Source organism: Streptomyces sp. NPDC002623 (assembly GCF_053592635.1).
In genome coordinates, this window is sequence record NZ_JBSFWB010000009.1 from 186,737 (window position 1) to 244,407 (window position 57,671).

Consider the following 57,671-nt stretch of genomic DNA (forward strand, 5'->3'; position numbering starts at 1 on the left):
GGAATCACCAAGCGGTTCCCCGGCACGCTCGCCAACGACGCCGTCGACCTCACCGTCAGCCGCGGCGAGATCCACGCCCTGATGGGCGAGAACGGCGCGGGCAAGTCCACGCTGATGTCGGTCCTGTACGGCATGGAGCGCGCCGACGCCGGGTCGATCCGGATCGACGGATCGGACGTGCACTTCACGAGCCCGTCGGACGCCATGGCCGCCGGGCTCGGCATGGTCCACCAGAGCTTCAAGCTGTTCGACTCGCTGACGGTCGCCGAGAACATCGTCTACGCGGCCGAGCCGCGCCGCTTCGGCCTGGTGGACCGGACCGCGGCCCGCCGCCGGGTGCGCGAACTCGCCGAGGAGCACGGTCTCGACGTCGACCCGGACGCCCGGGTCGGCGAGCTGCCGGTGGGCCTGCGCCAGCGGGTGGAGATCCTCAAGCTGCTGCACCGGGGCGCCCGCACGCTGATCCTCGACGAGCCGACGGCCGTGCTCACGCCGGCCGAGGCGGACGCCCTGTTCGCCGTGCTCAAGTCGCTGACCACGCAGGGCCGTACGGTGATCCTCGTCACCCACAAGCTGCGCGAGGTGCTGGAGGGCAGCGACCGGGTGACCGTCCTGCGGGACGGCCGGGTCGTGGCCCGGCTGGTCACCGCCGACACGACGGCCGCCGCGATCGCCGCCGCGATGACCGGCCGCGCGGTGGAGCTGGACCGCGTCCACCCGTCGGGCACCCCCGGCGCGGCGGTGCTGCAGGTGACCGGCGTCAGCACGGACTCCGTCCACGACGTGGACCTCACCGTCCACGCCGGCGAGATCGTCGGCGTCGCGGGCGTGGCCGGGAACGGCCAGAGCGAGCTGATCGAGGCGCTGGCCGGGCTGCGGCCGGTCACCGCGGGCCAGGTCACGCTCCAGGGCGACGACATCACCCACGCCTCCGCGACCGAGCGACGCGCGAAGGGCCTCGCCTACGTCCCCGAGGACCGGCACGCGGTCGGCACGGCCCCCGCCGCCTCGGTCGCGGACAACCTGGCGATGGGCCACCACCGCACGTCCCTCTCCGCCCGCGGTCTGCTGCCGCCGACCGCCGTCCGCGCACACGCCCGGCGGCTGGTCGAGCGCTTCGGGATCAAGGCGGCGACCGTCGAGGTCCCCGCCTCCGCGCTGTCCGGCGGCAATCTGCAGAAGCTGCTGATCGGCCGTGAACTCGCCCACGAAGCACCGCTGTTGCTCGTGGAGCAGCCGACCCGTGGCGTCGACATCGGCGCCGTCCAGAACATCCACGACGAGCTGATCGCCTACCGCGACGCCGGCCACGCCGTGCTCCTCGTCTCGGCCGAGCTGAGCGAGATCCGGGGGCTCGCGGACCGCGTCCTGGTGATGTACGAGGGCCGGATCGCGGCGTCGTACCCGAAGGGCGAGGCGGACGAGCGGACGCTGGGCCTCGCGATGGCGGGCGCCCCTGTGGAGGTCACCCACTGACATGACACGGATATCCGGAGCCCTGCGCTCCCCCCTCACCTTCTCCGTGCTCGCGGGACTCGTCATCGGCGCGCTGTTCCTGCTCGGCACCGGCGCGGACCCGATCGGCGCGTACGAGGCCGTGCTGACCGGCGCGCTCGGCGGCGACGGCATCGGCTCGACGCTGACCACCGGCACCAGCGTGCTCGGGCTGGCGCTCGCGCTGGCGATCCCGCTGCGGGCCGGGCTGATCAACCTCGGCGGCGACGGGCAGCTGGTGCTCGGCGGGATCACCGCCGCCGTCACCGGGCTCTACTCGCCGCTGCCCGCGCCCCTCACCGTCGCCGCGGCCCTGCTGGCCGGGATGGCCGCGGGCGCCGGATACGCCGTGCTGGCCGCCCTGTGCGAGAACCACCTCGGGGTTCCGCTGCTGGTCAGCAGCCTGCTGCTCAGCTACCCGGCGATATCGTTCGCCTCCTACCTGGCGCGGTATCCGCTCAAGGAGCCGGGCTCCAGCCTGCCGCAGACCCGGGCGCTGCCGGACGGGGTGGCGCTGCCCGCGTTCGGCGACTCCACGGTCACCCTCGGGCTCGTCCTGGTGGCGATCGCGGCGGCCGCCTACTGGTTCACCGACCGGCGCACCGCCGTCGGCTACGAGATCCGCATGACGGGTCTCAACTCCCGCTTCTCCGCCTACGCGGGTGTGGAACGCCGGGGCCTGACAGTGAAGTTGATGTCGGTCTCCGGGGGTCTCGCCGGACTCGTGGGCGCCATCGGGGTGTTGAGCTTCCCGTACCGCTTCGTGGACGGCTCGCTCACCGCGCCCGGCTACACCTGGACCGGTCTGACGGCGGCGCTGCTGGCCGCCGCGGCTCCGCTGGGCACGGTGATCGCCGCGTTCTTCTTCGCCGTCCTCCAGGTCGGCGGACTGGCGATGGAGCGGACGACCGAGGTGCCGCGCGAGCTGACGCAGGTGCTGCAGGCGATCGTGATCGTGTTCCTGGCGGCCCGGCTGAGCTTCCCGAGCCGGTGGTTCACCCGTCGTTCCCGGGAAAGGGAGGCGGTCTGATGTTCCTCGACTCCGATCTGCTCATGTCGGCGCTGCGCGCCCTCACCCCGATCCTGCTGGCCGCCCTCGGCGGCGCGATCTGCGAACGCGCCGGGGTCTTCAACATCGGCCTCGAAGGCATGATGCTGATGGGCTGCTTCACCTCCGTGGCGACTAGCTGGTTCACCGGCAGCCCCTGGCTCGGCGTCCTGGCGGCGGCCCTCGCGGCGGCCGGGTACGCGCTGATCCTGGCCGTGGGAGCCGTCACCCTGCGCGGGGACGCGGTGGTGCTCGGCATCGCCATGAACCTGCTGGCCGTCGGCCTGACCAGTTTCCTGCTGCGGACGGTCTTCGGCGTGCAGGGCACCTTCGACGATCCGTCGCTCGCCGGGCTGCCGCTGATCGGCGGCTTCACCCCGCTCGCGTATCTCTCCTGGGCGGCGGTCGCGGTCGCCGCGCTGCTGCTGTCCCGGCATGTGTGGGGGCTCAGGCTGCGCGGGGTCGGCGAGGCGCCCGACGCGGCGGCCACGCTCGGCGTGAGCCCGGCGAAGTACCAGTACGGCGCGATCCTGCTGTCAGGCGTGCTGTGCGGGCTCGCGGGCGCCCAACTGGCCCTGGGCAACGTCACGTTGTTCACGGAGAACATGACGGCGGGCCGTGGTTGGATCGCTGTCGTGGCCGTCATGCTGGGCCGAGCCGCGCCGCTGGGCGTGCTGCTCGCCGCGCTGCTGTTCGGGCTCGCCGAGGCGGCCGGGTTCCGTCTCCAGGGGCTCGGCATGCCGCAGCAGGCGACCGACGCCGCGCCGTACGTCGTGACGCTCGGCGCCCTCTTCCTCACGACGGCCCGCCGCCGTCGCCGCCCCCGTCCCACTGGAGCCGTCCGATGACACAGGACCTGCTGCCCGTCACCCGCATACCGCGCACCGGACTCCCGGCGCACGCCGTGGTCGTGGGCGACCCGGCCCGGGCCGCGGCGGTGGCCGCGCTCCTCGACGGCGCCGAGGAGGTGTCGTACCACCGCGAGTACCGGGTGTTCAGCGGAAGCTGGAAGGGCGTGCCGGTCGTGGTCGCCTCGCACGGGGTGGGCGGGCCGGGCGCGATCCTGCTGTTCCAGGAGCTGGCGGACGCGGGCGTGCGCACCGTCCTGCGGTTCGGCACGGCGGGCGCGATGAAGCCGGGCATCGCCGACGGCGACCTGGTCGTCGCGGAGGCGGCCGTCCGCGACGACGGCGTGACCCATCAGCTGCTGCCCCCGGAGTACCCGGCGGTGTCGGCGCCCGAGGCGGTCTTCGCGCTCCTGCGCGCGGCCCGCGAGGCCGACGCCCCGCACCACCGGGGCATCGTGTGGACCCGGGCGGCCTTCCAGCCGGGCCTGCTCCCGCTGTTCTCCTACGACGGCGCCGGGCTCGCCGCGATCGAGATGGAGCTGTCCGCGCTGCTGGTCACGGCCTCGCTGCGCGGTCTGGTCGCGGGCGGCGTGCTGGTGATCGACGGGGCGAACGCCGACGAACTGGTCGACGAGCAGGCCACCGGCGGCTACGACCCGCACCGGGAGGTCGTCGCGGCCGGCGTCGAGCGGGGCGCGGTCGTGGCCCTGGAGGCGCTGCGGCTGCTGGCGGAAGGCGGGCAGGCGTGAGCATCGACCTGCTGGTGCACGGCGGTGACGTGCTGACGGTGGACGCGGCGGGAACGGTCGTGCCGGACGGGGCGGTCGCGGTCCACGAGGGCGAGATCCTCGCCGTGGGGCCGGCCGCCGAGCTGCGCGAGCGCCACACCGCCGCCGAGGAGATCGACGCCGACGGCTGTCTCGTCCTGCCCGGCCTGATCAACACGCACACCCACCTCGCGATGACCCTGCTGCGCGGCCGCGCCGACGACGTCACCCTGCAGGGTTTCCTGGAGCGGGTGCTGAGGTGGGAGGCGGAGCTGCTGGCGCCGAAGAACGTGGCGGCGGCGGTCCGGCTGGCGGTCGCGGAGAGCGTGCGGGCCGGGGTGACCTCGGCGCTGGACATGTACTGGTTCCACGAGGCGGCCGAGCGGGCGGCCCGTGAGGCGGGCTGGCGGCTGCACACCGGGCCCACCTTCATGGACGTGCCCGAACCGCCGGACGGCATCGCGTACGGGGACCGGCTCGCCTGGGCGCGACGGGATCTGGAGGAGCGCGGGACCGCGCGGGACGGGCGCCGCCCGGTCGTCTTCGCGCACTCCGCGTACACCCTCTCCCCCGAGCAGCTCATCGAGGTCTTCGCGCTGGCCCGGGAGTTCGGGGCGCTGGTGCACATCCACGCCGCCGAGAACGCCACCGAGGTCGCCACCGTCGAGGTGCAGCACGGGAAGCGGCCGGTGGAGCTGCTGGACTCGCTCGGGCTGCTCGGCCCCGATGTGCTGCTCGCGCACGCCGTCGACCTCACCGGCCCGGAGATCGCGGCGCTGGCCCGCACGGGCACGGCCGTCGCCCACTGTCCGGTGTCGAACCTGAAGCTGGGCTGCGGGATCGCGCCCGTCCCACGGCTGCTGAGCGCGGGTGTGACGGTGGGGCTGGGCACGGACGGGGCCGTCAGCTCCAACTCGCTGGACGTGCTGGGGGCGGTACGGCAGGCGGCGCTGGTGCACAAGGCAGGCGGCGACCCCACGGCGGTCGGCGCCGAGCAGGCCGTGCGGATGGCGACGATCGAGGGCGCGCGGGCGCTGGGGCTCGCGGAGCGGCTCGGTTCGCTGGAGGCGGGCAAGCGGGCCGACCTGATCGTGCTGGACCTGGACGCACCGCATCTGCGTCCGCGCCACGACCCGTGGTCGACGCTCGCATACGCGGCGCACTCGGCGGACGTGCGGGACACGGTCGTCGACGGACGGGTGCTGATGCGCGACCGTACGCTGACGACGCTCGACGAGCGTGCGGTGATCGCGGATCTGGAAGCAGCCCGCTGATCAGGCCTCATCCGGCCTCAGCCGGCCCCATAATGGCGCTGAGACATCCGATGTATGGGCGTTGAACCGCGAGGCACCACAAGGAACCACGAGGAACCACAGGGAGGCCGGCCATGGCTGTCACCGACGAGGCGATCGAGAAGATCAAGGGCATGATCGTCTCGGGTGCGCTGCGCCCCGGCGACCGGCTCCCCAAGGAGAGCGAGCTGGCCGCCGAGCTGGGCCTGTCCCGCAACTCCCTGCGGGAGGCGGTGCGCGCCCTGTCGCTGATCCGGATCCTGGACGTACGGCAGGGCGACGGCACGTACGTCACCAGCCTCGATCCGCAACTGCTCCTGGAGGCGCTGAGTTTCGTCGTCGACTTCCACCGCGACGACACCGTCCTGGAGTTCCTCGCGGTGCGCCGGATCCTGGAGCCGGCCGCGACGGCGATGGCGGCCCTGCGGATCAGCGAGCAGCAACTGGACGCGTTGGACGCCCAGTTGGACAAGCTCGGTGACGAGCCGTCGGTGGAGGAACTGGTCGCCTGCGACCTGGAGTTCCACCGGGGCATCGTGCAGAGCGCCGGCAACTCGGTGCTGTGCTCGCTGCTGGACGGGCTCTCGGGGCCGACCACCCGGGCCCGGATCTGGCGCGGACTGACGCAGGAGGACGCGGTCTCCGGCACCCTGCGCGAGCACCGGGCGATCCTGGCGGCCCTGCGCGACCGGGACGCGGAGGCGGCGCGGTCGTGGGCGACGGTGCACATCGCGAGCGTCGAGCAGTGGCTCCGGTCCACGCTCTGAGGCCGACGCCCCGGGTCCGATGCTGTGAGTTCGCTGTGGGCCGAGGTCGCGAGACGAGGCCGGTGGGGGGTGTTCGGGGGTGGCGAACGGGGCAGTGATCCGGTCACTCCCCCGTACAAGGGGGCTGCGGGCGCCCCCGCAGAACGCCGTAAGGTTGGGTGGTCAAGCGAGGGCACGTCGGAAGGAGGCGCTGGGTGATCGAGCTCGAGGGGGTTCCCGAGCTGATCGACCCGGTCATGGTGGCCGCGTTCGAGGGCTGGAACGATGCCGGCGACGCCGCCTCCACCGCGGTCGCGCACCTGGAGCGGGAGTGGAAGGGCGAGGTGTTCGCGGCGCTGGACGCCGAGGACTACTACGACTTCCAGGTGAACCGCCCCACGGTGTGGATGGACGCCGGCGTGCGCAAGATCACGTGGCCGACGACAAGGTTGTCGGTCGTCCGGGTCGGCGGCGACAAGCCACGCGACCTGGTGCTCGTACGCGGTATCGAACCGTCGATGCGCTGGCGCTCGTTCTGCAACGAGCTGCTGGGCTTCGCGCACGAGTTGGGCGTGGAGCTGGTGGTCATCCTGGGCGCGCTGCTCGGTGACACCCCGCACACGCGTCCGGTTCCGATCAGCGGCACCACGTCCGACGCGGACCTGGCGCAGCGGATGGACCTGGAGGAGACCAAGTACGAGGGCCCGACGGGCATCGTCGGGGTCCTGCAGGAGGCGTGCACGCACGCGGGCGTGCCGGCGGTCAGCCTCTGGGCGGCCGTCCCGCACTATGTCTCGCAGCCGCCGAACCCGAAGGCGACGCTGGCCCTCCTCAACCGCCTGGAGGACCTGATCGACGTGCGCATCCCGCTGGGCGAGCTGCCCGAGGACGCGCGTGCCTGGCAGGTGGGCGTGGACCAGCTGGCCGCCGAGGACACCGAGGTCGCCGAGTACGTGCAGACGCTGGAGGAGGCCCGGGACACGGCGGAGCTGCCGGAGGCGTCGGGCGAGGCGATCGCCCGCGAGTTCGAGCGCTATCTGCGGCGCCGGGACGGCGGCGGACCGCCCGGGCCCGGGGAGCGCACACGCCCCCCGAAACCGCCGAAAGCGAGCGGCGACACCCCCGACGACAACGATTCGTCGGAGGACTGAAAGGGCCCGAAAACGGCCTGAAAGCACTGAAGAGGGGCGGTGCGCGCCATAGGGCGCGCACCGCCCCTCAAGTCGTACGCGGGCAGGGGATCGGGACCGGACGGCTACAGGGCGACGCCCAGCAGTGCGTCCACCGCCCGCGACACGACGCCCGGGGCGCCGATGTCCGTGCCGCCCCGCTCCTGCTGGAGCGCGGCCCAGCGGTCGACGGCGGCGAGGGCGGCGGGCGCGTCGAGGTCGTTCGCGAGGGCCTCGCGGATCTCGTCGACCAGGGCCTCGGCGGGCGGTCCGTCGGGCCGGGAGACGGCGGCCCGCCAGCGCCCGAGCCGGGCCTCGGCGTCCGTCAGGACCTGGTCGGTCCACTCCCAGTCGGCCCGGTAGTGGTGGGCGAGGAGGGTGAGCCGGATGGCGGCGGGGTCGACGCCGTCCTGGCGCAGCCTCGAGACGAAGACGAGGTTGCCCTTGGACTTGGACATCTTCTCGCCGTCGAGGGCGACCATGCCGGCGTGGACGTACGCCTTGGCCATGGGGAACTCGCCGGTCAGCGCCTGGGCGTGGGAGGCGCCCATCTCGTGGTGCGGGAAGGCGAGGTCGGAGCCGCCGCCCTGGACGTCGAAGCCCATCCCGAGGTGGTCGAGGGCGATGGCGACGCACTCGATGTGCCAGCCGGGCCGGCCGCGGCCGAGCGAGCCGCCGTCCCAGCTGGGCTCGCCCTCGCGGGCGCCCTGCCACAGGATCGGGTCGAGCGGGTTCTTCTTGCCCGGGCGGTCCGGGTCGCCGCCGCGCTCGGCGGACAGCAGCCGCATCGCGGCGGCGTCGAGGTTCGAGACCTTGCCGAAGTTCGGGTCGGACTCGACGGAGAAGTAGGTGTCGCCTTCGAGTTCGTACGCGGCGCCCGCGTCCCGCAGTCGTTCGACGAGCGGGACGATGCCGGGTATCGCCTCGACGGCGCCTATGTAGTGCTGCGGCGGGAGCATCCGCAGGGCCGTCATGTCCTCGCGGAAGAGGGCCGTCTCCTTCTCGGCGAGGGCGACCCAGTCGACGCCGTCGCGTTCGGCCCGCTCCAGCAGCGGGTCGTCGACGTCGGTGACGTTCTGGACGTAGTGGACCTGCCGCTTGGTGTCGAGCCACACGCGCTGAACGAGGTCGAACGCGTTGTAGGTCGCCGCGTGACCCATGTGGGTCGCGTCGTACGGCGTGATGCCGCAGACGTAGATACGGGCGACGGGACCGGGGTCGAGGGAGACGAGGCCGCCGGTCGCGGTGTCGTGGATCCTCAGGTCGCGGCCCTGACCAGGCAGGGCGGGGACCTCGGAAGCGGGCCAGGCATGCATGTCATGAGCCTAACCGGACGGAAGTTACGTATACGAACCGGAGCGGGCCGGATGGCCGGGAAGGCGGTCTTGTGTGATTCCGGCCGGTGTGCGTCCCGGCCGAAGAGGGGCCGGTCAGACCTGGTCGAACCGGGTCGGAACATGCCGGACCGGGTCAGACGGACGTCACACTGCTGTCGGACCGATGCCGGACCGGCCTCAGGCCGATGCCGGACCGGCGTCAGACCGGCGGCCAGGGGATCGCGGGCCACTCTCCGCTCGGCTCCGGGTGCTTCCCGGAGGCCAGCAGTGCGTCGGCACGCGCGCGCGTGGCGTCGAGTTCCACGGGCGTGACCAGCCCGGCCAGGGTGACCGCCAGCCGCTCGCCGGGTTCCAGGGCGCTTCTGAGGGCCTTGAGCGCCTCGACGGCCTCGCCGGTCAGGGGCTCGCCCGCCCAGCCCCACAGGAGCGTGCGCAGCTTGTTCTCGGCGTTGAAGGTGACGCCGTGGTCGATGCCGTAGAGCCGGCCGTCGGCGGTGGGCAGCAGATGGCCGCCCTTGCGGTCGGCGTTGTTGATCACCGCGTCGAGGACGGCGAGCCGGCGCAGCCGTTCGTCGTCAGCGTGCACGAGCAGTGCGGTGCGGCCCTCGCCGACCTCGGCGAACCCGATCGCCTTCCAGCCCGGCGCGGGCTCCTCCGCGTCCACGAGGGCGAGCAGCTCGGCCTCCGGGGCCGTCTCGATCCACAGCTGGCACATGCCCTCGCCGTGCGGCCCCTCCCGCAGCACGGTGGGCGGGACGAGGCCCCAGCCGGTCGCCTCGGAGACCTCGTAGGCGGCGACCTCGCGCTGGGCGAGGGTGCCGTCGGGGAAGTCCCACAGGGGCCTCTCCCCGGCCACCGGCTTGTAGACGCAGGCGGCCTCCCGGCCCTCGTGCGCGACCGTGCAGTACAGGGCGGCGTTCGAGGCGTCGCGGATGCGGCCGCGGACGGTGAGCTCGCCGTGCGCGAGGAGTTCGTACGCTTCGGCGGAGGCCGGGTCGGTGGTCTTCACGCCCCCCGGCGGTATCCGTTCTGGCGCGGACATACATGTCCTTCCGGGTCGAGCGGCAGGCTGCACAGCGGGCACGGCGGCCGGCCCGCGTTGACGACGTCGAGGGCACGCTTGGCGAAGGCTCGCGCCTGCGCGCCGGTGAGCCGGACCCGCAGCATCGGGGGCCCGTTCTCCTCGTCCTGAAGAAGCCTTTCCTCGGCCTCGGCGAGGTCCTCCTCGGAGTCCGCGTCGAGATCCACCAGGGCCTGCGCCTCGACGATCATGCGCTGCTCCTCGCCGTCCCAGGCGAGGGCCATCGTGCCGACGCGGAACTCCTCCTCGATCGGGGTGTCGAGGGGCGCCGTGTCGGTGTTCTCGGCGGGCGACATGGCGGGCACGGAGGCGCTGCCGCCGCTCCGCCGGACGACCTCGTCCAGCAGCTCGTCCATGCGTTCGGCGAGCGCGGCGACCTGGGTCTTCTCCAGGGCCACGCTGGTCACTCGGGAGCCGGCGACGGCCTGGAGGAAGAAGGTACGGCGCCCGGGCAGTCCGACCGTACCGGCCACGAAACGGTCCGGGGGGTCGTAGAGGAACACCTGACGGGACACGTCCTGTCTCCATGGGAATCGTGGGTCATCGTGGGTCGGGAACGCCGGGTGGGAAGCGTCCGTACGGGTACGCGCGCGTACGCGGACCGCTTCACCCTACTGCGGCCGACGATCACGGTGCGCCCGCACCACCCCCGACCGTGGCGTCCCCGGTCGGGGGCTCCTCGCGCGGTGCGAGGGAGGCGAAGTCGCCGGTGTCGCCGAGGCGCACGAGAAAGGGGCGCATCCTGGTGTAGCGGATGGCGGTGACGGAACAGGGTTCGACGGAGATCCGCTGGAACAGGTCGAGATGAAGTCCGAGCGCGTCGGCGACGAGCGACTTGATGATGTCGCCGTGCGAGCACATGAGGTAGACGGCATCGGAGCCGTGGTCGCGCTCCACGCGCGCGTTCCACTCGCGCACCGCCTCGGCGGCGCGGGTCTGCATGGCCCGCATGGACTCGCCGCCGGGGAAGGCGGCCGCGGAGGGGTGCGTCTGCACGACCTCCATCAGGGGCTCGTCCATCAGTTCGGCGAGCTTGCGTCCGGACCAGTCCCCGTAGTGGCACTCCCCGATCCGCTCGTCGGTGTGGACGCGCAGGCCGGGGCGGGCGTCCAGGAGCGGCTGGATCGTCTCCTGGCAGCGTTGCAGGGGGCTCGCGACGACCTCGGCGATCGGCAGCGCGGCGAGCCGTCCGGGCAGCCCGGCTGCCTGGGCGACTCCGCGCTCGTCGAGGGCGACGCCGGGCGTCCAGCCGGCGAGCACTCCGGAGGTGTTGGCGGTCGAACGTCCGTGCCGGACGAGGATCAGGGTGGGCATGCGGCCCAGGGTAGGCGTACGCGCGCGTGCGCAAGCGGCGGAGCGAAGGGAGAATACGCTCCGTGATCGTCGACTGCGGGATCTACCGCGCCGGGCACCGCGCGGAGGGTCCGGAGGACCTGTCCGACGCGCTGGCGCAGGCGCGCTCGTCGGGCGGTTTCGTCTGGATCGGGCTGTACGAGCCCACCGAGCAGGAGTTCGACCGCGTCACCCGGGAGTTCGGGCTGCACCCTCTGGCCGTGGAGGACGCCCTCAACGCCCACCAGCGGCCCAAGCTGGAGGTCTACCACGACTCGCTGTTCATGGTGTTCAAGCCGGTGGTGTACGAGCCCGAGAGCGACGCCGTCTCCTCCGGCGAGGTCATGGTCTTCCTCGGCGACGCCTTCGTGGTCACCGTCCGGCACGGCGAGGGCGCGCCGCTGGCCGCCGTACGGCAGCGGCTGGAGCACGAGCCGCAACTGCTCTCCAAGGGGCCCACGGCGGTGCTGTACGCCATCGGTGACGCCATCGTCGACCACTACCTGGACGTGGTCACCGAGCTCGGGACCGACCTGGAGGAGCTGGAGACGGAGGTGTTCTCCCCGACGGGCGGCGGCTCGCGGCACACCGCCTCGCGGATCTACCGCTTCAAACGGCAGCTCCTGGAGTTCCGCCGGGCCTCCGTGCCGCTGGAGCCGCCGCTCACCCGGCTCGGCGACACCGGGGGGTTCGCCCCGGACGTGCCCTTCGTGAACGACAGGGCGCGGCCCTTCTTCCGGGACGTCAGCGACCACCTCACGCGCGTGAACGAGTCCGTGGAGGGGCTGGACCGGCTGGTCTCCGACATCCTCTCCGCCCACCTCGCGCAGATGAGCGTCCGGCAGAACGACGACATGCGCAAGATCTCCGCCTGGGCGGCCATGGCCGCGGTCCCCACGATGATCGCGGGGATCTACGGCATGAACTTCGACCACATGCCGGAGCTGCACTGGCTGTGGTCCTACCCGGCGGTGATCGCGCTCCTGGCGGTGCTGGAGGTCCTGCTGTACCGGCTGTTCAAGCGGCGCGGCTGGCTGTGAGGCCGCGGCCCGCCCGGTCCGTGGCGAACCGGGCTCAGGCGAACTCGGGGGCGGCGGTCACCGGGCCGCCGAGCGCGTCGCGGCGCTCGGGCATCTCCAGGGACACCATCCGCCGCCAGCCCGCGACCCGCTCCCACGCGTACACGGCGTGGATGCCGGCCGCGAGGACGGCCGACCTGGGCTTCGACCAGCCGAGGATGCGGCCCATGTTCGCCATCACGGCGAGGCTGACGTCCCGGTAGATCCGGATCTCGGCGAGCGCGCACGCGCGCAGGGTGCGCTGGATGGCGCGGCCGTGCCCCGCGCGGGCGAAGCGCAGCAGTTCCTCGTGGCAGTAGGCGAGGTGGTTGTCCTCGTCGTTCGAGATCATCTTCACCGCGCGGCCGATGTCGGGGTGGTCGGCGAAGTGCTTGCGCAGCAGGTCCATCTGCTCGGAGGCCCGCTGTTCGGTGACCCGGCTGTGGGCGAGGTAGGTGACGACGTCCTGCACGGTCAGCGGCTCCTCGGTCCTGAGCCGGTCGTGCGCGAGGCCGATGCCGCCGCGCTCCAGGAGCATCGTGTAGTCGGTGTCGGGCGGGACGGCCACGGGTTCGAGGCCGCGTTTGCGCATCAGCGCGTTGAAGATCCGGCCGTGCTTGTCCTCGTCGGCGCCATGACGGGTGATCTTGGGAGCGAGGGCGCGTTCGCTCTGCGGGACGAGTGCGGCGATCCGGGCGTTCTCCCAGCCGCCCTGCGACTCACCGCCCGCGGCGATGGAGCAGAAGAGCGCGAAGGACTCGTCGTCGTCGATGATCTCCTGGAACAGACTCTTGGCCGAAAGCATCGTGGGCCACCTCTCCGCATTGCGCAGGATTCCGCAGCATTCCGCAAGGAACGAGTCAAATGCGGCACAGGAGGCACTGCAACAGGTGTGTCGGACAACTCCGCCAAAAGAGGGATGCGAGGAGTCGACGCCCAGGCGTAACCACGCGCCGCGCGGCGCGTTGTTAACCGTGACGGCCGTGGCGGGGAAGACCCCCGAGCCCCCACCACGGCCGCTGAAATCCCCCTCTTCCCTCCCCCGGACTACGCCAGTCCGGCGAGCTCCAGGGCCTGGGTGCCCGCGCGCAGCGAGGCGAGGCGCTCGTCCAGGGTGAAGCCCGCGGGGGCCAGGGTGAGGGTGGTGACGCCGGCCGCCGCGTAGGCCTTCATCCGGTCGGCGATCCGCTCCACCGAGCCCAGCAGCGTGGTCCGGTCGATCAGCTCGTGCGGGATCGCGGCCGCGGCGCCCTGCTTGTCGCCGGACAGGTACTTGTCCTGGATCTCGTCGGCCGCGGCCTCGTAGCCCATGCGCCGGGCGAGCTGGTTGTAGAAGTTCTGCTTGCGGCTGCCCATGCCGCCGACGTACAGCGCGGTGTACGGGCGGAAGGTGTCGGCGAGTCGCTCGACGTCCTTGTCGTCGCCGACCGCCAGGGGCAGCGTCGGACAGACGTCGAAGCCCTCCATGGTCTTGCCGGCCTTCTCGCGTCCGGCCCGCAGATGCTTGATCGCGGTGTCCTCGAGGTGGTCGGCGGACGGGAAGATGAGCAGCGCGCCGTCGGCGATCTCGCCGGTCTGCTCCAGGTTCTTCGGGCCGATCGCGGCGATGTACAGCGGGATGTGCTCGCGCTCGGGGTGCACGGTCAGCTTGATCGGCTTGCCCGGTCCGCCCGGCAGCGGCAGCGTCCAGTGCTCGCCCTCGTACGACAGCCGCTCCCGTGTCATCGCCTTGCGGACGATCTCGACGTACTCGCGCGTGCGGGACAGCGGCTTGTCGAACTTGACGCCGTACCAGCCCTCGGAGACCTGGGGGCCGGAGACGCCGAGGCCGAGGCGGAACCGGCCGCCGGAGAGGGAGTCGAGGGTGGCGGCGGTCATCGCGGTCATCGCGGGCTGGCGCGCCGGGATCTGGAAGATGGCCGAGCCGACGTCGATGCGCTCGGTCTGCGCGGCGACCCAGGTGAGGACGGTGGCCGCGTCCGATCCGTAGGCCTCGGCGGCCCAGCAGACGGCATACCCGAGGCGGTCGGCCTCCTGGGCGACGGCGAGGTTGTCGCCGTCCATTCCGGCACCCCAGTAGCCGAGGTTGATACCGAGCTGCATGGCCGATTCCCCTTACTGATCAGTAACGACGCTGTTGCGGAGACCTTAGCGCGGGGGCGGGCGACCGGGGAGGGCGGTGTGGCGAGGGTCGCGCGGATCGGAGGCGGGAGCCACGCTGATCGGATCCGAGGGGCGCGGCCTGCGGAAGTCGGCTTCCCGTTCCGGAGATTCGGTTATCCACAGGCAACCCACCGCCCAGTTATGGCCAGTAATCTCGGCGTCCATGGAGCAGAGGCATCTCGGCCGCACCGGCCTGCGTGTGTCCCGCATCGGGCTCGGCACCCTGACCTGGGGCCGTGACACCGACGAGCACGACGCCGCGGACGTCATGAAGACGTTCTGGGAGGCGGGCGGGACCCTCGTCGACACGGCGGACGTGTACGGCGACGGGGATGCCGAGTACCTGCTCGGGCGGCTGATAGAGGGCCTGGTGCCGCGCCGGGACCTGATCATCTCGACGAAGGCCGGCAGTGTGCCCGACCCGGACCGCCGCTTCGACGGCTCGCGGGGTCACCTCCTCGCCGCCCTCGACGCCTCGCTCGCCCGGCTCGGCACGGACTACGTCGACGTCTGGCAGGTGCACGCCTTCGACCCGGACACCCCGCTGGAAGAGACGCTCCAGGCTCTCGACATCGCTGTCGCGAGCGGTCGGGCCCGGTACGCCGGGGTCTCCAACTTCTGCGGCTGGCAGCTCGCCAAGGCGGCCACCTGGCAGCTCGCCGCACCGGGCGCCCGGACACGGCTCGCGGCGACGCAGATGGAGTACTCACTGCTCCAGCGCGGCATCGAGCGCGAGGTACTGCCGGCCGCGCTGGATCTGGGCATCGGCCTGCTGCCCTCGTCCCCGCTGGGCCGCGGCGTCCTCACCGGCAAGTACCGGGGCGACGCCCTGCCGCCCGACTCGCGCGGCGCATCGGAGCACTTCGCGCGCTTCGTCGAGCCCTATCTGGACGACACCGCGAGCCGCATCGTGGACGCCGTGTCGACGGCCGCCGACGGACTGGCGGTGACCCCGCTGCAGATCGCCCTCGCATGGGTCCGCGACCGGCCGGGCGTGGCCGCACCGATCGTCGGCGCGCGCAACTCGCAGCAGCTCACGGCGGCGTTGTCAGTGGAGGCGCTTAGTCTTCCTGACGAGATCTGCCGGGCCCTCGACGATGTGTCGGCGCCCGTGCACCGCTATCCCGATCACGACTGGAGCACGCTGTGAGCACGGAGCCGGATCCCCCGGAGAGCACGGACCACGCCGGGCCGGCGGAACCGGACGCCCCCGGGGAACCCGGAACGCCCGACGACACGGAGACGGCGGAGCCGGGGACGACCGCGGAAGCCCCGGAGGCCGAGGCCGACGACAGCACGCCGACGACCGACGAGGCCGGTGCCGGAAAGGCCGACGGCGGGAAGGCCGGTGACGGGGAGACCGCCGCGCAGGTCTCCGAGGCGCAGGCCGAGCTCGCCGCGCAGAAGCTCGAGCGGGAGCGGATCGAGCGACGCAAGGCCGAGAAGGCGGCGCCCATCGCCGCCGGGGCCAAGCTCAGCGGGAAGGCCGCCGACCTGCTGGCCGCCGTGCGCGCCGTGGAGGGCGGTGCGAAGCCCCCGGCCGCCGTGTTCGGCGAGCCGGAACCCGCCCCGCGCCGCCCCGCCCCGGAGCCCGCACCGCGTCCGCAGCCGGTGGCCGCCCAGACGGCGGCGCCCGCGGCGGACACCGTGGAGGGCGTCCGGCGCGTGCTGGCCGACGGCGGCGCCCCCGAGGCGCTCGCGGCGCAGGCCGCCGCCGCCCTCGGCGAGGGCGCCGAGGACGTGCTGCGCGAGGACCCGTGGCACCTGCTGCGCGTCCCCGGTGTGCGGCCCGAGCAGGCCGACGGCTTCGCTCGGGCGCTGCTCGGCCCGGAGTGCGCCCCCGACGACGAGCGGCGCGGGCGCGCGGTGACGGTCTGGCTGCTGGAGCAGGCCGCCCTGGCCGGGCACACCGCCCTGGAGCTGCCCACGCTCACCGCCGCCCTTGTCCGGCAGTCCGTGCCGGACGCGGAGGCGGCCGTGCAGAGCACGCTGGCCGAGGGCGAGGCCCTCGTCTTCCAGGACGCCCTGGACGCGCCGGCGGCCGGACAGCCGGTGGCGGAAGGCGAACAGGCTGAGGAGGGCGAGGAGGGCGAGGCGGCCCGGCCGGTGCGGGTCCTGGCCGGTCTGGAGCGGTACGCGCTCGCGGAGGAGAGTCTCGCCGACGCGCTGGCCCGTGTGGTCAACTCCCTGGCCAAGGAGGCCTCCGCGCCCTGGGAGTCGGTCACCGCAGCCGCGTCCGGCAGCGCGGCCGAGCTGATCCGCGCGGTCGCCGGGCACGGTCTGGTGCTGCACACCGGCGGCGAGGCCGCCCGCGCCGAACCGGCGGCCCTGCTCACCGCCGCCCGCGCCCTGGGCCTGCGCGCCGTCGCGGCCTGCCATACCCCGGACGGACAGCGCCGGTTCGCGGCCCTGCTGAACGGGGAGGACGGGGCGGACGGCACCGTCGTGACCGTCCCCGGTCTGCTCTCCGGCGCCGAGGGCCCCGGACGCGACGGCGACGGAGCCTTCGCCCTGGACCTGCTGATCCTGCTGGACGCGCCGCAACTGGACGTGGAGAGCGCCGCGATGCTGGCGGAGTCGCTGCCGGACGGGGCGCGGCTGGTGCTCAGCGGGGATCCGGCGGTGCTGTGGTCGGCCGGCCCGGGCCGGGTCTTCGCCGACCTGCTCGCGGCGCGCGTGTGCCCGCAGGTCGCCTCGCGCACACCCGACCCGGGGCCGATCGGCGAGCTGGTGTCCGGCGTCGGCATCGGCGAGCTGAACCAGGTCGACGCGCCCGGCAAGGAGATCGTGATCGTGCCGGTGCGGGACGCGGGCGAGGCGGTGCACCGGACCGTGCAACTGGTCGCCGACTCGGTGCCGCGGGCCTTCGGGATCACGCCCGAGGAGGCCGTGGTGATCACCCCGGGGCACGGTGGCGCGGCCGGCACGCGCGCGCTGAACGCGGCGCTGAAGGAACGGCTCAATCCGGGCCCGGGCCGCTTCGGCGGCTTCGACCCCGGCGACCGGGTCGCCTACTCCCCCGTGCCGGGCCGCACGGTGCCGGGCCGGGTGGTGACGGCCGACGCGGACGGGCTGCATCTGTCGTGCGAGGGGGCCTCCGTGGTCGTCCCGAGGGAGCGGGTGGAGCAGGCCGTACGGCACGGATGGGCGCTGACCGCGCACCAGGCGGTGGGCAGTCGGTGGCCCGCGGCGGTCGTGGTGCTGCCCGGGGACGCCGGGCAGGCCCTCTCCCGCCCCTGGGTGTACACGGCGTTCGGCCGCGCGGAGCGCCATCTGTCCGTGGTGCACGGTGTCGAGCAGGCCCTGCCGAGAGCCGTCGCCGAGGTCCCGGCGAAGCCCCGCACGACCCGGCTGCCGCTGCTGCTGCGCGCCCAGGTCCCGGCCGCGGAGTAGCGCGAACGGCGGTGGCCGCGAAGGGTCTCCCTTCGCGGCCACCGCCGTCATGACGTCTCGGAAGCCGCCCGCCACCGCCTACCGGGCCACCGGCGGGCGGCTAACGGTCGGCGTCCAGCGGCTCCAGTTCCTCGTCCTCGATGTCGTCCACCATGTCCTCGCCGTCCTCACCGTCGTCGCCGTCGTCGTCGAGCTCGTCGAAGACCGAGCTCACGTCGAAGCGGCAGACCACCCGGCCCGGGTCGGCCTGGTCGAACGGCGTCTCCAGCCACTCGCCCGGCTCGGCCGGTTCCTCGGCGGCCAGCACCCACAGGGTGGAGTCGCCCTCCTCCAGGCCGAACTCCTTGTGCCGGGAGGCGATCTCGTCGGCCTCGAACTCGCCGAAGAGGATGCCCAGCGCACCGTGCACGGTGCCCGCGACCTCCGCGCCCGCTCCGTCGTCGTCCGCCGCCTCCACCCGCTGGGCCTGCGCCATCAGCCGCTGCGGCTCCGCGACGGCGTAGTCGCGGCGGATCAGCACGCTCAGCGCGTTCGGCTCCTCGGGGCCCTCGTACGGCGGCAGGGAGTCCTCCGCGCCGGGGATCTCGAAGGGCGTGACCTCGTCGTAGCGGTCGTAGAGCAGTTCGTCGTAGACCTCGGCGGCCGCGGCCAGCTCGTTGAACGCCTCGTATACGGTCGGGTCGTCCTCTCCCGTCCTGCGTTCGACCGCCGCCAGGTGGCGGTCGAGCGCGGTCTTGACCGCCTCGGCGGCGGCTCGTACCTCGGCAGCGGTGGGCTGCGCAGCATCAGACATAGTGCAGACGCTATCCGTACCGGGCCCCAGCCCGCACAATAGATGCGATGCCGGAATACGAATTTGTCGACGTCTACGTACCGCGCGGGGTCTCCCGCAAGGAGGCGACACGACTGCTGACCGACCATGCCGAGTACGGACACTGGGAGTTGGACCGCCTGAGTCTGCTGCGTGACGGCAGCCGCAGGGTGCGGTTGCGCCGGCGCATCATCCGCCAGGTGCGTGCCACGTGGTGAGATGAGACGAAGAACGGAGCGGGCCCCGCCGAGGCGGGGCCCGCTCCGTCGTGTGCGGCGCCCTGTGGAGTTACGCGGCGGCGCGCGCCTTGCGGTAGATCAGCGCGCCCGCGAGCAGCGCACCCGCGCCGGCCGGCAGGGCGAAGCCGATCGGCAGTTCGCTTCCGGTCTGCGCGAGCTGCGGGGCGTGGGCCGGGGACCCGTGGACGGAGGAGGCGCCGGCCGGCGTCACCTGATCCGGGGTGGACGGCACGCCCTCGGGTCCGGACGGGCTGGACGGGTTGGACTGACCGTGCTCGCCCGGCTTGCCGGGGCCCTGGTTCCCGGGCTCGCCCGGCGTCTCGTGGCCATGGGACGGCGGCGTGTGCGCGCCGGAACCGCTGTCGTTCGCGCAGTCGTTGCCCATCGACGGGTTGAGGATCCCGACGACGTCGACGCTGTTGCCGCACACGTTCACCGGCACGTCGACGGGGACCTGGACCTGGTTGCCGGAGCCGACACCGGGCGATCCGCCGGTGTGCCCGCCCGCATGCGCGCCTCCGGAGCCCCCGTGTGCCCCGGAGCCGCCATGACCGCCGCCGTGGTGACCGCCGTGGTTGCCGCCCTGGCTGCCACCGTGGTTGCCGCCGTGGTTCCCGGCATGGCCGCCACCGCCGCCCTTGTGGTCGCCGTATCCGCCCGACGACGCCCCGCCCCCCTTGTTGGCGCAGGAGTTGCCGAAGCTCGGGTTGAGCGCCCCGACGACGTCGACGGTGTTGCCGCAGACGTTCACGGGGACGTTGACCGGCGCCTGCACCGAGTTGCCCGACAGGACGCCGGGCGAGTCGGTGGCGAACCCGTTCGCGGCGGAGTCGGCGTGGGCGTAGCCGCCTGCGGCGGCGATCACCCCCGTCGCCGCCGCCACGGTCATGAGGCTTTTGCGGGTGACCTGTCGCATTGCTGAATCCCTGCTCTCAAATCTCTTCCGGGAAAAAGACCGGTCGGCCCCGGAGCGCATGGCGTGCGCTCCGGGGCCGACGGCGAAAGACGACCCCTCAGCGGGTCGACGTCACTTGTTGATGCAGGTGTTGCCGAAGGCGGGGTTCAGCAGCCCGATCACCGAGATCGTGTTGCCGCAGACGTTCACCGGGATGTTCACGGGAACCTGAATCACGTTGCCGGACGCAACACCCGGGGAGTGCACCGCGGCACCCTGGGCACCGGCGTCGGCGACGGCCAGGCCCGCTCCCGCGAGAACCAGCCCACCAGTGGCAGCCGCAGCAGCGACGACCTTCTTGATCATTATTCCTCCTTGTTGGCAAAGCGACCCCAAGCAGCGGATCGCATCACCAGTAACGAGGCGGAATTAATGGGGCTACGCGCTTATCGGCGCATTCACTCTTCCCAGTCGCGCCCGTACAGGCGGCCGAATTCAGGACGCGTCGATGAAGCGGTCGAGCACGCGCACCCCGAACTGGAGCCCGTCCACCGGGACCCGCTCGTCGACGCCGTGGAACATCCCGGCGAAGTCCAGCTCCGGCGGCAGCTTCAGCGGGGCGAAGCCGAAGCCGCGGATGCCGAGGTCGTCGAAGGACTTGGCGTCGGTGCCGCCGGAGAGCATGTAGGGGATGGCCTTCGCGGTCGGGTCCTCGGCGAGCAGCGCGGACTGCATCGCCTCGACCAGCGCCCCGTCGAAGGACGTCTCCAGCGCCTTGTCGGAGTGCACGTCCTCGCGGCGCACCTTCGGGCCGAGGATCCGGTCGAGGTCGGCGAGGAACTCCTCCTCGTGCCCGGGCAGGAACCGTCCGTCGACGTGTGCCGTGGCCTCGCCCGGGATGACGTTGACCTTGTAGCCGGCGCCCAGCTGGGTCGGGTTGGCGGTGTTGCTCAGGGTCGCGCCGATCAGCTTGGCGATGCCGCCGAGCCGGGCGAGCGTCGACTGCATGTCCTCGGGGTCCAGCTCGATGCCGAGGGCGTCGCCGAGCTCGTCGAGGAAGGCGCGGGTCGTCTTGGTCACCCGCACCGGGAAGGTGTGCCGGCCGAGCCGCGCGACGGCCTCGGACAGCTCGGTGATCGCGTTGTCCCGGTGGATCATCGAGCCGTGCCCGGCGGTGCCCGCGACGGTCAGCTTCATCCAGTGCATGCCCTTCTCGGCCGCCTGGATGAGGTAGAGCCGCCGCTCCTCGCTCACGGTGAAGGAGAACCCGCCGACCTCGCTGATCGCCTCGGTGACGCCGTCGAACAGGTCGGGGTGGTTGTTCACGAGGTGCCGGGCGCCGTACAGGCCGCCGGCCTCCTCGTCGGCGAGGAACGCGAGGACGATGTCGCGCGGCGGCTTGCGCCCGGAGCGCAGCCGGTCGCGGACGACGGCCAGCGTCATCGCGTCCATGTCCTTCATGTCGACCGCGCCGCGGCCCCACACGCAGCCGTCCGCGACCTCGCCGGAGAAGGGGTGGTGGGTCCAGTCGACCGCGTTGGCCGGTACGACGTCGAGGTGGCCGTGGATGAGCAGCGCGGGCCTGGACGGGTCCTCGCCCTCGATGCGGGCCACGGTGGAGGCGCGGCCCGGGTGCGACTCGAAGATCTTCGACTCGAGCCCGACCTCGTCGAGCTTCTCGGCGACCCACTCGGCCGCCTTGCGCTCGCCCGGTCCCGAGTGGTCGCCGTAGTTGCTGGTGTCGATCCGGATCAGCTCGCGGCAGAGGTCCACGACCTCGTCCTCGCCGGTGACGCCCCTGGCCGTGTCGTCCGTCGCGCTCACTGAAGGTTCCTCCCGCTGTCACTGCTGGTGGGTCTCGCTCATCCTCCCTCTCCCCCGGGCCGAGGCCCAAGACCGGTGCCCGCCCGTCACACGCCGTTAACGCGGGGCGCGCTCCCGGGACGGCCGCCCGTGATCGGGCACTCCGGAAAGCCTGGTAATGTTTACGACGTCGCCGCGGGGGAAACCCCGCACGGCACACACCCTGTCCGGGTGGCGGAATGGCAGACGCGCTAGCTTGAGGTGCTAGTGCCCTTTATCGGGCGTGGGGGTTCAAGTCCCCCCTCGGACACTGAATGTATCCGCTTGTGCGGGTCGAGCCTATGCTCGGCCCGCACAAGCTTTTTTGCGTGCGGGCCGGTCAGGGCCGCAGCCTCTTGATCATCGCTTCGGCCAGGTCGAGCAGTTCGGCGGTCGTGGTCGTCGTCTGCTGGAGGTCGATCAGCACCTCGTCCGCGCCCGCTTCGGCCGTGCTGAGGAGGTAGTCGGTGATCTGGGCGACCGTTCCCCGGTTCGGCACCTCCTCCGACGGGGCCTCGTCGGCGGTCACCGTCGGGTTGACCCGTAGGACCATGCGCAGCCCGGACGCGTCGCGGCCGGCGGCCTCGGCGGCCAGCCGGACGGTGTTCCACATCGCGGTCAGATAGGGGACCGGCAGCCCCACCGCGAGCCAGCCGTCGGCGCGGCGGCCGATCCGTTCCAGGGCGGCGGGGGAGAAACCGCCCAGGAGGAGCGGCGGGCGCGGACTCTGCACCGGCTTGGGACCGATGTGCGAGGCGGGGATCGTCCAGCGTTCGCCGTCGTGCCGGACGCTCTCCTCGGTCCAGACGGCCTCCGCCACGTCGAGCCACTCCTCCAGGCGGCCCCCGCGGTTCTCCCACGGCACGTCGACGGCCCGGTACTCGTCGCGCAGCCAGCCGAGTCCGATGCCCACGTCCAGTCGTCCGTGGCTGATCACGTCCAGCGTGGTGAGGGTCCGGGCGAGGAGGACCGGAGCGTGCCACAGGGCGTTGAGGGTGCTGGTGCCGAGCCGGACGCGGTGGGTCGCGCCGGCGGCCAGGGTGAGGACGGTGAGCGGATCGAGGAAGGTGCGGTACTCCGCGGGCATGGTCCCGTCCCCGCCGGGGTACGGGTCGCTCGGCTCGTGCGGGGTGAGGATGCGGTCGGCAGCCCACAGGCTGTCGAAGCCGAGCCCCTCGGCGGCCCGGGCCACCTCCACGATCGCCTCGGGCGTCGCGAACAAGCCGTACTGCGGTACGGCGATGCCTATGCGCATCTCGGAAACTCCTTGCATCGGAAACTTCTTGCAGTGGGAAGGGCGGATCGGGTGGATCAGATCTCGGCCGCTGCGGACACGGCAGCGATCCGCGGTGCGGGAACCTCGTCGCCGAGGGCGGACAGCCTGGTGCGGATCTCCCGGGCCGCCGTCGGGTCGGTCCGGGCCAGGAACCGCAGCGCGCGCTCCCAGACCGTCCGGGCCGATCCGGAGTCGCCGGTGGCGAGGTAGGTGTCGCCGAGCCGGCACAGCGTCCCGGCCTCGCTGAACGTGTCGCCGACCTCGCGGTAGAGCCGGAGCGCGCACTGGTAGGCGGCGAGTGCCCGCGCGTGTTCGCCGAGGCGGTGGCGGGCGATGCCGAGGCTGTCCCAGGCGCCGGCCTCGGCATACCGGGTGCCGTCGAGTCCGGCGAGGCCGGTCAGGGACTCCTCGAAGTAGGCGGCGGCCCTGCGGTGTTCGCCCCGCGACAGATGGGTCCGGCCGAGGGCGTGCAGCGCGCTGGTCTGCGCGACCCCGTCGTCGAGGGCCCGGTAGAGGGCGAGCGCCCGGCCGGCCGCGTCGAGGGCTCCGTCGTGGTCGCCGAGCCGGTCGAGCAGCCAGCCGTGGCTGCGGTGGGCGTGGGCGAGGCCGAGCCGGTCGCCGAGTTCGGCGAACAGGTCGAGGGAGTGCCGGACGTGGGTCCGGGCCTCGTCGTGACGCTCCAGGCGGGCCGAGGCACGGGCCAGGCCGCGGTGCAGATGGGCCTGTGCGGTGCGGTGGCCGTCGCGGACGGCCGCCTCGAGACCGGCGCACTGGAGTGCGGCGGAGTCGTGCCAGTGGCCCTGCCGGTCCATGAACCGTTCCAGGGCCCAGGCCAGGCCCCAGACATGGGCGTCGTCCCGGCGCGTCGCCGCCCGTTCGGCGACGGCGCGCAGCACCTGTGACTCGGCCGTGTACCAGCGCAGCGCCTGCGCGTCGTCGGCGAAGGACTCGGGACGCGCCCCAGGGGCGGCCGCGGGCAGCGGATGGAGCCGCCAGAAGGGCGAGTAGACGTGGCCGGCGGCGTGCGCGGAGTGCAGGTAGTGGTCGAGGAGACGGCGCAGGACGGCTTCCCGCTCGTCCGCGCCGTCCTGCTCGACGGCGCGTTCGGTCGCGTAGGTGCGCAGCAGGTCGTGGCAGACGTACCGGCCGGGTGCGTGCTCGGTGAGCAGATGGGACCGGGTGAGCTCGGCCAGCAGGCCTCGGACCTCGTCCGGGTCGTCGCCGGTGGCGGCCGCCGCGGCGGGCAGCGTGGCGTCCGGGCCCGGGTGCAGGGACAGCAGGCGCAGCAGCCGTGCCGCGCCGGGGCTCAGCGCCCGGTACGACCAGGAGAACACCGCCCGTACGTCGCCGGCCGGGTCCGCGTCGGTGAACGCGTCGAGGCTGCCGTGGGTCGTGCGCAGTTCGTCGGCGATGGCGGCGAGCGGGAAGTCCGGATGGGCGGCGGCCCGGGTGGCGACGACGGCCAGGGCGAGCGGGAGCCCGGCGCACCGGGCGACGATCTCGTCGACGGCGGCCGGTTCGGCCAGGACGCGGTCGGCGCCGAGGCGGCGGGTCAGGGACTCGCGGGCCTCGGCGTCCGGCAGCCGGTCCAGGGTCAGGGGGCGGGCGGCCTCGGCGGTGACCAGGCCGAGGAGGCGGTCGCGGCTGGTGACGACGACCAGACAGCCGGGGCTGCCCGGGAGCAGCGGGCGCACCTGTTCGGCGTCCCGGGCGTTGTCGAGGACGATCAGGACCCGGCGCCCGGCCAGCAGGCTGCGGTAGAGCCCGGTCTGGGCGTCCGGCTCGGCCGGTATGCGCTGCGGGGGCACCCCGAGGGCCTCGATGAATCCGCGCAGGGCCTGCCCCGGATCCGTCACGGCGCCGCTGGGGTCGAAGCCGCGCAGGTTCAGGAACAGCTGTCCGTCCGGGAAGCGGTGGGCGATCCGGTGCGCCCAGCGCACGGCCAGCGTGGTCTTGCCGATTCCGCCCATCCCGCTGATCACGGCGATCCGCATCCCCGGCGTCTCGGTCGTCGACGTCTGTGCCACCCGGGCGAGTTCGGCCCGTCGGCCCGCGAAGGCGGGCAGGTCGGCGGGGAGTTGGGCGGGGCGTACGAAGGGATCGGGGGGTTCGGTCGCCGGGGCCGCCGTGCGCTGCCGCGACGGCAGCGTCCGCCCCGGCCCGTCGGGCACCACGAACAGCCGGGCGGCCCCGGTACGACCCCGCGGGGACGGCTCGACGGGCTCCGTCCGTCCGGGCGTCGTGAGGGCGGACGTCGTGGGGGCGGACGTCGTGGGGGCGGGCGTGCCCTCGCGCAGGACGTCGCGTTGGGCGGCGCGCAGTTCGGCGCCGGGCTCGACGCCCAGTTCGGCCACGAGCCCGGCGCGTATCCGCTGCCAGGTGTCGAGCGCTTCGGCCCGCTGCCCGGTGGCCGCCAGGACGCGCACGAGGCGGGCCTGGAGCTGTTCGTCGAGCGGATGCTCGGCGGCGGCGCGGTGCAGGGCGGCGAGCAGACGTCCGGCCGAGCCCGCCGCCAGCAGCACGTCGGCGGCCTCCTTCACCACCGCGAGGTGCTCGCGCTCCAGCGCGTTGAAGGCGGGGTGGGACCGCGCCTCCACCGGGACGCCGGTGGCGACCGCCCCGGTGCGCAGGCTCAGTGCCTCGACGTAGAGCGGCACGGCGGATTCGGCCGAGCCCGCGGAGCCGCCGCGCGCCCGCTCGGCCTCCCTCGCCCGCTGCGTCAACTCCCGGAAGCGCAGTACGTCCAGGGTCTCGGGCGACGCGTTCAGCCGGTAGCCGCCCGCGTCCCTGACGAGCCACCTGCCGGGGGCCCGCAGCGGCAGCCCCGGCTCCAGCAGCCGGCGCAGCACTCCGATGTGCCGGTACACGGCGTTCGTCGGCGAGCCCGGCGGCGTCTCTCCCCAGAGTGCCTGCTGCATCTCCTCCATGGGCACGGGCCGCCCCGCGTGCGCCATCAGCAGGGCCAGCAGGAGGCGTTGCTGGGCCGCCCCCAGCCGTATCTCCCCGTCGCCCTGCCAGACCCGCACCGCCCCCATGACCGCGAACCGCATCGTCACCGTTGTCCCTGTGTGCCCTGTGTGTACGTCGTCCCCGTGTGCCGCCCGTCTTCGCTCAGGCGGTCGGCAGCCCGTCGATCCAGCCCAGTACCAGCGCGTTGAACTCGGCCGGACGCTCCTGGAACAGCCAGTGGCCGACCCCTTCGAGCACCACGGACGCGCTGTGCGGATGCCGGGTCAGGGACTCCTCCCAGTCCCCGTCGATCCCCTTGGCCTTCAGGGAGTCGGCGGCCGACAGCGACAGCACCGGGCAGGTGCGGCGCGACAGGTACGCCTCGACGCCCGGCCGCACGGTCAGCGGGGTGGCCGCCTCGTCGAACAGGCCGTGGAAGACGTCCCGTACGGTCATCGGGTCCATGGCCAGGACCCGCCTGCGGTGCTGGACGCGCAGGGCCTCCGCCTCGGGTCCGGCCTCGGCGGTGTTCTCCAGTCCGCCGAGGACCGCCGCGGCGGTCCCGACCGGGTCCGGGACCCGGAAGGCGGCGGCGAGCTGCGGCGCGAACTCCGCCTCGAATCCGTACGCGGGGTCGACCGCGACCACGGCCCGCACGAGGGACGGATACTCGACCGCGAGGACCGAGGCGACGAGCGCGCCCAGCGAGTGCCCCACGACGACGACCGGCCCGGCGTCCACGCTGTCCAGCAGTTCCGCCAGGTCGGACGCGAAGTCGCGGGGGCGCTGTCCGCCCGTCAGCCCGGAGGACCGGCCATGGCCGCGCAGGTCCGGCGCGATCACCCGGTGCCGCGCGGAGAACGCCCCGATCTGCGCCGACCAGTCGTGCGAGTCACAGGTCGCGCCGTGCACGAGCAGCACCGTCTCGCCCGCGCGGTCCGCGGCGGGCCCCTCGTCGGTGTGGAACAGCCGGTTGCCGTTGATCATGTTGTACGTCACTGAAAAGTGCTCCTTGCTCCTCGGCGGCTCATGGACTCTCCTGGCCGCTCGGAGGTGGCGGGAGCGTAGGCAGGGCGCAGTGGACGAAGTGTGCCTGGCTTGTGAACGGGGCTGTGACCAGGGCGGCAGTCGGGGGCGGGGGCTGATGGCGCTCGATCTTCCGTCGCACCTCGGCCGCCGCGACGGGGTCGAAGTCCTGGAAGGCGTCCCGGGCCCGCTGCCAGGCGCCGAGCGCGTCCCCGGGCCGGCCGGCCGCGAGCCGGGCGTCGCCGAGCCGGTCGAGCACACAGGCCTCGTTGTAGAGGTCGCCGACCTCCCGGAACAGGTCGAGTGCGCGCCGGTAGCAGGTCACCGACCGCTCGTGCCGGCCGAGTTGGCCGTGGACGTGGCCGAGGGCGTCCCAGGTGTATCCCTCGGCGAGGCGGATGCCGAGTTCCTGGAACAGGGCGAGCCCGCGGTGCGCGAGGGTGAGCGCGCGCCGGCCGTCGCCCAGGCAGGCCTGTCCCCAGGCCGTCGCGACGAGGACGTCGGCCTGTCCCCTGCGCAGGCCCGACGCCTCGTACAGGCCGAGGGCGGGCGCGAGTTCGTCGAGGGCTTCGGCGTGCCGGCCCTGGCGGGTCCGCAGGGCCCACAGGGCGAGATGGGACTGGGCCCGCTGGTTGACGTCCCGGGCCGACTCGTCGAGCGAGGCCCGCAGATGGTCGAGGGCCTCGTCCTCGAGCCGCAGCATCATGCAGGCGCGGCCGAGCGCGCGGTGGGTCTGGGCGAGGGCGACGGGGTCGTCGAGGCGCCGGGCGGCCGCCAGGGCGGTGCGTTGGAGGGCGAGGTACTCCGGCCAGTGGCAGCAGCGTTCGTGGAAGCGCTCCAGGGTCCAGGCGAACTGCCAGACATGGGCGTCGAGTCCGTGGTCCACGGCCAGTCGGAGGGCGCCGAGGAGGACCGGCCGCTCGGAGGTGAGCCAGGCCAGGGCGGCGCTCTCGTCGGCGAGCGGCTGCGGTCGTACGGACGGCAGGGCCGGCTCGGCCGGTGCGACGGGGGTGATCACGGACGTCGGGGCGTCGAAGAGCAGCGCGGCGGCATGGGCGGTGTGCAGACAGTGGTCGAGCAGCCGGCGGACGGCGGTTCGTCGTTCGCCCGCGCTCTCGGTGGCGTGGACGAGCTCGGTGGCGTACGCGCGCAGCAGGTCGTGGCAGGCGTACCGGCCGGGCGAGCGCTCGGCGAGCAGATGGGCGTCGGCGAGTTCGGCGAGCAGGACCCGCGCCCCGGCGACCGGCTCGCCCGCGAGGGCGGCCGCCGTGGGCACGGTGAACTCGGGCCCGGGGTGCAGTCCGAGCAGCCGGAAGAGCCGGGCCGCGGCGACCCCGAGGGCCTCGTAGGACCACGAGAAGACCGCCTCCACGTCGGTCGCGGGGTCGGAGTCGTGGAACGCCTCCAGACCGCCGTGCGCGGCGCGCAGCTGCTCGGCCAGGGTCTCCAGCGCGAAGGCGGGAAGGGTGGCGGCGCGGGCGGCGACCATGGCCAGGGCGAGGGGCAGCCCAGCGGTGAGCGAGACGATCTCGCGCACCGCCCGGGGCTCGGCGGCCACCCGGGCCGCGCCGAGCCGCAGGGCCAGCGCCGAGCGGGCCTCGGCCGGTGTGAGCACGTCCAGGGTGAGCGGACGGGCGCCGTCGGCGGAGACCAGGCCGGAGAGCCGGTCGCGGCTGGTGACGAGCACCGGGCAGCCGGGCGCACCGGGCAGCAGCGGCCGGACCTGAGCGGCGTCACGGGCGTTGTCGAGCAGCACGAGCAGTCTGCGGCCCGCCAGCAGAGCGCGGTACAGGGCGGCCTGGGCGTCGAGTCCGTCGGGCATGCGCGCGGCCGGTACGCCGAGGGCGTCCAGGAAGCCCCGGAGGGCGGTCTGTGGGCTCAGGGGCGGTGCGGTCGGGTCGAAGCCGCGCAGGTTGACGTACAGCTGCCCGTCGGGAAACCGGTCGGCCACCTCGTGGGCCAGGCGTATGGCGAGAGCGGTCTTGCCCACGCCGGCGGGTCCGCGGACGACGCCGATCACGGTGGCGGGTGCGGGTGCGGGTGCAGCGGCGGGTGCGCCGGGGTCGGCGAGCAGGGTGCGCAGCCGCTCCAGTTCGGCGCTCCGGCCGGCGAAGACCGGGATGCCGGGCGGGAGTTGGGCAGGTGGGAAGGGCAGGGCGGCCGGACCGGCCGCCGCTGCGGGCCGGCCCGGGGGAACCGCGTCGGGCTCCGTGTCGCCCTGAGCTCGCTGAGCTCCCTGCGCTCCCTGCGCTCGCTGAGCTCGCTGAGTCTGTGGCTCCGGGGCGGCAGCCCGGCGGCCGGCGGCGATCAGCTCGGGTCCGGGGTCGACGCTCAGCTCGTCGCTGAGCCGGGCGGCCGTGGCTCGGAACACCTCCAGCGCCTGGGCCCGGCGGCCGGTCGCCGCGAGGGCGCGGACGAGCAGAGCCTGAAGTCCTTCGTCGAGCGGGTGCCGCGCCGCGCTCCCGGACAGCGCGGGCAGAACACGGTCCGCCCGGCCACAGCCGAGCGCCGCGTCGGCCGCCTCGCGCACGACGGCGTCGTACTCGCGGTCCAGTTCCCTGAAGACGGGATGCGCAGGAGCCCGGGCCGGGCAGCCGGCGGCCGGGCCACGGCGCAGTGCGAGCGCGTCGGCGAAGATCTCGACCGCCTGCTCCGGATCGTCGCGCCGCAGTGACTCCCGTGCCGTGTGCACCAGTTGACGGAGGATCAGCAGGTCCACGGCGTCGAGCGGCGCCAACAGCCGGTAGCCGCCGGTACCGCGCAACAGCAGGCTGCCCTCGGCCCGGTTGGGCAGTCCGGGCTCCAACAGCCGCCGGAGTTCCCCGACATGACGGTGCACCATGTTCACCGCGCGGGCCGGGGGCGGGTCCGCCCACAGCGCCTCGACGATCTCCGGCAGCGGAACCGGGGAACCGGCCCTGGCCAGCAACAGCGCCAGGAGCGTACGGCGCAGCGGCGGGCCCGGATCCACCTCCGCCCCGCCCCGCCAGACCCGCACTTCCCCGAGGACCGTGAACCTCAACGGCATCGGCGACATGAACCCCTCCGCACCCGTCAGCCAGCGGGGGCTCATGCTAGGCAGCGGCGGGGCCGGCTCTCACGGGGCAGGACATTCCGGGCGCGGCGCGACAACGTCCACGCGTACGTGTATGCGTACGCCTACGCCCATTCGACCACCTCCGCGATGGCCGCGAGCGCGTCATGGCGCTCGAACTCGCCCTGCAACTCGGCCGCCCGCCTGCGGTGTCCGGGCTCGGCCAGCACGGTCCGCACGGCGTCCCGCACGGCTTCGGGCGACGGCCGGCCGGTCCGCAGATCGCGCCCGGCCCCGCTCCACTCGACCCGGGCCGCCACCTCCGGCTTGTCCTCCCCGTCCCCGCCGACGACGAGCGGTACCCCGTGCCGCAGGGCCTCGTGCACACCGCCGTACCCGCCGTTGGTGACCAGCACCGAGGCATGGGGCAGGAGCGCGTCGAGGGGGACGTATCCGCCGATGCGGGCGTTCGCCGGCACGGGCCCCGCGGCATGGATCTCGGCGGGCCCGTCCGCGCGTCCCGTGGCGGCGACGACGAGGACGTCCTCACCGGCGAGCGCGTCGACCGCGGGCCGCACCAGCCGCCCGAGGTCGCGGTTGTCGAACGACCCCTGGGTGACGACGACGACCGGCCGCCGCGCCGACTTCACTTCCCCCCACCAGTCCGGGAGCGGCTGCGGCCGAGGCGGCGTGGCGGGCAGCGGTCCGACGAACCGGAACGAGCGCGGCAGATCGGCGCGCGGATACTCGAAGCCCGGGACGGTCAGCTGGAGGTAGTGGTCCGGCGCGGTGACCAGAGCGTCGAGGAAGAAGCCCGGCAGCTCGACGCCGCTCTCTCCGAAGTTCTCCTCGATATGCCGCTGGGTGTCGGCGAAGACCTCTCTGACCTGGTCGTTCATCTCTCGGTGCCGCTTCTTCGCGTCCTCCCCCACCAGCGGCGGCAGCCCGAACCCGATGGGGGGCGCGTCCTCGCTGAGCCATGTCGGCAGGGTGATGCCGAGGCTGACGGTGACCGGCCGATGCCCTGGCGCGGCGGACAGGGAGAGCGCCGTGGTCCCCCAGAAGTACGGGTCGCCGATCACGACGGACGCCGGGAACCGGCGGGCCAGCAGGGTCGTGAGCGCGCGGTACTGGGCGGCGGTCGGGTCGCCGAAGATGTGCTTCAGGTCGTACGCCAGCTGCGCCGGTCCCGGCGGGAGGGCGGCGCGCTCGGGGAAGTACAGGTCCAGCTTGCGGTCGTCGAAGTCCGCCTCGGGCGGCACCGCCACATGCAGGGCGCCGACGGCCCGTACGTCCTCGGCGAACCGGCCCCCGGTCAGCACGACGACCTCGTGCCCGCGCCGCACCAGGTCGGCGGTCACGGTGAGGACCGGCTGAACATGGCCGTGGAACGGTGCGGCGGCGGCGATGACGAGTGTCACGGACGGCTCCCTGTGTCGGGTGGACGATGCCTCGGGAGCGTAGGAACCCGGTGTGCAGAAGAAGTGGACCCCCTCTGACCTGCCCCTCGGGCCTGCCTGCTCAGGCCGGCCACTCGGGGTCGGTGACGCACAGACCGTGGTGTTTGTACAACCCTCGCACGGCCACCCGCAACGCGGTGTGGGGCAGCTCGGGCACTCCGGCGGGCCAGTCCCGGACGAGGATGTCCTGCAGGAGTTGGCGGTCGACGAACTCCTCCGACGCCGCCAGCTGGGCGAGGAAGTTGTTCAGCGTGGGCAGCAGCTGTGCGGCCCTGGGCGCGACCAGCCAGTGCAGCAGCCACAGGGCCACCTGGACCGCCCGGGTGTCCATGCCTTCCTCGACGGCAGGGTCGACGTGCCGGGGCCGGGGCCGCAGCAGCAGACGTTCGTAGAGCAGGCTCCTGCACAGTTCGCCCATCTCCGCGTCCGTGTAGTCACGCTCCCCCAGCGTGGCCAGGACCAGGTTCTGGGCCTGGCAGTTCAGCCGCGCCCCCAGGATGTCCACGAGGTCGGTCAGCGTCGCCTCGTTCAGGAGCCTGTTCTTCAGGTTTTTGCGCAGCTCGTCGGCGTGCGGGGGGTGCGGCTCCATCAGCTGTCTCACCAGTTCCTTGCGGACCCTGTGCTCCATCGGCGGCCTCGCCTTGAGGCGCTTCTTGGGCTTCGGCTGCGGAAGGACGTCCAGGAAGGGGATGTCGAACGCCTCCTCCAGGATCGCCGCACGCTCGTGCTGCGACAGCCGCGGGCCGTCCTGCCGGTAGGAGTCCGCGGCGCCGACGGCGGGCGGGCGTTCGGGCCGCGGCGGGACGGCCACGGTGGGCGCTGTGTTCGTCGGTGCGGCGGGGACCGGCGTTGGAGGAGGAGGCGGTGGTGGCTCCGTGGGCGGCACCACCGTCGGGCTGACGGGCACGGCGGGTGCGACGCTCGGCCAGGAGTCTTCGCGTGGGTCCGGCGGCGTAGTGGCCGTCTCGGGGCCGCCCGGGTCGCCGATCTCCGGGTGCGGGCTCTCGCGGTGTGGGCTCTCGCTGCGGGCCGGAGTGTCGCGTCGTTCCGGCTTCGGCTCTGCCGTCGGCGCGGGCTCGGTCCAGAGGTGTTCATCGACCCAGAGGCCTGGCTCGTCCTCGCCGGGGTTCACGTCCGGAGGGGAGGGGACGGGGGCTACCGCCGACGGGACCGGTGGGCGGGGGTGGAGGCGGGGGTGGCGGAGGTGGCCTGTCAGGGCGCCTTCGATGACGTCGTAGCGGTCCTCCTCCGGGAGGGACGCCGCGTCGGGGACGCGTTGCAGGGGGCGTCGGTACTCGTCCTGGGAGCGGGTGGTGAGCCAGTTGCGGTAGTGGGTGACCAGCAGCTCCGCGAGCTCGACCGCGCGGTCCCGGTCGGTGTCGGTGAGCTTGATGCGGCGCAGGTCGTTGTCCTGGGTGTGGGAGCGGCGCCAGTCCGGGACGAAGACCACGCGGTGCGGATGAGCGTCCGAGGTGTCGTAGGTGGCGTACGTCCAGCCGTCGTTGCCCAGCCAGTTGCCGAAGATGTCGCACAGGGCCCACAGGGCCGACAGCGCGGGGTCGGGGGGCGCTTCGTCGGTCTCGGCGCGCTCGCCGCGGGCGGCGTCGGCGGCCGACTCCAGTTCGCCGACGAGGGCCGACACGCGCCCGGCCGGGGTCCGCAGCAGCTCGGCGACCAGACGGACCAGCGGTTCCTGGATGAACAGGACGCCGTCCTTCAGGGGGCCCTGTCGCCGGTCCGCCAGCTCCTGGACGGCCTTGAGGTCCATGCGCGGGATCGAGCCCCGGGCCTCGTCGAGCCAGCCGTCCTCCTTCCAGGGCCCGGAGCCGAGGGCCAGGCAGAGGCGGGCGGTCAGGGTGGCGGCCGGCGCCATGAGGGCGTGGCACACGGTGTTGTCGCGGCTGATGCCGTCCGTGTCGGGCATCCTGCGCAGCAGGACCGCCCGGTCGCCGTGGATCAGCCGCACCACGCTGGTGCGCCCGCCGCCGCCCTTCACCCGCAGCACGGAGCCGCGCTGTTCCACGAGGTCGCGTGCGATGCGTTCGTCGCAGGAGTAGGCGACCGCGGTGATGCCGGCGCCGCGCGTGGGGCCCCGGTTGCCCGCCCACCGGAACACCATCTGGTCGACCACGCCGATCCCGTCGCTCACATCCCCACCTCGGCGGGACCGTCGGCGCCGGTGTCGGCGATCATGCCGCACATCGAGAGCACGGAGACCAGCGGTTCGAGGACGCGGCGCGGCCGGACCCCGTGCACGAAGCGGTCGTCGCGGTACTGGCTGCCGGTCGCGGAGGCGAAGTGCAGGGTGCAGCGCAGCACGGTGTCGAACGGCCGGACCCAGGCGGGTCCCGCGTAGTGGCGCAGGAACGCGTAGGCGTCGCAGCTCTCGGCGCGGAAGCCGGCGGCGGAGACCTGGGGCATGGCCGGTCGGGACAGCCAGCGGTCGACCGGTGGTTCGAAGCGCAGCAGATCGCACTTGTTGATCACCACGGCCGCGGCGACCCCGAGATAGGTGCCGTTGCGGGGCAGCCGGTCCAGGACGGTCTGGAAGGCCGGGTCGCCGCCGCGGGTGTAGTGGAACGCGCCGCGCAGCGGGTCGAGTTGGGCGTGCGGCAGGGCGCGCAGCGGATCGACGACGAAGATCAGCGCGTCCACGCCGAGCATGAAGCGCAGCAGGGCGTCGGTGCGCCGCAGGTCCTCGCCGCTGAGGTCGAAGAAGGCGAGCGGACGGGTTCTGCCGTCGGCGCCGGTGAGCAGCAGTGCCTCCTCGAAGGTGGCGGAGGTCTCCAGCTGCGGGGTGTGCTCCAGCATCCGGCCCGAGCGGAGCACGTCGACCTGTTCCTCCATGAACTCGCGGTGGTCCTGCGGGTTCACGGACTGCCAGGTGATGCCGTAGGGCTCCAGGCCGCCGTCGGTGATCTCGCCGATCATCTGGGTGAGCAGGTGGGTCTTGCCGGTCGCGGAGTCGCCGACCATGGCAACGGTGAGCGGGCTGCCGTTGGTGAGGTAGGGGACGGGGATGTAGTGCGGGGTGACGCCGTCGGTGTTGCGGCAGCGCTGGTAGGCGGAGCGCAGGGTGTCGGCCCGGCGCAGCGGGCTGGTCTGGCCGCTCAGGTCGAGGGTCTGGTACTGCTGGCGCTCGTCGCGGACGAACAGATGGCGGTCGTCGTAGGAGACGACCTCCAGGCAGTAGGGGCAGAGCATGTCGCGGCCGGTCGTGCCGGCGGTGAACGGGCTCATCGGTAGCCACCCCTCTCGGTGCCTGCGGTCTCGGGATCGTGGACGGTGCTGCCGCCGTAGAGCCAGGTGCTCGTGGCCTCGCCGGTGTCGGCGGGCGGCCGGGGTTCGCCGCGCCAGGGCGGCTCCGAGGGCGGTGCGGACGGCGGTGCGGACGGCGGTGGCGGGAGCGGGGCGCGGCGCAGGGAGGAGCGTTTGCGGCGCATCGCGGCGTCGAAGTCGCGCCGGTAGGGGTCGAGCGGGTCGGGCTGGGCGGCGGCCGGGAAGTCGGCTCCGGCGCCGGGCATGAGGAGTTGCAGCAGCGTTCCGGGCAGCGGCCGGTCGGTGGCGTGGGGCGCGAAGACCGGGGCGAGGGTCTGGGCGAGGGAGGGGTGCGCGGGGAGGTCGGCGGAGGGGCCGTCGGGATGTCCGGGGCGTCCGGTGACCAGTTGGTGCATGATCTGTCCCACGCTCCACAGGGCGTCGCGCGCGTCGGTCAGGCCCTCGCCGTGCCGCTGTTCGGGGGCGGCGTAGGGCGGGATGCCGTACGGCCTGCGGGGGCGGCCGAGGTGGGTGACGGAGCCGAGGTCCCAGAGCTGGATGCCATGGTCGTCCCAGCGCACGGCGGCCGGGACGAGGCCCTGGTGGACCAGTCCCACGGCCTCCATGAGCCGTACGGCGAGGACGAGATCGCGCTCGATGACGCGCTGCTGGCTGGTGGAGACGCCCTGGGCGAGGGCGGCGACCGAGCGGCCGCGGGGGGCCGCGTAGACGATGAAGGGTTCGGCGGCGTTGATGTCGTAGCCGATGGGTACCGGGAAGAGTCCGCTGTAGCGGGTTCCGGAGTAGGCGCGGTGCACGGTCAGGACGGCCGCGGTCTCCGCCTCGATGGCGGTCTGCGCCGTCTCGTTGCCCGACTCGGCCTCGGGCAGCCGCACCTGGAGGCCGGTCCGCTCGTCCTCGAACTGCACGCGCCGGCCGACCGCGGGCGGGCGGACCAGGCGCGGCAGGTCGGGTCCGAAGCGGGCCTTGACCCGCAGCGGGGCGCCCTGCGGGGAGATCATGCTCAGCTCCTCGAACTCGCCGCCGGCTCGGGCGTTGTCGTCGTTCACCATGAGGGTCCCCCACTGTCGCCGTGCGACATCCGGCTGTCCGCCTTGTCGTCGTCCGCGGCCCGCACACGGATCCGTACCGTCTCGACCGCCCCCGGGCGCAGGGCGGTCAGTCTGATCGCGCCGACGAAACGGCCGGACGACATCCAGACGGCGTCGTCGGGCGCGGGCGCCGGGGCGGTGCCCAGCGCGGTGCGTACCGCCCGCGGTGCGAAGCGGATGAGGTGCATGGCTGCCGGGTCCCGGCTGAGCAGCGGCAGTTGGGCCGTCGAGCACAGCGAGCGCAGCCGGTCGGCGGCCTCGGGGGTCAGCGCGTCCCGCAGGGGCCGCAGGCCGCTGCCGAGCAGGGCCATGGCGTCGCCGCGGCGGCGGCCGTGCCGGGCGAAGGGGGGCACGGCCATCACCCCGCAGCGTTCGAGGTGGCGGCGGGCGGTGCCGAATCCGTCGCGGACGGCCTGCGCGAGGGTGTCGGCGGGCCGGTGCGCGGTCGAGGCCGGTCCGGCGGCGCCCCAGAACCGGCGGAGGGCGTCGACGGTGGCGTCCGCGAGGTCGGCCACCAGCGTCGTCAGCAGCTCGGGGCCGCCGTCGGCGGCGGTGTGCACCAGCCAGCGCGGTGCGTCGGGGGACGCGGGACGGCCGTCGGCGTCGGCTTCCGGCGGCTCGTAAGAGGGCGGTGGCTTGTCGAAGGCGGGGTGTTTGCGCCGGGGCACGTCGTCCCAGGGGCCTTGGTCGGCGGGGCGCTCGCTCCAGGGGTCCTCGGACCAGTCCTCGTCCGACCAGGTGTCGGCGGGCCAGCCGTCGCCGGTCCGGGCCGCGCGGGCGGGGCCGTCCTGGGGCGGATACGCGTCGGCGGCGGACCGGCCGGGGACGGTCGGGGGGTGCGCGGTCCGGCTGCCGTGCGCTTCGGCGGCGCTGCGGCGCAGGACGACGGCGAGGGCGCGGGCGGAGTCGGCGCACCGGGTGCGTTCGTCGGCGGCCCACCACTGCCGGCGCATCGCGTCGGCCAGGACGGCGTCGACCCCGTGCAGGCCCTGGTGCAACACGGCGAGGCCGGTGCCCTCGCACCATTCGTCCACGGCCCGCACCCAGTCGGAGCAGACCATCAGCAGACAGGCCGAGGCGGCCACCGCCGCGCCGATCCCCCCGATCCACAGGGGCGGTTCCAGGAGCCGCCCGAGGAGGAACCCGCCGGTGGCGCCGAGGGCGACGGCCAGGGTGCGGGGTCCGGCGGCGTGGCGGATCGGGCCGCGCACGGCCGGGGCGGGGCGGCGGCCGGCGGCCAGCGCGCCGCCCGCCAGCAGCACCAGGACCGGCGCCACGGCCAGCAGGATGCCCGGCCAACGGCCCAGCCCGGCCAGGGCGATGAGCGCCGCGAGCCCGGCGAGCCGTCCGGGTCCGGCGGAGGCGAAGCCGAAGGGGTGGGAGACGCTGACCCGGCCGGGCAGCTCGGTCGGGCAGCGCCGGTCGAGGCGGGCGGCCAGGCCGGCGGCCGGCACCGTGGCGACCTGTTCGGACAGCGAGGTGAGCCGGCCGGCCACCGTGTGCAGGGCCAGGCCCCGGGAGAGCAGGCCGACGGCGAACGCGCCGAGTTCCTCCTCGGCGGCCCGCTCGGGCCGCGCCGTGGAGCGCGCGCCGGCCGGCGGGGTGACCCCCAGCCGGTCGAGGAGGGCCGCGGACTCGGCGGGCGGGATGCCGGGCGCCCCGCTCTCGCGCAGCACGCGGGCGACGACGTCGCGGTAGCGGCGCAGGCCGCGGGAGGCGTCCTCGACGGCCCGGGGCAGGGCCTGCGCGGCGGCCTTGCCGGTGAGCAGCGCGAGCGGCCGGGCGAGGTCGGACCAGGCCGTGTCGGCGGCGTCCATGGCCCGGACGCAGGCGTCGCGTTCCGCGGCGACCGGCCCGTCGGGGCGCAGCATCCGCTCCGCGGGGGCGGCGGCGCCGTCCGGCAGCAGTTCGGCCAGGGCCCTGGGCAGGTCCTCGGGTGCGGGGGCGGCCTCGACGGCGGTGGCCTGTGCGGCCGGATCGCCGGCGAACCGGGCCAGGGCCGCGTGCCAGGCCCGGTCGCGGGCCTCGGCGGGCAGGTCGTAGGCGAGGACGTGGGCGGAGAGCGCGGCGGTGGCGGAGGGGCAGCGCAGGGCTTTGTCCAGCACCTCGTCGAACAGCTCGGGCGGGCGCAGCAGTTCGACCAGCAGGGCGACGGCCGCCTCGCGCTCGGCGGTCCGGCGTCCGACGGAGCGCCGGTCCGGCTCCTGCGCTCCGCAGCTCGGGTCGGAGACCCACAGGACGGCGGCGCCGGCCGTGCCGAGCACGGTGGGCAGCCGCAGTCGGCGGCCCGCCCCGGGCGGGTCGGTCGCGCCGCCCGGTTCGGCCGCGGCGGGGGGCACGTCGCCGACTGCGACGCACAGCACCTGTGGGGCCGACGGGGCCGGGTGGCCGATGACGCGTTCGTAGGCGGCGGTGTGGGCGGTCAGGCCGACGGCGGTGTCCAGGATCAGCAGGCGCAGCGGTCCGGGCCCGCCGAGGCCGGCCCGGGCGAGCTGTTCCTGCACGGTCCGCTCGGCGGCGTCCGGATCGGCGGGGCGGCCCGGCGGCGGCCGCAGGTCGAGTACGCGGACGCCGTCGGCGTCGGCGTCGCCGGGCCTCAGGTCTGTCACCGCGGGTCTCCCTTCCAGGGATCGTGCTCGCCCGCGTCGTTCCAGTCGTCCTGGCCGTCGCTGTCGGCGATCCCCCAGGGTGTCGAGGGGTCGGCGCCGGGCCAGGGCGGGTCGGCGGGGGCGCGGTCCGGGTAGGGCGGGTAGCCGACGGGCTGCTCGGAGACGGGGACCGTACGGCCCGCGGTGGGCACCTGCGTCGGTCCGAGGGGGCCGCCGTGCTGCTCCGGGCGGGCGGCTTCGGGGCCGGGCCAGGGGGGCGGGGCTCCTTCGGCCCCGGCGCCGCCCGGCGGCGGGCCCGGTTCGTGGGCTGCCGTGCCCGTCGCCGCGGCGGGCCACCAGGGCGTGCCGTTCGTCGGCCCGTCCGAGGCCGCCGCGGCGGGCCTGCGGGACGGGTCGCCGTTGGCCGCGCCGGGCCAGGGGGGTGCGCCGCCCGGTGTCTCGGCGGGGACGGGGCGGTGCCACGGGTCCGGGGGCGCGGGCGCGGGTCCGCCGCCGGGCAGCGGCGAGTGGTCGGGCGGGCCGGCGGCCGGCGCCTCGCCGGGGCGTGCGCGCCGGGGCGGGGCCGGGGGCTGGGGCTGCGGGGCGCCGGGGGGTCCGCCGATCCGGGTCCACTCCTCCAGCGCGCGCAGCGTGGACTGGACGGCGCGCTCCTCGTTGGGGAACGCGAGGTCGAGAGCGCCGGGCAGCGACCGGGACCAGAACTCGCGCAGCGGGCGCAGCCATTCGGCGATCCGGCCGCCGTACATCCGCTCCCGCTCGGCCAGCAGCTCGAGCTGACGCGGCGCGACTTCGTGGACGAGCTTGAGGTAGAGGGGCGACGGGCGGCTGCCGGAGGTGGCGAGATTGCTGGGGAGGGTGTTCATCAGGACCCGGCAGTAGTCCTCGACGATGGCGTCCTCCTCCAGCAGCGCCCAGCGCTCGTAGGCGCGCAGCAGGCTCGCCCAGCTGGACACGCCGTCGCGGTGGTCGTCGAGGCGGAGGGTGAGGCCGGGGGCCTCGGGGCCCATCTCGTCGTGCAGGCGCAGGGTGACGCGCTGCGGGGACGCGGGGTCGCCCTGGATGTCGACGCGGCCGTTCCAGATGACGCACAGCAGCCGCTGGAGGATGTGCCGGCGGTCGTCGGGGGTGCAGGCCAGCCAGTCGTCCTGGTAGCCGAGCCGTTGGCGCCAGCGCAGGACGTCGTCGTCGCGGCGGTCCTCCTGGGCGCGGGCCCACTGCCGCATGACCTCGCGGGCGCCGGGCACCTCGGTGAGGCTCATCTCGCTGCGGAACAGCACGACCGTGATCGAGTCCGTGTCCACGGGCCGGAAGACGATGCTGCGGCGGCCCTTGGGCAGGTGGAGGGCCTTCTCCAGGTAGTCCTCCACCGCGGTCCGGCCGCCGAGGGCGCTGGGGTAGGTGATGAGGATCTTCAGGGGGCCGTTGCCCTCGGGGGTGAAGCCGGCCGGGAGCAGGCCGGCCAGTTTGTAGGTGAACTGCTCCAGCGCGGGCTTGCTGACGCTGCGGGCGGCCTGGCCGTCGCCGACGGCCGCGGACAGGAGCGTGCCCATGCTGGGCAGCAGGGGCTGGGCCCGCTGCTGGGCGCCGGGCTCGGCGAACAGCTGCTCGACCCGCTTCTGCAGGACGGTCTTGACCTCCGAGACGGCGGCGGCCGGGTTGCGGCGGCCGGCGGTGAAGGCGGCCTCCCAGCGGTCGGCCGAGACCAGATGGGTCAGCAGGTCGGCCTCGTCGCCGCCGCGGCCGAGCTGGGCGCTCTCCACGAGACGGTCGATCAGGTCCTCGTAGAAGTCGCGCAGGCTGTTCTGCGGGGGCAGCAGGTAGGAGACGCCGGCCCGGTCGCCGTACAGCTCCTTCAATCCGGCGGCCCAGGCTCGCGGTTCCTCCTCCAGGTGTTTGTCGAAGGCCTCGGCGAGCTGGCCGATGTCGTGCCGCAGGTCCTCCGCCGAGCGGCGCCAGCGCGGTTCCTGTTCGTCCCAGGCGCGGTGCCAGATGTCCTTGGCCCGCCACTCGTACCAGCGGTCCTGCTCGTCGAGGGCGGCGCGGACCTCCTCGTCGCCCCAGCGTGCCCGTGACAGACCGCCGGCCCGGCGGTGGATGCGGGGCACGGACGGCGGCTGCACGTCGACGCCGGGCGGGCGGGCCGGTTCCTGACGGCGGTTCTCCAGCATCCCGAGGAAGCCGAGGCCGACGGCGCCGGTCTGGCCGGGCACGCCCTTGACGACCGCCTCCAGGCTCAACAGGTCGACCCTGCGCAGCAGTTGCTCGGCGGCCACCCGCGGCACGAAGGCGTCCGCCAGCGCGGGCGCCTGCCGCTTGAGGCGGGTCTCCAGGTCGCCGAGGAGCCGCTGCATCTCCTCCAGCCGGTCGCGCAGCGCCTGCTGGATCTCCGAGGTCCCCTTGGGCACCGGGTCCGGGTCGGGCACGGGCAGCGCCTCCCGCCGCCACACGGGCGCGATGCCGGCGGCGGTGAACATCTCCTGGACCAGGGCGCGGACGTCCAGGGAGGTGTGGGACGCGGTGTCGGTGAGCCGGCGGACGGCCAGGGCGAGCATCCGGGCCGCGACCAGTTCGGCGAGTTCGTCGAGCGGGGAGGTCATGGCGGCGACCAGGCTGGTGGAGATGCCCCGGTGGCCGATGCCGGTGGCGGAGCGGGTGCGGCGGTCCACCTCGGCGTTGATGAAGTTGGAGGAGAATGTCTGGTCGTCGTGGTCGGTGCCCCTGGCCGATTCGCCCAGGTCGGTGCCGATCAGCGACATCACCAGGGAGACCATGGAGCGGCGCAGGTCGTCGGGGCGGATGCCCGCGGTGGGGCTGAACAGGAACGCCGTCGGGACGGTGCCGGTGCGCAGCCGCACCGGGTGCATCTGCGGGTAGCGCATGGCCGTCGGGTCGGGTCGGCCGGTGTCCCCCAGGTTGGCCTTGGGGTCCGGCACGTTCTGCTCGTCCACCAGCCGGGACAGGTCCACCACGGCCCGGGCGGCGTTGAGTTCGGCCCGGCGGCCGCCGCCCTTGCCCGGCGGGAACGCCTTGGGCATGACGACCAGCGGGTACACCCGGGCGGACAGCCGCTTCTCCTTGAAGACCTGCCCGATCAGGTACAGATAGTCCAGGAAGATCCCGGCGCCGGTGCCGCCCGCCACGGAGAACGCGACGAAGACGTCGCAGCCGTTGAGGGGTCCGCCGCCCAGCTCGCTGAGTTCGCCGCCGGACAGCCCGATCGCGTCGATCGCCCGGCGCAGCGGGTCGAGCACCGGCGCCGGGCCGTCGCGCAGGGTGGCGAACAGCGCGGCGCGGCCGACGGTGGGCAGCTGTCCCGCGCCGCTGCGCAGCGGGGTGACCTTGGGTTCGTCGTCCACCGGCGGCAGCCAGCCGGCCACCTCGGTGCGGAGCACGGCCCGGAGCATCTGGGTGACCTCGGGCGAGCTGTCGAACTCGGCGGGCAGCAGGTCGTGGGTGGCGCGCGCGGTGCGGGAGTACGCCTGCCGCACCGCCGGGTCGGCGCTGAGGTGGGGCAGTTTGGCGAGTTCGGCCTCGCTGTAGTCGGCGTACACGAACTGGACGCAGTCGGGCAGTTGGTGCGGGAGCCGGCGGCCGTCCCCGGTGAGGGCGGTGCCGTCGGGCCCGCAGAGTTCGGCGCGCAGACGGCGTTCGAGCTCGGCCCCTACCAGGCCGCCCGTGCCGCCCAGGCCGACGAACAGCATCGGCTGGAAAATCTTCATCGGTGCGATCCCCTCTGCCCGGGCGGCGGCTTGCGGCCCGGCAGCGTGTCCGTGTGGCCCGGCCCTCCGGGGCGGGCCGGTGGTGTGAGGTGTGCGCGACGGCGGGGCCGCGGTGGTGTCCGGGCCCCGCCGTCCGGTCACAGATCGGGGTCGTAGGCGTCGCCTCCGGCGGCGGGCACCCGGGTGGTGTCGTCGTGGACGGTGCGCGCGCCGCTCTGCCCGGACGCGTCCTGGCGCGGCCCCGGCGTCGTACGGCCCGGACTGCCGGGCCGGGTGGGCCGGTCGGCGCGGGTGAGCCCCGGGAGCGCCAGGCGGGGCAGGCGCAGGCCGGCGCCGAGCGTGGGTCGCCGGACGCGGCCGCGGGCCGAGTCGACCTTCAACCGCAGCCCGCCGGTGAGGGGCGTCGTCCTGCCGTAGGCGACCGCGATGGCGGAGGTCTCGGGGGTCCGCAGCCGGGCCATGCGCTGGGCGTCCCGCCGTACGGCGAACCGGCCCTGCCGGTCCGGCACCAGCCGGGGGTCGGTGCCGCTGCCGGCGACCACGCCGAAGCGGTACTCGGGGCCGTCCGTCCGCACCTGGATGGTGCTGACGGGCCGTTCGCCCTGTCCGTCCTCGTCCGGGACGAGGAGGGTGAGGACCAGTCCGCGCACGTTGTGGACGCGTTTGCGTTCGAGCAGCTGCCAGCCGGTGACGGCGGTCGCGGCGGCCAGCAGCAGGCCGAGGGCCAGCAGCAGGACCCAGTGTTCCTCGGGCCAGCTCGGCGGCGGAGTCACCCGCAGGGTCAGCAGCCGGGCGTCCAGGACGCGTGCGGGCTGCCCGGTGTCGTACACCACGATCTTGGCCGAGAGCCGGCCGGGACCGACGTCGGTCCCGACGCGCACCTCGGCGCGCACGGTCCGGGTCTGCCCCGGCTCGAGGCGTACACGGGCCGGGGTGACGGTGAGGTCGCCCCGCGAGCTGTCCTCCAGGATCAGGTGCAGGACGCGTGCCGAGGCGGAGTCGTCGGACGCCTTGAGGGTCAGCGGCACGCTGTCGCCCGGGTGCAGGGTGGCGTCGGAGACGCCGAGATGGGCCTGCACCTGCGCGTTGACCCCGGCCACTCCGGTGACGAACGGCCGGTGGTCGGCGGTGAGTCCGACGGCGGTGAGCACGCCGGTCACCTTCAGCCGGTCCTTCGCCGTCCGCGGGACGGTGACCGTGCCGGTGAACCGGCCGTCGCCCGCGCGTGCGTCCTCGCCGCGCCCGTCGTCGGCGAGCGGCACGCCCTGGGGGGTGAAGCCGGTGCCGTCGAGGGTGGCCGAGACCTTCAGCACTTCGAGGTCGGCCGGGTCGCTGACCGGCCGGTCGTTCCACGTCTGGAGCTGGAGGCCGACGGTGGCCTGCTCGCCGGGGCGCGGGGAGGCGGGCGTCATGACGATCGACGAGCGCAGCGCGCCGCGCCACTGCACGCCCACGCTGGCCAGCTGGTCGCGATGGCCCTCCGGCGCGCTCAGGTCCACCGTCCAGGTGCCGGGGCGCGGGGCGACGATGCGCAGCGACTCCACTTCCTGGTCGGCGCCGGTGAGCCGGTAGGAGGACACGCCGTCGTCGCGGGTGCCGTCGATCTCCTCGCCGTCCGGGGCCAGGATGCGCACCTTCACCGCCGGGTCGCCCTTGGACACCACGATGGTGGCCAGGGTGGCCAGCGGCGAGATCCGCAGCTTGAACTCGGCCGGCGGAGTGTCCTGGTGGGTGGGACCGGAGATGAGGCAGCGCGCGCTGGCGAACGCCTTCTGGACGGCCGCGCCCAGCGCGGCGGAGTCCGCGACGACCCGGGAGGCCGGTTTCGCCTGCGGCAGGTCGACGCAGGCGCCCTGGTAGCCGCCGGCCGCCATGGCGCGCAGGGCGTCCGGGTCGGGCGAGCCGAAGCCGAGCGGCCAGATCTGCACCTTGGCCTGCCTGGCCTCGGCGAGGGCCCGCTGGAGCTCCCGCTCGCCGTTGGCCTTCCTGCTCTCCTCGTCCGCGCCGTAGGCGGGGCTGTCCGAGACGTCCAGGACGCCGTCGGTGAGCAGGAAGAGGATCCGTGGGCCGGTGACCGACCCCTCGGAGAGACGGGCGATGCCCTGCCGGACGGCGGCCGGGAAGTCGGTGCCGGTGCCCTCGCCCTTGCCCCGCCGGTCGAGCTTTCCGACACAGGCGGCGATCTTCTCGCGGGCCACCTCGGTGAGGGCGGTGGTCGGGCACACCTCGTCGACGGCCTGCTGTGCGTCGTTGTCGGCGCTGGCGAAGCCGAGCACGGTCAGCCGCGAGCCGCTGGATATCTCGCCGAGCGCGATGCGCTGTGCGGCGTCCCGTTCGCGTTCCACGTCGTCGGCGCTCAGGCTGTTCGACTCGTCGACCGCCACGGCCAGGTTGATCGGGTCCGGCGCGGCCGGAGCGGCGGCCCGGCCCGCGTCGGCGGCGCCGGGCGCCGGACCGGCGGCGCCGATCAGCAGCGCCGCCGTGATCAGCGCGGCCGCCGCCCGGGCACGCGTACGCGCGGTGGAGCGGCGCGCACGAAAAGGTCTCGAACATTTGCCCATATACCGGACATCACTGTTGGATGGATTCCCCACGTTCCCCACGCTTCCCACTTCGCCTTCCGATTCGGTCCCGGACCCTGTCCAGGACCGGATGATCAACCGACCAGCAACCCGACCGTGGCGCACACCAGCCCCGTGAGCGCCGAGAGGATCCCCCACCGGATCCACCGGTACTTCGCGGCGAGGATGGCGCTGACGTCGACCGCCTGGGTCAGCAGCCAGACCACCGGATCCCGGCCCGCCCGGGCCGCCTCCGTTCTGATCCCCTCGATGCCGTCGTCCCGGTGGAGGGCCAGGACGTCGGCGTAGTAGGTGAGCCCCGGGCCGCTGCGCCGGGTGCCGCTGCGCGGCAGGACGGCGTGGACCAGCGCGCCGACGCCGGTCAGCCATCCGGCGACCGCGAGGGCGAACAGCACCGGCGCGGTGTTCGTACGCCAGTGCGGCAGCCCGGTGATGCCCAGGAGCAGCGTGGGCAGCGCGATCACCAGCGTGAGCAGGAAGGACGCCTTGGCGTCGGCGCGTCCCGCGTCCTCCCGGATCACCGCCAGCAGCCGTGCCGCCACGAACTGCGCCTCGCCCTCACCGGCCATCGCCGTCCGGCCCTTCCGGAGCGGCGTTCCAGTAGTCGTCGTCGCGTCGCCGCCGCCGGGTGCCGTCCGGCGGGGACGGCTCCGGGGCGTACGGTTCCGGCCGGTACGGTTCCGGACGGTGCGGCTCGGGCCGGTGCGGCTCGGGCTGGTACGCCTCGGGCCGGTGCGCCTCGGGCTGGTACGCCTCGGGCTGGTATTCCTCGGGCTGGTGCGGCTCGGGCTGGTACGGCTGCGGCCGGTGCGGCTCCGGGCGGTGCGGCTCGGGCTGGTACGGCTGCGGCCGGTACGTCGGCGGTTCGTGCGGGTCCGGGGCGTGGGACTCCGGCACGTCGGACCTCGGCCATGGCACGGCGTCCTCGGGCTCCGGCTCACGGCGGGCGCGGGGCGGGGGCTGCGGCATCGGGAGCTCCCTCGGCGGCGGCACGAAGGGGCCGGGAACCGCGGGGCCGGGCACGGCGGGGGGTGCGTAGCCACCCTGGGTCAGGGAGGCGAGCACCCTGGTCCGCAGGAACGCCTCCAGCTCGGGGCTGGTGATCCGGCCCTGTTCCAGCATGCGGAGGAAGAACTCCTGCGTCTCGCGCCGGCCTTGGGCCTCGTCCTCCCGCATCATGGCGATGACGTCGGCCACGTCCTCCCGGTCGCCCATGGCCATCAGATAGGTGAGCCGGCCCTCCGCCGACCCCGTCGGCAGATGGGCGAACTCCTCCAGCCGGCGGGCCACCGCGTCCCGCTGCGCGGCCTCCTCACGCGCCTCGGCGACCTGGCGCTTGCGCATCTCGTCGGTGTCCACCTCGACGAACAGCCGGGTGTGCAGGCCCACATCGGCCCCGAAGTCGGCCCAGCGGTCGGTCTCGATCTCCGCCAGGATGGCCTGGTTGGCCCGCTGCACGTCCTCCACCGCGAACAGGCCGGAGACCTGCCGCAGCCGGGAGACGATCTCCGGGCCCAGGTCGCTCTCGATGTCGGCCAGGCGCACATGGGCGACCCGTTGACAGTCCGTCACCTCCCAGCGCAGGGTGACCTTCGTCGGGAAGAAGGTGGCCCCGTTCGCCGTCGGCAGGTCGACGGTGAAGACGGTGGTGTGCCGTCCGCGGGCTATCTCGCAGACGCTGACCGGACGGGCCCAGTAGCGCCGGGGCACGAGGTGCTCCGTGCCCTGCGAGGTGACCAGGCTGCAGCCGCCGCCGTCGTAGTAGACGATCGAGGCGATCTCGGCACTCGTGTGCTGGAACTTGGCTCCCTGCAACACCCGTTCACGCAGATAGGGCCCGGTGACGGTGTCCGGTAGACCGGTCGGCTCCGGCTGCGGTTCGTCGCTCACTGCTGTCCCTCTCCTCGGCCGCGCAGGCCTGCCCCCACCGCGTCGAGCACATGGCCGACGAAGCGTTCGTCCATCGGCTCTCCCGGGTCGGCGGCCATCGCCTCCAGGACCCAGCCGAGCCGCTGCCAGTCCCGCTCCTCACGGACGAGGAGGGGGAGGAACCACACGAGCGCCCGCAGCAGTTCGCCGTCCACCGCATCCGTCGCATCCGTCGCGTCCGCCACAACCGCCGTAGCCGCCGCGGCCGCCGTCGGCGCCGCGTCCTGTTCCGCCGCGCGCAGCCACGAGGACAGTCCGTCGAGGGCGCGCTCGCCCGAGAGATGACTGTCGAAGACCCGCCAGAGCAGTCCGGCCAGCGGACCGGCCGCCGCCGGCACCGTGACGGCGATCGCGAGCACCAGCGGCCAGTCGCGCAGCCGGCCCAGCTCCGCGTCGACGGCCGCGACGTCCGCCCGGGGCACGGCCGGACGGCCCGGGACCGTCCGCCACAGGCCGGGCAGACGGACGGCCGGGGACGCCCGGCCCGCCGACGACGCCGCACCCACCCGGCCGGGGCGTCGAGGAGTACGGGCCTCACCGGCGGTTTCTGTCCGGGCTTCCGGGTCGGCGGGTTCGCCGCCGTCGCCGTCACCGCCGTCACCGCCGTCCGCGTCGGGGCTCTCGGGCTCCCAGTAGTCGTCGCCGACGGCCGTGCACAGCCGTACCCCGGTCAGCAGGGCGAGGTCACGGCGGTCTCCGGCGGCTTCGGCCGCCCATTCGCCCAGCAGCGTCAGCGCCTCGGCGGCCCTGCTGCCCGCGGCCAGCCGGGCCAGGGCGTAGGAGGCGACCTGGAGGTGCCTGCCCTCGTCCCTGCTGCCGAGGCGGCCGAGCAGTTCCACCGCGGTGCGGGTGTCGGGCTCGACCCGGCCGTGGCCGAGGGTCAGGGCGGCCGTCCAGCGCAGGCCCGCGTCGTCGGCGTGCGCCCACTCCTCGACGACGGCCCGGACCGCCGTCCGATAGGGCTCGCGGCGCGCTGCCTGGTCCAGGGCGGTGGCGGCGGCGTACCGCCTGCGGGTGGAGCGCGCGGAGGCGAGCGGGGCCACCAGCTCGACGAAGCCGTACCCGGGGTCGGCGGTGCACAGTTCGCCGGCCACCAGGGCGGCGCGGACCCAGACCTGCGGCCGGGGGTCGTCGGCGAGCGCACGCAGCCAGCGGACGACGGGCGCGCGGGCCGCGTGGTGGCTCTGCCACACCTCGGCGAGGACCGCGCCGGCGAAGGCGTCCCCCTGGTAGCGGACGGTGCGCACCGGCAGCGGCACCCCGGCCAGGCTCTCGTCCTCGGTCTTCCCGAACTCGGCACGAGCGGCGGCAAGAAGGCCGTCCCAGTCCTCGGCGAAGACCGGACGTCCGGGCTCCTTGCCGGGCGTCCGGGCGGTCAGCAGTTCCCGGGCCAGCAGGTCGGCCGCGTCGGCGACCGAGCTGAAGGCCTCGCCGTCCAGGACCGCCAGGGCCACCCGGAACGCGGCCTGCCGCAGCAGGGCGTGGGTCGCCTCCTCGGTCGTCGCCTCCGCCTCCCTGCCCCCGGCGAACCAGGACCGGACCTGGGCGCGCGCCACCTCGCCGCAGCGGTCCAGGAGCCGGTCCCTGGTCAGTGCACCGCGCAGGTGCCGTACGACCAGCGCCGCCAGGGCGTCGGTCTCGGCGGGACGGAGATCGTCGAGCGCGATCCCCAGCGCCTGGCGCAGCAGCGGGTGGCGCAGGATCCGCTCGCCCTTGTCGAGGGCGTCCGGGCCCGCTTCCGCTTCGACGGCCGCGAGGCGTCGCAGCAGGTGCCAGGAGAGCAGTTCGGCAGCGGGCGCCGCCGGGCAGCGCAGGGCGTGGCGCCCGGTCAGCAGGGCGCCGGCCGGGGTGGACGGGGAGGCGACCAGCACGGCGTACGCGTCCCGCCGGGCCAGGGCGGCGGCCAGGGCACCCAGATGCGCCTCGCTCGGCGCGGTCCAGTCGCCCGGGGTGTCGGGCAGCTGGAGGACGAACCCCCCGCCGGGGGCCACTCGGGCGGCGACGGTGGCGGGGTCGCGGAGGATGTGGTCCAGCGACGAGGCGTCCAGGCGGGTCACCTGGCCGGGAGCGAGGTCGGCGTCCTCGCCCGGGGCGTCGTCCTCCTCGTGGGTGTCGTCGGCCGGCTTGTTCCGGGCCTGCTGGCGGACGTCCCTGGTCAGCTCCTCCAGCAGGCACAGCGCGGTGGTCCGGCGTCCGGTGCCGGGCGGCGCCACGACCACGAGCACCCTGCGCTCGCGCAGCACCTCCTTGAGCGTCTGGTAGCCGTCGGGAGCGCAGTAGCTCCGGCTGAGTCGGACGAGTTCGTCCTCCGGCACCTCGCCGAGGACGGCGGAGCCGGCGTCGCCCGCGCCCAGGTAAACGTTGCCGAAGTGCGCGTGGCCGAAGCTGGTGCGGTCGAACACGCTGCTGTTGCCGCGAACGGTGAACCGGGCCCGCCCTTCGGACCGGGACCGGTTGACGGCCCGCGAGCCGCCGGTTGCGCCGTCGGCCGCGACGGGATCCTGCATGGCCTCCCTGAAGCGCTCGCCCTCCCGCCGCTGCTTCTCCTCCCACTCCGCCCGGGCCCGCCGGGCGGCGGCGTCGTCCTTGTCGTCGGCTTTCTCGTTGACCTTGTCCTGGGCGTTGGCGTCGGCTCTGTCCCTGGCGTTCGCCTTGTCCTTGAGGTGGGCCTTGGCGTCGGCCTTGTCCTCGGGGTCGCCGGACACCCGGTCCCGCTCGCCTCGGGCCCGGTCGGCAGGTTGTGGCTGCGGCGGCTGCGCGGCGCCGACGTCCGCGGGCGGCGCTCCGGCGAGGCCCTCCGGGCTCACCTGGTCGCTCCGTCGCCGGTTCCGCGTCCCCCGAAGTGCGTCGGCCCGTGCAGCACGGAGTCGGTGACGACATAGCTGTCGCCGTCGACGTCGATGTCGAACCGGCCTCCCGCGCCGCCGGCACCTCCCGCGCCCTCGGGGCGGTCGGGCTCCGGCGCCCGGCTCGCCCGGGACGGCGCGGCTTCGACATCGGCATCGGCATCGGCATCGGCATCGGCACCCTTGCCCGCGAACCCCTCGTCGCCCGGCACCACGGGGCGCGGCTCGCCCGGGATGTGGAACCAGGCGGTCGTCGGGCCCTCCTTGAGGGTGACGGGCGCCGCGCGGTAGGCGGGGGGCTCGATGAAGCGGCCGCCGTGCCTGACCACGTCCTGGTACAGCCGCTCGGTGACCACGCAGACCAGTTCCCGCCCGGAGCGCTCCAGCACCGCCCGGGTGGCCTCGGCGTCGGCGAGTCGGCAGACCAGGTCCATCGCCTCGCCGGCGAGGCCGTTGTCGTCCTGTGCCACCGGGCCGACGTGCATGGCGACCCGCAGGGCCAGCGGCCGGCTCCGCTCCTCGTTCAGGGGTCTCAGCCCCTGGTGGACCTCGGCCAGCCAGGACCCGATCAGCCGGGCCGGCGGCACCCTCGCGTCGAGGGCGGCGATGAAGCCGTCGCCCCGGTCCTCCCGGTGGATCAGCGCCGGGCCGACCCCCACGGCGTGGAAGGCCTTGTCGGTCAGTTCGTAGACGTCCCGGCGCATGCGCAGTTTCGCGCCATCGCGCAGACCCCCCGATCCCCGGACGTCCACACTCATCAAGAACTTGTAGATAGCACTGCCCGCCACCCGCATCGCCCCCCGTGCTGCGTGAATGGGCATCAGCATTCCGGAATCCGGAGGGGCTGGATGTAGCCGTTTACACATTGCGATGCTCGAGCGGGAGCATGCCGGGAAGCGTGCGCCCCAGGCGCACGAAGTCATCCCTTTTTCACCACTTCACGCCCCCCAAAAGAGACATAAAGCAGCACACTGTGCACGCATTTCATCACCTTGCGTGACGGGCGAGGATCACTTCGGGGATCTTCAGGAATCCAGGCTCGCGCCGGCCGCGAGGAGTTCCAGGACGGTCCGGTCCAGGATCTCGATCCTGCGCGGCCGGGTCCGCACCACACCGGCGTCCCGCAGGGGCCGCAGCGCCTTCGCGACGGCCTCGCGGGTCGCCCCGACGGCGTCGGCGAGGTCGTGCTGCGCCAGATCGACCGGCAGCACCCCGCCCGCACCCTCGTCCGAGCCCGTACCCGTGCCCGCGCCCGTGCCCGTACCCGTGCCGACGCCCGTGCCACCGCCCGCCGTTCCGCCGCCCCGCAGGGAGAGTTCGGCGAGTTCCAGCAGCCGGGCCGCGAGGCGTTGCAGGACCGTCAGCGAGACGAGCGAACGGCGTTCCTCGTCCGCGCCGCGCAGCCGGGCCGCGAGTTGGGCCATCACCAGGCCGCCGGCCTGGGGGTGGGCGGTGATGAAGCGGCGGAAGCGGTCGCTCGCCATGACCACCGCGCGCACCTGCCCCAGCGCGGTCACGGTGGCGCTGCGCGGCGAGCCGTCGACCATCGCCATCTCCCCCACCAGTTCACCCGGCCCGCGCAGGGCCAGCAGCAGCCGGTAGGAGCTGCGGCCGGTGCGCATCGAGACGGCCGACCAGCCGTCGAGAAGGACGACGACATGCCGGCCGGGCTCGCTCTCCAGCATCAGATGCTCGCCCGGGGCGAAGGGGCGCTCCGCACCCTGCCGCAGCAGGTCCTCGCGCAGCGGTCGGGCCAGCGCGTACAGAAAGGGCTCGGTGCGGTTCGTCAGCGCCATCCGGGCCTCCTCCCGCGGTAGGAGCGAAGAGCGAAGAGCCATGTGATTACTGGTCGAGGTAGGGTGATGGTGGCACGCCAAAACGGACATCCGGACGACTGGGAGGCTGTTCCCACCGATGTGGGGCAAGTCTCGCGGGCTCGCGAACCACCCAGGTCAGAGCGTTGCCGATGATCAATTCCGTACACCCGGACGGCCGTCCCGAGTGGCCGGGCCGAGCGGGCGAGCCTAGCGTCGTACTAAAATTTCCGGCTTGTTACGGCGTTGGACCGGACAACCCCAGGCAGACCTGCGGGCCCGCCGGCGCCCCGGAGGCTTCCGGGATCGAGACGCGAGGACCGATGGCAGCCATTCACGAGAGCAGTGCTCTCGGCCTGCTCGACGAAGAAATCCGCGTACAACTCGGCGACACCGCACGCTTCTCCGGTGGCCCCGCCGCCTCTCCCCGCACCCTCGTCGACATCTTCGACGCGGCCGTGCGTTCGTTCCCGGACGAGCTCGCCCTGGACGACGGCAGCACGCCCCTCACCTACCGGGCCCTGGCCGTCGAGGTGGAGCGCCTCCGGCGCCGGTTCGCCGCCGCCGGGGTCGGACTCGGCGACCGGGTGGGCGTGCGCGTGCCGTCCGGCACCAACGACCTCTACGTGGCGATCCTGGCCGTCCTCGCCGTCGGCGCGGCCTACGTCCCGGTGGACGCCGAGGACCCCGACGAGCGGGCCGAGCTGGTGTTCGGCGAGGCGGACGTACGGGCCGTCGTGGGCGCCGGGCACGAGATCACCGTCCATGACAGCTCCGCGGACGCGGCTGGCGCCGGGCGGCCCGGCACCGAGCACGACGCCTGGATCATCTTCACCTCCGGCTCCACCGGCAAGCCCAAGGGCGTCGCCGTGACCCACCGCAGCGCCGCCGCGTTCGTGGACGCCGAGGCCGCGCTGTTCCTCACCGAGGAGCCGATCGGACCCGGCGACCGGGTCATGGCCGGTCTCTCGGTGGCCTTCGACGCCTCCTGCGAGGAGATGTGGCTGGCCTGGCGGTACGGGGCCTGTCTGGTGCCCGTGCCCCGGTCGCAGGTCAGGAGCGGCGCCGACCTCGGGCCCTGGCTGGTCGAGCAGGAGATCACGGTCGTCTCGACCGTGCCGACGCTGGCCGCGCTCTGGGAGCCCGAGGCCCTCAACGAGGTGCGGCTGCTGATCTTCGGCGGCGAGGCCTGTCCGCCCGAGCTGGTGCAGCGGCTGGTGACGGAGGGCCGGGAGGTCTGGAACACGTACGGGCCGACCGAGGCCACCGTGGTCGCCTGCGCCTCCCTGATGTCGGGCGAGGAGCCGATCCGGATCGGGCTGCCGCTCCGGGGCTGGGAACTGGCCGTCGTGGACGAGGCCGGCGAGCCGGTGCCGATGGGCGCCAGCGGGCAGCTGGTGATCGGCGGGGTCGGACTGGCGCGGTATCTCGACGCCGAGAAGGACGCGGAGAAGTACGCGCCGCTGGAGTCGCTGGGCTGGGAGCGGGCCTACCGCAGCGGTGACCTGGTGCGCGCCGACGCCGAGGGGCTCGTCTTCCTCGGACGGGCCGACGAGCAGATCAAGCTCGGCGGGCGGCGGATCGAGCTGGGCGAGGTGGACTCGGCGCTGCAGGCGCTGCCGGGCGTCGCGGGGGCCGCGGCCGCCGTGCGGACCGCGCGCAGCGGCAACCAGCTCCTCGTCGGGTACGTCGTCACGCAGGACGGCTGGGACCAGGCGGCGGCCGTGGAGCGGCTGCGCGCCGAGCTGCCCGCCGCCCTGGTGCCGCTGCTCGCGCCCGTCGAGGACCTGCCGACCCGGACGTCCGGGAAGGTCGACCGCAATGCGCTGCCCTGGCCCCTGGAGGGCCTGGAGACGGCCGGCCCGGCCGAGCAGCTCTACGGCACCGAGGCATGGCTGGCCGAGCAGTGGACGGAAGTCCTCGGCATCCCCGTCGGCAGTGCCCGCGACGACTTCTTCGCGATCGGCGGCAGCAGTCTCGCCGCCGCCCAGCTGACGACGCGGCTGCGCACCCGCTACCCGAGCGCGGCCGTCCTCGACATCTATCAGCAGCCCACCCTGCGCAAGCTGGCCCGGCACCTGGAGGAGTCCGCGCAGGGCGACGGTTCCGCCCGGGTCATCGCCCCGGTGCCGACGCGCGCCAAGGCGATCCAGCTCCTGCTGCTCCTGCCGCTGTTCACGCTGCGCGGGGTGCGCTGGACCGTGCCGCTGGCCCTGATCGGGAACCTGCTGCCCGGATACGCCTGGCTGCCGACCGCCCCCTGGTGGCTGATCGTGGCCGGGCTCCTGCTGCTCTTCAGCCCGCCCGGCCGGCTCGCGATCGCCGCGGGCGGGGCGCGGCTGCTGCTGCGTGACGTCCAGCCCGGCCGGTACCCGCGCGGTGGCAGCGTCCATCTGCGGCTGTGGACGGCGGAGCGGCTGGCCGAGTTCATCGGGGCGACCTCGCTGACCGGAGCCTGGCTGGAGCGGTACGCGCGGGCCCTGGGCGCCAAGGTCGGGCCGGACGTGGACCTGCACTCGCTGCCGCCGGTGACCGGCATGCTGAAGCTGGGCCGGGGTGCGGCCGTGGAGTCCGAGGTGGACCTGTCCGGCCACTGGCTGGACGGCGACCGGCTGGAGATCGGCGCGGTCAAGGTCGGCGCGCACGCGGTCGTCGGCACGCGCAGCATGCTCTTCCCGGGCGCGCGGGTCGGCAAGCGGGCCGAGGTGGCGCCCGGTTCGGCCGTCACCGGCCAGATTCCCACCGGTCAGCGGTGGGCGGGCGCGCCCGCGGTCAAGCTGGGCAAGGCCAAGCGCAACTGGCCCAAGGAGCGGCCGGCGCGGGGCACGTACTGGCGGGTGATGTACGGCCTGACCGGTTTCGCGCTGACCTCGCTGCCGGTGCTGGCGGCCGGGGCGGCGCTGCTGGTGGCGAGCCTGTTCGTGGCGTCCGGCGACGGGCTCGGCGAGGCCCTTCGGGGCGCCGCGCTCGCCCTGGTCCCGGCCACGCTGGCCTTCGGGCTGGCGTACGCCGTGGTGCTGCTGGTCGCCGTACGGCTGCTGAGCATCGGCCTGCGCGAGGGCACGCATCCCACGCACAGCCGGATCGGCTGGCAGGCCTGGACCGTGACGCAGCTGATGGACCGCTCGCGCGAGACCCTGTTCCCGCTGTACGCCGGGCTGGTCACGCCGGTGTGGCTGCGGCTGCTCGGGATGCGGATCGGCAAGGGCGCCGAGGTCTCCACGGTCCTCGCGCTGCCCAGCCTGACCACGGTCGGCGAGGGCGCGTTCCTCGCCGACGACACGCTGACCGCGCCGTACGAGCTCGGTGGCGGCTGGGTGCGGATCGGGCGCGCGGAGATCGGGCGGCGGGCCTTCCTCGGCAACTCGGGGATGACCGCGCCGGGGCGCAGCGTGCCGGACGGCGGCCTGGTGGGCGTGCTGTCGGCGACGCCGAAGAAGGCGAAGAAGGGCAGCTCGTATCTGGGGCTGCCGCCGGTCAGGCTGCCGCGGAACACGACCGACGGCGACCAGAGCCGGACGTACGAGCCGCCCGCGCGGCTGCTGTGGGCGCGCGCCCTGGTGGAGCTGTGCCGGATCGTGCCGGTGTTCTGCTCGGCGGGGCTGGCCGTGCTGACGGTGGCGGCGCTGTGCGCGCTGGGCGCCTGGGCGCCGCTGCTGTCCGGGCTGGTGCTGCTCGGCGCCGGAGTCGCGGCGGCGCTGCTGTCCGTCGTGGCGAAGTGGCTGCTCGTGGGCCGGCACCGCAGCGGTGAGCACCCGCTGTGGAGCGGGTTCGTGTGGCGCAACGAGCTGGCGGACACGTTCGTCGAGGTGGTCGCGGTGCCGTGGCTGGCGGGCGCTGTGCCGGGCACGCCGGTGATGACGGCGTGGCTGCGCGCGCTCGGTGCGCGGATCGGCGCGGGCGTGTGGGCGGAGAGCTATTGGCTTCCTGAGTCGGACCTGGTGACACTGGGGGACGGGGCCACGGTCAACCGGGGCTGTGTGCTTCAGACTCACCTCTTCCACGACCGGATCTTGCGGACGGATACTGTGGTCCTCCGTGAGGGCGCAACGCTGGGTCCTGGCGGGATCGTGCTGCCCGGCAGCACGATCGGGGCCCGTACGACCCTGGGCCCCGCGTCGCTCGTCATGGCCGCGGAGTCCGTCCCGGACGACACCCGCTGGCTCGGCAACCCGATCGAGGCATGGCGTCCCTGAGAGCGGGCCGCTGGGAGCCGGCGGGCGGGGCAGCAGGCGGGGCCCGGCGGCGGGTGGTTCGAGTACAGGTCAGGGAGCGGACGGGGTAGTGGCAGTTCAGCAGACGGTCGGGCCGGATCCGTACTTCCCGGCCAACGGTGACTCCCGGTACCGGGTGCACCGCTACGAGCTCACGCTGGACTATCGGCCCGGTCCGAACCGGCTGTCGGGCGCGGCGCGGATCAATGCGATCGCGGGGCGTTCGCCGCTGAGCGAGTTCCAGCTGAACCTGGCCGACTTCAAGATCGGCCGGGTTCGGGTGGACGGCCGGCAGACGCACTACACCCATCGCGGCGGGCGGCTGCGGATCCGTCCCGCCAAGCCGATCCGCGCCGGTGCCGCCTTCACCGTGGAGGTGCACTGGTCGGGCAATCCGAAGCCGGTGAGCAGCCCGTGGGGCGGTCTCGGCTGGGAGGAGCTGGGCGACGGGGCGCTGGTGGCGAGCCAGCCCGTCGGAGCGCCGTCCTGGTACCCGTGCAACGACCGGCCCGCGGACAAGGCGTCGTACCTGATATCGATCACGGTGCCGTCGGCGTACTCGGTGGTGGCCGGCGGCCGGATGCTGACGCGGACCACCAAGGCCTCGACGACGACCTGGGTGTACGAGCAGTCGGCGCCGACGTCGAGCTATCTGGTCGGCCTGTCGATCGGCAAGTACCAGACCGTCCTGCTGGGCGATCCGGGGCTCGGCGGCATCCCGCAGCACGGGCACATTCCGGGGCACCTGCTGGCGGAGTTCTCCCGGGACTTCGCACGGCAGCCGGGGATGATGCATCTCTTCCAACAGCTCTTCGGGCCCTACCCGTTCGACGAGTACGCGGTGGTGGTGGCGGACGAGGAGCTCGATGTCCCCGTCGAGGCACAGGGGTTGTCGCTGTTCGGCGTCAACCATGTGGACGGGGCGCGGGGTTCGGAGCGGCTCGTGGCGCACGAGCTGGCGCACCAGTGGTTCGGCAACAGCGTGTCCATCGCCGACTGGCGGCACATCTGGCTCAACGAGGGGTTCGCGAAGTACGCGGAGTGGCTGTGGTCGGAGCGGTCGGGCGGCCGAGGCGCGCAGCAACTCGCGGCGGTCGCCCACCGGTTGCTGTCCTCGCGTCCGCAGGATCTGCGGCTGGCCGACCCCGGCCGCAAGTCGATGTTCGACGACCGCCTCTACGAGCGCGGCGGTCTCACCGTCCACGCGCTGCGCTGCGCGCTGGGCGACGAGGCGTTCTTCCGCATGCTGCGGGCCTGGCTCGGGCTGCACCGGGGCGGATCGGTGACGACGTCGACGTTCGTCGCCCATGCGGCCCGCTTCGCCCCGGAACCGCTGGACGACCTGTTCGACGCCTGGGTGTACCGCACGGCCCTGCCTCCGCTGCCGGTGCTGACGCCGGCCCGCAGCGCGGGCGCGGAGTCGGCGTGACGCTCCGCTGTGACAGCGGTGATCGCGCAGTTCTCCGCGCCCCTCACGGGGCACAATGGGCCCATGGCTCGACGTACCGCTCGCCCGCTTCAGCGCACCTCCGCCGCCGTCCCGGCCGGCTGCCCTTGCGGACTGCCCGCGGCCTACGAGGCCTGCTGCGGACGGTTTCACGCGGGCGGTGACGCCGCCCCCACCGCCGAGGCTCTGATGCGTTCGCGCTACTGCGCGTTCGTGAAGGGCGATGCGGGATATCTGCTGCGGACCTGGCATCCGCGGACCCGGCCGGAGCGGCTGGAGCTCGATCCGGGGATGCGGTGGACGGGGCTGGAGATCCTCGCCACGGTCGGCGGGAGCGCGTTCCACCCGAGTGGGGTCGTGGAGTTCCGGGCGTCCTACCGGGGCGGGGCGCTGCACGAGCGCAGCAGCTTCGAGCGGGTGGACGGGGCCTGGGTGTACGTGGACGGGGAGTTCCCCGGCTGACCCGCTTTCACGGCGCCAGGATGTCCAGTTCCTTGAGCGCGCCGAGCGTGATCTCGCGGGTGAGGCTCTCGGCCCGGGCCGGGTCGCGTTCGCGGACCGCCTCCGCGACCTGGACGTGCAGGGTGACGGCGGCCGGGGCCGGGTCCTCGAACATGACCTGGTGATGGGTGCGGCCGGTCAGGACCTCCGCGACCACGTCGCCGAGACGGGCGAACATCTCGTTGCCCGAGGCGGTGAGGATCACCCGGTGGAAGGCCACGTCGTGGTCCAGGTAGCCCTGCAGCCGGTGGCCGCGTGAGTTGGCCACCATGCCGAGCGCGCACTCCGTCAGCTCCGCGCACTGCTCCGCCGTCGCGTGCTGCGCCGCCAGGCCCGCCGCGACCGGTTCGATCGCCGAGCGCAGGACGGTGAGCGAGCGC

41 protein-coding genes and 1 tRNA gene (2 of these 42 running past the window's edge) are annotated in these 57,671 nt (G+C 74.0%); 15 read left to right on the forward strand and 27 right to left on the reverse strand.

The features are described from left to right. The 7 genes from ACWD4O_RS19015 to ACWD4O_RS19045 form a co-directional block, all read left to right on the forward strand. A protein-coding gene (locus ACWD4O_RS19015) for an ABC transporter ATP-binding protein (protein WP_451281128.1) crosses the window boundary here: on the forward strand, window positions 1–1,476 show its 3' portion. 45 nt of this gene lie to the left of the window's left edge; the window shows 1,476 of its 1,521 coding nt (coding positions 46–1,521); its start codon lies off the left edge, out of view; it ends in the stop codon at window positions 1,474–1,476. A gap of 1 nt (window position 1,477) precedes the next feature. After that, window positions 1,478–2,524 carry an ABC transporter permease gene (locus ACWD4O_RS19020; protein ID WP_451281130.1) on the forward strand — a complete coding sequence of 349 codons (1,047 nt, stop codon included), beginning with the start codon at window positions 1,478–1,480 and terminating at the stop codon, window positions 2,522–2,524. Next, window positions 2,524–3,390 (forward strand): ABC transporter permease, encoded by an 867-nt coding sequence (locus ACWD4O_RS19025; protein WP_451281132.1) that lies wholly within the window; start codon window positions 2,524–2,526, stop codon window positions 3,388–3,390. Before ACWD4O_RS19020 ends, ACWD4O_RS19025 begins: the two co-directional genes overlap by 1 nt. Beyond that, complete coding sequence (locus ACWD4O_RS19030; protein WP_451281133.1) at window positions 3,387–4,139, forward strand: nucleoside phosphorylase; 753 nt, start codon at window positions 3,387–3,389, stop codon at window positions 4,137–4,139. Before ACWD4O_RS19025 ends, ACWD4O_RS19030 begins: the two co-directional genes overlap by 4 nt. Continuing rightward, window positions 4,136–5,431 (forward strand): amidohydrolase, encoded by a 1,296-nt coding sequence (locus tag ACWD4O_RS19035; RefSeq protein ID WP_451281135.1) that lies wholly within the window; start codon window positions 4,136–4,138, stop codon window positions 5,429–5,431. Before ACWD4O_RS19030 ends, ACWD4O_RS19035 begins: the two co-directional genes overlap by 4 nt. A 113-nt stretch (window positions 5,432–5,544) precedes the next feature. Continuing rightward, entirely contained in the window at window positions 5,545–6,216 is a 672-nt protein-coding gene (locus tag ACWD4O_RS19040) for a FadR/GntR family transcriptional regulator (RefSeq protein ID WP_451281137.1), read from the forward strand. Between the two features lie 194 nt (window positions 6,217–6,410). Next, a complete protein-coding gene (locus ACWD4O_RS19045) occupies window positions 6,411–7,346 on the forward strand; it encodes a PAC2 family protein (RefSeq protein WP_450947797.1) in 936 nt (311 codons plus the stop codon). Window positions 7,347–7,450: 104 nt separating this feature from the next. On the opposite strand, the gene mshC is transcribed toward ACWD4O_RS19045, so the two are convergent. The 4 genes from mshC to ACWD4O_RS19065 all read right to left on the reverse strand — a co-directional run bounded on the left by mshC (window position 7,451) and on the right by ACWD4O_RS19065 (window position 11,096). Continuing rightward, a complete protein-coding gene (mshC, locus tag ACWD4O_RS19050; protein WP_451281138.1) occupies window positions 7,451–8,680 on the reverse strand; it encodes a cysteine--1-D-myo-inosityl 2-amino-2-deoxy-alpha-D-glucopyranoside ligase in 1,230 nt (409 codons plus the stop codon). A gap of 220 nt (window positions 8,681–8,900) precedes the next feature. After that, window positions 8,901–9,743 (reverse strand): SCO1664 family protein, encoded by an 843-nt coding sequence (locus ACWD4O_RS19055; RefSeq protein WP_451281140.1) that lies wholly within the window; start codon window positions 9,741–9,743, stop codon window positions 8,901–8,903. Further along, window positions 9,707–10,297: a DUF3090 domain-containing protein gene (locus ACWD4O_RS19060; RefSeq protein WP_351920664.1), complete on the reverse strand. Its 591-nt coding sequence runs from the start codon at window positions 10,295–10,297 to the stop codon at window positions 9,707–9,709. The genes ACWD4O_RS19055 and ACWD4O_RS19060 overlap by 37 nt, the downstream gene beginning before the upstream one ends. Window positions 10,298–10,409: 112 nt before the next feature. Continuing rightward, window positions 10,410–11,096, reverse strand: a complete 687-nt coding sequence (locus tag ACWD4O_RS19065; protein ID WP_451281142.1) for a histidine phosphatase family protein — start codon at window positions 11,094–11,096, stop codon at window positions 10,410–10,412. Window positions 11,097–11,158: 62 nt separating this feature from the next. Between ACWD4O_RS19065 and corA the strand changes: the two genes are divergently transcribed. After that, a complete protein-coding gene (corA, locus tag ACWD4O_RS19070) occupies window positions 11,159–12,154 on the forward strand; it encodes a magnesium/cobalt transporter CorA (protein ID WP_451281144.1) in 996 nt (331 codons plus the stop codon). A 34-nt stretch (window positions 12,155–12,188) separates the two neighbouring features. Here the strand turns inward: corA and ACWD4O_RS19075 are convergent, their stop codons facing one another. Continuing rightward, complete coding sequence (locus ACWD4O_RS19075) at window positions 12,189–12,977, reverse strand: ferritin-like domain-containing protein (RefSeq protein WP_451281146.1); 789 nt, start codon at window positions 12,975–12,977, stop codon at window positions 12,189–12,191. A gap of 242 nt (window positions 12,978–13,219) precedes the next feature. Further along, complete coding sequence (locus ACWD4O_RS19080; RefSeq protein WP_451281147.1) at window positions 13,220–14,275, reverse strand: LLM class F420-dependent oxidoreductase; 1,056 nt, start codon at window positions 14,273–14,275, stop codon at window positions 13,220–13,222. Window positions 14,276–14,498: 223 nt separating this feature from the next. Here ACWD4O_RS19080 and ACWD4O_RS19085 point away from each other — a divergent pair, with 223 nt between their 5' ends. Both ACWD4O_RS19085 and ACWD4O_RS19090 read left to right on the forward strand, forming a co-directional pair. Then, window positions 14,499–15,485, forward strand: coding sequence for an aldo/keto reductase (locus tag ACWD4O_RS19085; protein WP_450947791.1), 987 nt, complete (start codon window positions 14,499–14,501; stop codon window positions 15,483–15,485). Then, complete coding sequence (locus tag ACWD4O_RS19090) at window positions 15,482–17,728, forward strand: helix-hairpin-helix domain-containing protein (protein WP_451281149.1); 2,247 nt, start codon at window positions 15,482–15,484, stop codon at window positions 17,726–17,728. The genes ACWD4O_RS19085 and ACWD4O_RS19090 overlap by 4 nt, the downstream gene beginning before the upstream one ends. A 100-nt stretch (window positions 17,729–17,828) precedes the next feature. On the opposite strand, the gene ACWD4O_RS19095 is transcribed toward ACWD4O_RS19090, so the two are convergent. Then, the gene (locus ACWD4O_RS19095; RefSeq protein WP_451281151.1) at window positions 17,829–18,521 is read right to left on the reverse strand and encodes a hypothetical protein; all 693 of its coding nucleotides are present in this window, start codon (window positions 18,519–18,521) and stop codon (window positions 17,829–17,831) included. A gap of 47 nt (window positions 18,522–18,568) precedes the next feature. Between ACWD4O_RS19095 and ACWD4O_RS19100 the strand changes: the two genes are divergently transcribed. Continuing rightward, window positions 18,569–18,757: a DUF5703 family protein gene (locus ACWD4O_RS19100; protein ID WP_014671721.1), complete on the forward strand. Its 189-nt coding sequence runs from the start codon at window positions 18,569–18,571 to the stop codon at window positions 18,755–18,757. Between the two features lie 70 nt (window positions 18,758–18,827). Here the strand turns inward: ACWD4O_RS19100 and ACWD4O_RS19105 are convergent, their stop codons facing one another. From ACWD4O_RS19105 to ACWD4O_RS19115, 3 genes are all read right to left on the reverse strand, one after another. After that, window positions 18,828–19,694 carry a chaplin gene (locus tag ACWD4O_RS19105; RefSeq protein WP_451281153.1) on the reverse strand — a complete coding sequence of 289 codons (867 nt, stop codon included), beginning with the start codon at window positions 19,692–19,694 and terminating at the stop codon, window positions 18,828–18,830. Window positions 19,695–19,805: 111 nt separating this feature from the next. Continuing rightward, window positions 19,806–20,039: a chaplin ChpH gene (gene chpH, locus ACWD4O_RS19110; protein WP_351919830.1), complete on the reverse strand. Its 234-nt coding sequence runs from the start codon at window positions 20,037–20,039 to the stop codon at window positions 19,806–19,808. 129 nt (window positions 20,040–20,168) lie between these two features. Beyond that, window positions 20,169–21,497, reverse strand: coding sequence for a M20/M25/M40 family metallo-hydrolase (locus ACWD4O_RS19115; protein ID WP_451281155.1), 1,329 nt, complete (start codon window positions 21,495–21,497; stop codon window positions 20,169–20,171). 204 nt (window positions 21,498–21,701) lie between these two features. Here ACWD4O_RS19115 and ACWD4O_RS19120 point away from each other — a divergent pair. After that, window positions 21,702–21,786: transfer RNA gene (locus ACWD4O_RS19120), tRNA-Leu, on the forward strand. A 69-nt stretch (window positions 21,787–21,855) separates the two neighbouring features. On the opposite strand, the gene ACWD4O_RS19125 is transcribed toward ACWD4O_RS19120, so the two are convergent. From ACWD4O_RS19125 to ACWD4O_RS19200, 16 genes are all read right to left on the reverse strand, one after another. After that, window positions 21,856–22,770 carry a TIGR03619 family F420-dependent LLM class oxidoreductase gene (locus ACWD4O_RS19125; RefSeq protein WP_451281156.1) on the reverse strand — a complete coding sequence of 305 codons (915 nt, stop codon included), beginning with the start codon at window positions 22,768–22,770 and terminating at the stop codon, window positions 21,856–21,858. A gap of 56 nt (window positions 22,771–22,826) precedes the next feature. Next, window positions 22,827–25,841, reverse strand: a complete 3,015-nt coding sequence (locus ACWD4O_RS19130; RefSeq protein ID WP_451281157.1) for an AfsR/SARP family transcriptional regulator — start codon at window positions 25,839–25,841, stop codon at window positions 22,827–22,829. A gap of 61 nt (window positions 25,842–25,902) precedes the next feature. Then, window positions 25,903–26,739, reverse strand: a complete 837-nt coding sequence (locus tag ACWD4O_RS19135; RefSeq protein WP_451281158.1) for an alpha/beta fold hydrolase — start codon at window positions 26,737–26,739, stop codon at window positions 25,903–25,905. Between the two features lie 28 nt (window positions 26,740–26,767). Continuing rightward, the gene (locus ACWD4O_RS19140) at window positions 26,768–29,839 is read right to left on the reverse strand and encodes an AfsR/SARP family transcriptional regulator (protein ID WP_451281160.1); all 3,072 of its coding nucleotides are present in this window, start codon (window positions 29,837–29,839) and stop codon (window positions 26,768–26,770) included. Between the two features lie 86 nt (window positions 29,840–29,925). Continuing rightward, window positions 29,926–31,221 carry a nucleotide disphospho-sugar-binding domain-containing protein gene (locus tag ACWD4O_RS19145; RefSeq protein WP_451281161.1) on the reverse strand — a complete coding sequence of 432 codons (1,296 nt, stop codon included), beginning with the start codon at window positions 31,219–31,221 and terminating at the stop codon, window positions 29,926–29,928. Window positions 31,222–31,321: 100 nt separating this feature from the next. Continuing rightward, entirely contained in the window at window positions 31,322–33,409 is a 2,088-nt protein-coding gene (locus ACWD4O_RS19150; protein ID WP_451281163.1) for a hypothetical protein, read from the reverse strand. Continuing rightward, window positions 33,406–34,500 (reverse strand): TRAFAC clade GTPase domain-containing protein, encoded by a 1,095-nt coding sequence (locus ACWD4O_RS19155; RefSeq protein ID WP_451281164.1) that lies wholly within the window; start codon window positions 34,498–34,500, stop codon window positions 33,406–33,408. Before ACWD4O_RS19155 ends, ACWD4O_RS19150 begins: the two co-directional genes overlap by 4 nt. After that, window positions 34,497–35,591 (reverse strand): hypothetical protein, encoded by a 1,095-nt coding sequence (locus ACWD4O_RS19160; protein ID WP_451281166.1) that lies wholly within the window; start codon window positions 35,589–35,591, stop codon window positions 34,497–34,499. The genes ACWD4O_RS19155 and ACWD4O_RS19160 overlap by 4 nt, the downstream gene beginning before the upstream one ends. Then, complete coding sequence (locus ACWD4O_RS19165) at window positions 35,585–38,239, reverse strand: hypothetical protein (protein ID WP_451281167.1); 2,655 nt, start codon at window positions 38,237–38,239, stop codon at window positions 35,585–35,587. Before ACWD4O_RS19165 ends, ACWD4O_RS19160 begins: the two co-directional genes overlap by 7 nt. Further along, a complete protein-coding gene (locus tag ACWD4O_RS19170; protein ID WP_451281168.1) occupies window positions 38,236–41,958 on the reverse strand; it encodes a tubulin-like doman-containing protein in 3,723 nt (1,240 codons plus the stop codon). Before ACWD4O_RS19170 ends, ACWD4O_RS19165 begins: the two co-directional genes overlap by 4 nt. A gap of 137 nt (window positions 41,959–42,095) precedes the next feature. Next, complete coding sequence (locus ACWD4O_RS19175) at window positions 42,096–44,519, reverse strand: choice-of-anchor X domain-containing protein (protein WP_451281170.1); 2,424 nt, start codon at window positions 44,517–44,519, stop codon at window positions 42,096–42,098. A gap of 95 nt (window positions 44,520–44,614) precedes the next feature. Beyond that, a complete protein-coding gene (locus ACWD4O_RS19180) occupies window positions 44,615–45,109 on the reverse strand; it encodes a Pycsar system effector family protein (protein ID WP_451281172.1) in 495 nt (164 codons plus the stop codon). Further along, window positions 45,099–46,430 (reverse strand): hypothetical protein, encoded by a 1,332-nt coding sequence (locus ACWD4O_RS19185; RefSeq protein WP_451281173.1) that lies wholly within the window; start codon window positions 46,428–46,430, stop codon window positions 45,099–45,101. Before ACWD4O_RS19185 ends, ACWD4O_RS19180 begins: the two co-directional genes overlap by 11 nt. Beyond that, window positions 46,427–49,276, reverse strand: a complete 2,850-nt coding sequence (locus ACWD4O_RS19190) for a hypothetical protein (protein WP_451281175.1) — start codon at window positions 49,274–49,276, stop codon at window positions 46,427–46,429. Before ACWD4O_RS19190 ends, ACWD4O_RS19185 begins: the two co-directional genes overlap by 4 nt. Continuing rightward, window positions 49,273–50,073, reverse strand: a complete 801-nt coding sequence (locus ACWD4O_RS19195; RefSeq protein ID WP_451281177.1) for a hypothetical protein — start codon at window positions 50,071–50,073, stop codon at window positions 49,273–49,275. The genes ACWD4O_RS19190 and ACWD4O_RS19195 overlap by 4 nt, the downstream gene beginning before the upstream one ends. Before the next feature lie 267 nt (window positions 50,074–50,340). Beyond that, complete coding sequence (locus ACWD4O_RS19200; protein WP_451281179.1) at window positions 50,341–51,111, reverse strand: Crp/Fnr family transcriptional regulator; 771 nt, start codon at window positions 51,109–51,111, stop codon at window positions 50,341–50,343. Between the two features lie 341 nt (window positions 51,112–51,452). On the opposite strand from ACWD4O_RS19200, the gene ACWD4O_RS19205 reads away from it, so the two are divergent. The 3 genes from ACWD4O_RS19205 to ACWD4O_RS19215 all read left to right on the forward strand — a co-directional run bounded on the left by ACWD4O_RS19205 (window position 51,453) and on the right by ACWD4O_RS19215 (window position 57,252). Further along, complete coding sequence (locus ACWD4O_RS19205) at window positions 51,453–55,325, forward strand: Pls/PosA family non-ribosomal peptide synthetase (RefSeq protein ID WP_451281181.1); 3,873 nt, start codon at window positions 51,453–51,455, stop codon at window positions 55,323–55,325. Between the two features lie 88 nt (window positions 55,326–55,413). Next, on the forward strand, window positions 55,414–56,772 hold the full coding sequence (locus tag ACWD4O_RS19210; RefSeq protein ID WP_451281182.1) for a M1 family metallopeptidase: 1,359 nt from the start codon (window positions 55,414–55,416) through the stop codon (window positions 56,770–56,772). 63 nt (window positions 56,773–56,835) lie between these two features. After that, window positions 56,836–57,252, forward strand: a complete 417-nt coding sequence (locus tag ACWD4O_RS19215) for a YchJ family protein (protein WP_451281184.1) — start codon at window positions 56,836–56,838, stop codon at window positions 57,250–57,252. A 7-nt stretch (window positions 57,253–57,259) separates the two neighbouring features. Here the strand turns inward: ACWD4O_RS19215 and ACWD4O_RS19220 are convergent, their stop codons facing one another. Next, a protein-coding gene (locus ACWD4O_RS19220; RefSeq protein ID WP_451281185.1) for a FadR/GntR family transcriptional regulator crosses the window boundary here: on the reverse strand, window positions 57,260–57,671 show its 3' portion. Its footprint extends 290 nt past the window's final position; only the last 412 of its 702 coding nucleotides appear in the window; the start codon falls outside the window, past its right edge; its stop codon occupies window positions 57,260–57,262.

What these genes read in the sequence shown, in the direction of transcription:
- ACWD4O_RS19020 (WP_451281130.1), top strand. Translation starts at nt 1,478, where the DNA reads ATGACACGGATATCCGGAGCCCTGCGCTCCCCCCTCACCTTCTCCGTG.
- ACWD4O_RS19025 (WP_451281132.1), top strand. Translation starts at nt 2,524, where the DNA reads ATGTTCCTCGACTCCGATCTGCTCATGTCGGCGCTGCGCGCCCTCACC.
- ACWD4O_RS19030 (WP_451281133.1), top strand. Translation starts at nt 3,387, where the DNA reads ATGACACAGGACCTGCTGCCCGTCACCCGCATACCGCGCACCGGACTC.
- ACWD4O_RS19040 (WP_451281137.1), top strand. Translation starts at nt 5,545, where the DNA reads ATGGCTGTCACCGACGAGGCGATCGAGAAGATCAAGGGCATGATCGTC.
- mshC (WP_451281138.1), bottom strand. Translation starts at nt 8,680, where the DNA reads ATGCATGCCTGGCCCGCTTCCGAGGTCCCCGCCCTGCCTGGTCAGGGC.
- ACWD4O_RS19055 (WP_451281140.1), bottom strand. Translation starts at nt 9,743, where the DNA reads ATGTCCGCGCCAGAACGGATACCGCCGGGGGGCGTGAAGACCACCGAC.
- ACWD4O_RS19065 (WP_451281142.1), bottom strand. Translation starts at nt 11,096, where the DNA reads ATGCCCACCCTGATCCTCGTCCGGCACGGACGTTCGACCGCCAACACC.
- ACWD4O_RS19075 (WP_451281146.1), bottom strand. Translation starts at nt 12,977, where the DNA reads ATGCTTTCGGCCAAGAGTCTGTTCCAGGAGATCATCGACGACGACGAG.
- ACWD4O_RS19080 (WP_451281147.1), bottom strand. Translation starts at nt 14,275, where the DNA reads ATGCAGCTCGGTATCAACCTCGGCTACTGGGGTGCCGGAATGGACGGC.
- ACWD4O_RS19085 (WP_450947791.1), top strand. Translation starts at nt 14,499, where the DNA reads ATGGAGCAGAGGCATCTCGGCCGCACCGGCCTGCGTGTGTCCCGCATC.
- ACWD4O_RS19095 (WP_451281151.1), bottom strand. Translation starts at nt 18,521, where the DNA reads ATGTCTGATGCTGCGCAGCCCACCGCTGCCGAGGTACGAGCCGCCGCC.
- ACWD4O_RS19100 (WP_014671721.1), top strand. Translation starts at nt 18,569, where the DNA reads ATGCCGGAATACGAATTTGTCGACGTCTACGTACCGCGCGGGGTCTCC.
- ACWD4O_RS19105 (WP_451281153.1), bottom strand. Translation starts at nt 19,694, where the DNA reads ATGCGACAGGTCACCCGCAAAAGCCTCATGACCGTGGCGGCGGCGACG.
- chpH (WP_351919830.1), bottom strand. Translation starts at nt 20,039, where the DNA reads ATGATCAAGAAGGTCGTCGCTGCTGCGGCTGCCACTGGTGGGCTGGTT.
- ACWD4O_RS19125 (WP_451281156.1), bottom strand. Translation starts at nt 22,770, where the DNA reads ATGCGCATAGGCATCGCCGTACCGCAGTACGGCTTGTTCGCGACGCCC.
- ACWD4O_RS19130 (WP_451281157.1), bottom strand. Translation starts at nt 25,841, where the DNA reads ATGCGGTTCGCGGTCATGGGGGCGGTGCGGGTCTGGCAGGGCGACGGG.
- ACWD4O_RS19140 (WP_451281160.1), bottom strand. Translation starts at nt 29,839, where the DNA reads ATGAGCCCCCGCTGGCTGACGGGTGCGGAGGGGTTCATGTCGCCGATG.
- ACWD4O_RS19155 (WP_451281164.1), bottom strand. Translation starts at nt 34,500, where the DNA reads ATGAGCCCGTTCACCGCCGGCACGACCGGCCGCGACATGCTCTGCCCC.
- ACWD4O_RS19160 (WP_451281166.1), bottom strand. Translation starts at nt 35,591, where the DNA reads ATGGTGAACGACGACAACGCCCGAGCCGGCGGCGAGTTCGAGGAGCTG.
- ACWD4O_RS19170 (WP_451281168.1), bottom strand. Translation starts at nt 41,958, where the DNA reads ATGAAGATTTTCCAGCCGATGCTGTTCGTCGGCCTGGGCGGCACGGGC.
- ACWD4O_RS19175 (WP_451281170.1), bottom strand. Translation starts at nt 44,519, where the DNA reads ATGGGCAAATGTTCGAGACCTTTTCGTGCGCGCCGCTCCACCGCGCGT.
- ACWD4O_RS19180 (WP_451281172.1), bottom strand. Translation starts at nt 45,109, where the DNA reads ATGGCCGGTGAGGGCGAGGCGCAGTTCGTGGCGGCACGGCTGCTGGCG.
- ACWD4O_RS19195 (WP_451281177.1), bottom strand. Translation starts at nt 50,073, where the DNA reads ATGAGTGTGGACGTCCGGGGATCGGGGGGTCTGCGCGATGGCGCGAAA.
- ACWD4O_RS19200 (WP_451281179.1), bottom strand. Translation starts at nt 51,111, where the DNA reads ATGGCGCTGACGAACCGCACCGAGCCCTTTCTGTACGCGCTGGCCCGA.
- ACWD4O_RS19205 (WP_451281181.1), top strand. Translation starts at nt 51,453, where the DNA reads ATGGCAGCCATTCACGAGAGCAGTGCTCTCGGCCTGCTCGACGAAGAA.
- ACWD4O_RS19215 (WP_451281184.1), top strand. Translation starts at nt 56,836, where the DNA reads ATGGCTCGACGTACCGCTCGCCCGCTTCAGCGCACCTCCGCCGCCGTC.